This is a genomic window from Microbispora triticiradicis, assembly GCF_005864065.1.
Classification (GTDB): domain Bacteria; phylum Actinomycetota; class Actinomycetes; order Streptosporangiales; family Streptosporangiaceae; genus Microbispora; species Microbispora triticiradicis.
Window position 1 is genome coordinate 114,954 of the sequence record NZ_VANP01000009.1, and the last position, 55,439, is coordinate 170,392.

The window sequence follows — 55,439 nt, forward strand, 5'->3', positions numbered from 1 at the left end:
CCGAGGCCCGCCGGGCGCACGACGACCTCGAAGGCCGCCGTACGACCGGCAAGCTGCTGCTGGTCCCCTGACCCCGGGGGCGCTCCTCTACCGCGGCGGCGCTCCGCCGGCCGGTGCGTCGACCAGACGCCGTGCGGCGACCATGGCACCGTCGTCGCGCACCTCGCCCGCGACGGCTTCGGCCCGGTCCCGCACGCCGGGCCGGAGGACCTCGCCGAGAGCCGCCGTCAGCGACCCGGCGGTCGGCGCGGCGGGCGGGTGCGCCGTCCCGATGCCGAGATCGCCGACGCGCCGCGCCCAGTAGTGCTGGTCGTACTGCTGCGGCACGACGACCTGCGGCGCCCCGGCGAGCGCCGCGGTGGTCGTGGTGCCCGCGCCGCCGTGGTGGACGACGGCCGCGACCCGGGGGAAGAGCGCCCGCTGGTTGACCTCGCCGATCGACAGGCAATCGGGACCGTCGTCCTCCGGGGACAGGCCGGCCCAGCCGCGCATCACGATCACGCGGCGTCCGAGCGCGCGGGCCGCGTCGACGGCCGCCCGGGCGACCCCCTGGGGAGCCCGGATGCTGCCGAAGCCGACGCAGACGGGCGGTTCGCCGTCGTCGAGGAACTTCTCCAGTTCCGGAGGCAGCGGGCGCCGGTCCGGCAGGACCCAGGCGCCCGTCTGCACCACTTCGGGGCCGGCGGGATCGGGCCAGGGCCCGAGCGCCGGGTCGGCGGCCAGCCAGGGCCGGTCGGTGAACATGTGCCGTCGCGCGTCGGCGACCGGAGCCAGGCCCATCGAGGCGCGGTGGGAGTTCAGCGCGGCGCCGACGTTGTCGTTCCAGCGCCGCGCGTCCTCGTCCCAGAGCGCGGCGTTGCCCGCCGTTCCGTCCGGCGGCGCCTGCCCCCAGACGGGCACCGGCGCGTGATGCGGGGACGGCAGGGTGACCGGGCAGTAGCTCGCGTAGACGTAGCCGAGCCCCATCCGCTCCGCCACCGAGTGCGCGGCGATCGACAGGGCTCCGCCCGCCACGACGACGTCGCAGTCCTCGGCCGCCGCCGGGATCGTGGCGAACTGGACGGCGACCGTGCCGTCGAGCATCCGCCGGCGCTGCTCGGGCGTGGGCGGGGCCTGAACACGAGGGGCAGCCGAGGCGGTCTGCCGCAACTCGGGACCGATCGGCACGACGGGGAAGCCGAGCCCTTCGATCCACTCGCGGAAGTCGGGCGGCACGCACAGGCGCGCCTCCTGCCCGAGGTCCCGCAACGCCAGGGCCAGCGCCACCATGGGCTGGACGTCCCCGCGGGTTCCGATGGTGGACAGAAGCACGCGCATGGCACTCCCCTGTGACGGCTCTGTGAGGGCATGGGTGACGGCCGGGCGGCCGCACGGCGAACGTGAGCGCGTCCACGCTCATGGACGGCGTCGGGCTTGAACCGGCCCGGCTCACGGCCCCCGATTCTGCGCCGTCACCGGGGTCTTGCCGCAAGTCCCCCCATGCCCTATACGTTGAAAGTGGCGGCCCCCGGCCGTCCGCTCCATTCAGCTCAGCGGGTGGGCTGGCCACTCCAGGAGGCGGGCGCCGAGCACGGCCGTCTCCAGGGTGAAGCGCTGCGTGGGGTCGCTGGGCGAGAAGCCGGTCAGCCTCCGGATGCGCTCCAGCCGGTAGGTGATCGCCCGCGTGCTGACGCCGAGCCTGCGCGCCGCGGCGGTGTGGTTGCCCTGCGCCGCGAAGACCGCCTCCAGCGTCTCCAGCAGCGGCTCCGGCCCGCCCCGGGCGGAGGTCAGCGGGCCGAGCACGGTGGAGACCAGGTCCACGATCGCGTCCCTGTCCCGCAGCAGCACCGGGAAGACCAGCAGGTCGGCCGCCTTCAGCACCTGGGCCCGCAGGCCGAGCCGCTCGCCGAGGTCGATCGCGCCCGCCGCCTCCCGGTAGGAGGTGACGATCCCGCCCGGCCCCTGGTGCGGGCGGCCGATCCCCACCCGCCACGTCGTGAGCGCGGACCGCACGTGGTGGGTGAACTCCCCGCCCGCCGCGGTCAGCCCGGCCGGGAAGGCGCACACCAGCAGGCCGTCGCGGGCGGCGACCAGGATGTTGTGCGAGCCGAACCTGGCGACGAGCGCCTGCTCGATCTTCCCGGCCAGCGGGTCGCCCGCCTCCAGCGGCGTGCCCGGCTTGGCCACGCTCACGGCGTACGCGCCGGCCAGACGCAGGCCGAAGTGCTCGGCGCGTTCCGCGTCGGCCCGGCCCTGCAGCAGGTCGTCGATGAACAGGCGGCGCGCCTCCTCCTCCCGCCGTACGGCGGCACGCTGCGCCTCCTCGTAGCCGTCGATGTAGGCGGCGATGCCCCGTCGTACGGCGCCAAAGGCGCCACCGGAGGTCATCTCGGCGGCGTGCAGGCAGGCGTCGGCGAGCACGCGCAGGGGGATGCCGCGCTCGGCGGCGAGGGCGCCGCACTCGCGCAGGTCGTCCATGTCGGCGCGGCCGGGCAGCCTGCCGGTGGCGGCCGACGCCGCCAGAACCGACAGGAACCCGCCGAGCAGGTCGGCGGGCACCCCGGTCGCCTCGCTCACGCGAGCGAGAACGCTGTCCATCAGACCCCTACGTCGCGCCGTTCGAAGGCGAGCAGCGCCGTCATGAGCAGCACGGCCGTCGCACCCAGCAGGACAAGGTAGTCCCCGTACGGCCAGCCCTGGTAAAGGGGGCGTCCATCGAGGTAGTAGTGGACGGGCGTGAGCCAGCGCAGCCAGGAGAGGGCGTCGACGCTCCGGCCCATGGTCTCCACGATGTACCCGGCGACGCCCCAGACCCCGGCCACGGCGAGCGCGACCTGTTTGCGGCCGAACGCCGCGCCCACGCACAGGACCAGCGTCCCGAAGAACAGCACGAGCAGGAACAACCCCGTGTGGGCGGCGAGTATGCGGCCGAACGGCACGCCCATGCCGGCGGCGGACGAGGCCCCGGCGGCGACCACCAGCGTCACCAGCGCCACGCCCAGCAGGCCGAGCGCCAGGGCCGTCCAGCGCTCCAGGAGCAGCCGCCGCCGGTCGAGCGGCAGCGTCAGCGTGAGCTCCAGCGTCTTGGCCTCCTCGGGGCCGGCCAGGGCCCGGTTGCCGAGGATCACGGCGCACATGGTGAACAGCAGCGGGCCCAGCAACTGGTAGGCGATCGCCTGCAGGTAGCCGGTGCCGGTCGCGATGTCGGACAAGCCGCCCATCAGGTCCCGGAGCGCGCCGGGATACTTGGCGATCGCCTGCTTGGTGAACGTGTCGGGGTCCTTCATCATGCTCGCGTAGATCGAGATGTACATCCCGAGGAACGCGCACAGCCCGACCGTCCACCCGATGAGGGCGCGGCGGTACTCCCCCAGGGTCTTACGCACCAGCGTGGGCATGCCGGGCCTCCTCCTCGCTGTAGTAGGTCAGGAAGATCTCCTCCAGGTCCGGCTCCGCGCTGACCAGGTGGACGACCGTGTGGCGGGCCGCCGCCTTGACCAGCGCGTCGGGCCGGCCGTCGATCGTGCACCGCAGGCTCGCGCCCTGCACGGTCACGTCCCGTACGCCGGGGAGCCCCTCGAAGTCCTCCCTGGGGACCGGCGCGTCGAAGTGGAGCTCCACGTGCCGTACGGCCCGCTCGCGCAGCGCGGCGATGTCCTCGACCGCGACGAGGCGCCCGGCGCGGACGATGCCCACCCGGTCGGCGACGTGCTCCACCTCGGCGAGCACGTGCGACGACATCAGGATCGTGCGGCCCGCCGTCCGCGCCTCCCGGACCATCGCCAGGAACTCCTGCTGCACCAGCGGGTCGAGGCCGCTCGTCGGCTCGTCCAGGATGAGCAGCTCGGGCTCGTGCATGAACGCCTGGATGAGCCCGACCTTCTGCTTGTTGCCCTTGGAGAGCCGGCCCATCCTGACCGACAGGTCGGCGTCCAGCCGTTCGGCCAGGTCGTCGATCCTGCCCCGGCTCACCCCTCCGCGTACGCCCGCGAGGAACCGCAGGTAGTCGCGGGCCCGTTCCCCGCCCTCCAGCGCCAGCTCGCCGGGCAGGTAACCGATCCGGGCGCGGACCCGCGGGTCCCTGGTGCTCGCGCCGAAGACCGTGGCCCGGCCCGACGTCGGCCGGATCACGTCCAGGAGCAGCCGGATCGTCGTCGTCTTCCCGGCGCCGTTCGGGCCCAGGTAGCCGAACACCTCACCCGGACGGATGTCGAGGGTGAGGTCCTCCAGGCCCCGTCTCGTACCGTAGAACTTCGTCAGTCCTTCGGTCTCCACCACTGCTGTCATGCCGCAATGGTGGACCTCCGGCCCGGCGCCGGGGTATGCCCTCTTCCGGACACCTGGCGATCTCGTCCCTTCCCGGCTTCGGCAACGACGCCGATCAGAGGCCGGTCATACGGGCGGCACGCCACAGGTCGTGGAGCCGGGCAGGAGGTGGCGGTAGCGCGACACCAGCTGGTAGCCCGCCTCGGCGGCCCAGCTAACCGGCGGCGCGAGCATCACGCGGCCGAGCGCGCGCCAGGCGGCGTGCGGCTGCACCGCGAGCATCACCCCGATGGCCCGCGCGCCGTGCGCACGCAGCCCTCCCGGGCCCAGGAGCTGCACGGACGTCATGACCTCCTCGCGGGTCAGCCCCGCCGCGCCGAGGTCGAGCCCCTGCCACGCCCGTACGGCGGGCATGTAGGGCAGGAACCGGTGCCCGGCGTTCACGCACGTCTGGCAGAAGGCGCAGTCGCCGTCGAAGACCAGCAGGATGCGGTTGTCTCCGCTTTCTCCGCCCATGCGATCGAACCTACCAATACTGGGACGGATCATTCCGGTCGCATGGTGGCGGCGGCGCGGGCCGCCGCGACGCGCGCACCGCCAGCACGGCGACCACGATCACCGCGACCGCGACGCTGAAGACGACCGCGAAGACCAGCAGCAGGACGAGCAGCGTCATCGCCGGCCCCTTCGACCGGCCCGTGCGCGGGCCAGGCGCGCGGCGACGGCCAGGCCTGCCGAGGCGTACGACACCGCGCGCGCCAGCCGTACGGACCGGGGGATGTCGGCGACGGCCGGGCGGGGACCGTCGCCCAGCTCCGGGCGGTACTCCACCCTGCCACCGTAGTCGTTCGCCCCGCCGAGCCGTACGCCGAGGGCGCCGGCGAAGGCGGCCTCGCAGCGCCCGGAGTTGGGGCTGGGGTGGCGGTGCCCGTCCCGTCGGAGTACGGCGGCCGCGCGGCGCGGGGAGCCGCCCACCAGACCGGCGAGACCGGTGGTGAGCAGCGCGGTCAGCCGGGCGGGCAGGTAGTTGGCCACGTCGTCCAGCCGGGCCGAGGCCCAGCCGAACCGCGCGTAGCGCGGCGACCGGTGGCCCACCATCGCGTCGAGCGTGTTCACCGCGCGGTAGCCGAGCAGACCGGGCACGCCGAGGACGGCGCCCCACACGAGCGGCGCGACGACGGCGTCCGAGGTGTTCTCCGCGATCGACTCGACGGTGCCCCGCGCCAGTTCGGCGGCGTCGAGACCGGACGGGTCGCGCCCGCACAGGTGCGGAAGGCGGGCGCGGGCGGCGGCCAGGTCGCCGTCCTCCAGCGAGCGGGCCATCAGCGCGCCCTCCTTCGCGAGGGTCGTGCCGCCCAGGACCGCCCAGGTGGCGGCGGCGGTGACGGCGGCCCGCGCGACCGGGCTCGTCCGGGTCGCCCGGTCCGCGATCACTCCGACGGCCGTCGCGGCCCCGACGCAGATGGTCGTGTAAGCGACCCCCGCCACCCGCGAATCCCGATATATCAGCTTTTCGAGGGCGGCGGCCCGGCTGCCGAACACCGCTACCGGGTGACCCCGCCGGGGGTCGCCGAGGAGGGCGTCGATCGCCGCCCCGGCCAGCAGCCCCGCCGCCGTGGCACCGTCCATGATCCGGATCACGCACGCATTCTTCCGCAGCCCTCGCGCTCCGCCCCCGCCGGGGCGCGGGGGTGGCCGGCGTGCTTCGCGAGGTGATGGGTCGCGGGGCCGGGCGGCGGGCCTCGTCGTGCGCGGCGTTCAGGACGCGGGCATCCGGGGCGCGTTCAGGACCCGGACATGCGGGCGCGATTCAGGACCCGGGCGTGTGGGGCGCGTTCAGGACGCTGATTCGGCGACCGGACCCGGGATCCCCGCGTCGCCGAGGAGGTGGTCCTGGAGCGCCTCCTCGTTGGCGTCCAGCCAGGCGGCGGCGCGCCTGATCCGGCCGCCCGCGCCGTCGGCCCACATCCGCGCCCAGCCGCCGCCCTGCGTGCGGGCCCGGTCCCGCATCAGCTCGTACGACCGGCCGAACCGCGTCCGCGCCGTCTCCACCAGCCTCAGCCGGTCGTGCGCCGGCAGGCCGTACGCGTCGCAGAACAGCCGCACCCGGGCCGCCGCGTCCAGGGACCGCTGCGCGGGGTCCCGGTCGACCGGGTCGGCGAGCGGGGCCCAGTGCCGCAGCGTCGTCACCACGTCGAACAACCGCGTCGTCGGTCTGGCCATGTCGAAGTCGATCAGCGCGTACGGCACGGGCCCGGCACCGGGCCGGTCGCGGAAGACCACGTTGGCCGGGGTCACGTCGCAGTGGCCCACGAGTTCGGGCGAGCCCTCAGGCTCCGAGCCGTCCTCCCACGTCGCGCCGGGAGGCGCGCCGAACGACGCCGCCGCGTCGTGCAGGCGCCGCAGCAGCAGGGCCAGCGCGGTCAGCGCCGCCTCGCTCACCGCGTACGCCGGAAGCGGGCGCGCGGGCACCATGCCCTCGATGTAGGTGAGGATCGCCCTGCCCCGCTCGTCGATCCCGAGGAACCGGGGCGCCCGGTCGAACCCGGCGGCCTCCAGATGCCGCAACAGCGCGTGGACGGACGGCGACGAGGGCCGCATCGGCCGCCGTACGGTCGCCCCTACCCGTACGAGTCCCTCGGAGACGTCTCCGACGAGTGGGATCTCACGTACGGCCATGCCGACGCAGTTTAACCACCAGATTTCCGTTGCGAGGGGAAAGCCGCCGGATTTCTTCCGTCCGTGGCGGCCCGTGCTTCTCAGCGGAATGGTCGCGCGCGTCGGGTTGGAGCCTTATCAGTCCGAAACCGAGCTGGCTGTAGAGCTCCAGCTGGTCGAAATACTCACGGTGCGTCTGGATCTTGTCGCCCTGGACGAAGGACGAGCAGGTGGCACGGAGCGTGATGCGGCAGCCCGTTCCGCCTATCTCCTGCCCGTCGGGCAGCAGGAGAGGCCCCATGTGAGTGCCGGTATAGGTCCACTCGGTGACGGCCGGGTTCTCGCAGTCGCCGAGCTCGAACCAGGCCATCGCGTGAAAGTCCGGGAACCCCGTGAAGAACTGCTCATATATCCACGCGATCTGGTCATGTCCCTCGGCCATACCGGACGGTCCCACGTACACGGCGTCCAGGCTGTAGCAGGAGAGAATCCCCGGTACGTCATGAGCGTTGATCGCTTCGGCCAGCCGGTGCTTGAGGTCCCAGAAGGTAGACATCACACCTCCACTTCCGCAGGGCTGCGTCTTCACGGTACCCATGGGTCGAACAGCGGCCGATCGGGTGAACGTCATGTCACCACCACAAACGACGCGGCGACCTCCACGTTCTCCCAACCGGGCGCCAAGGGCCGCGTGTGCCCCGGCGGTTCGCCCGCCGCTCTGTCAGATCCGGTCGCCCGGCGAGAGCCGGGCGTGCGCCTCGCGTGCGCGGCGCTCCGCCGTGGCCGCGGTGTACCGCTGGACCATCGCCAGGGAGTTCCAGCCCCCCACACGCATCAGATCGAGTGGATCGCCGCCCGCGTCCAGGAAGGACGTCGCCATCGTCGTACGGAAGCGGTGCGTGTGGACACCAGGGATGCCGGCCTCGTCGGCCCGGCGCTTCAGCATCTGCAGAATGCCGGTCGTCGTGAGCCTCCGGTCCCCGCCGGCCGCCGTACGGCCGCGCTCGGGCAGCCACAGCCACGGGCTGCCGGCGTGACCGTGCCGCGCCCGGGCGCGGAGATAGCGGTCGATCGCCGCGGCGGTCTTCCGGCCGATGGGAGCCAGGTGCGTCCGCCCGCCCTTGAGGCGGATGCGCAGGACATGCTGGGGCAGGAACACGTCGGTCAGCTCGGGGTCGTCGGGGTGGTAGCGCAGCCCGGCCAGTCCCGATCCGCGCAAGCCGTTGTCGAGCAGCACCCGCATGATCGCCGTATCGCGCCGATCCTTGAAGGCGGTGCCCGAGCACGTCTTGAGCATGAGCCGCAGTTCGTCCTCGGTGAGGGGCTCGACCGGCCGGGTCACGACGGCCGGCGCGGCGACTCCGGCCATCGGCGAGGCGTCGAGCTCGTCCTCGTCGACCAGCCACCTGAACAGGACACGGAGGTTGCGGAAATGCTTGTGGGCGTCACCGGCGCTGCGTGACCGCGTCTCGCCACAGGGACACGGCCGGGTCTGCCCGTCGTCGAGCCAGCAGCCGTGCAGGCGGGCGGAGAAGAAGGCCCGCACGTGCTGAGCACGGATCTTTTCCAGCTGCCCGGGCATGTCATGCTTGTCCAGGTACTCGATCAGGAGACGCGCTGAGTGGAGGTAGCTCGTGATCGTGCCGGGTGCGAGCTTCTCACCTTCGAGTGCCAGCTTCCACGACGGGACCAGGTCTCGCAGGAGTGGGGATCTACCCATGGGGAAAGCTCCAAATCCGATGCTGTTTCATCGGTGTGCGGCTATGCTACCTTAGGCCAAGGTAACCAACCTTGCAGGTCATCCCCAAAAAAACTGGCGCCCTTAGCTCAGCTGGATAGAGCATCGGACTTCTAATCCGACGGTCGGGGGTTCGAATCCCTCAGGGCGCGCTCCTCTCCCGGCCCATTCGGCCTCCGAACCGGCATGCGCTCGATCACGCATGCAGCCGTACGCCCCAATAGCCGCGGGATATACGCGGGATGATGCCGGACGCGTCTCCGCAGGTCTGCTCATGGATTCCACGAGCTGCCGAAAGGATTTGGAGCTCCGCCAAACCGCGTCTGGTTCCCAGGCCGGGGACGTGACACCATGCGTCCGTGACCACCCGAAAGGCTGATGCCGCGTAGACGGCCAAGCGCACTACGTGCGCGGCTCTGGGTCAATCGGCGGCGCTACCGCCCAGCTCCCAAGATCCCGACATTGTCGAGCCGGACCTGTGCCGCCATCGCTCACATAGAGCAACAGCGTCTCCGGCCCGGCGCCATCGTCGGCGCGTTCGCCGAGTACGAACATTTCGTCCGGCAACCCGGCCGACATCTCTATCTTCCCAACGCGGGATGTCCATGCTGCGATCCGAAAAACGCCCGAGACACTCTGGAGTACACGCTCCGACGCCTGCCGGCTATTGAACGCGCAGAGCTTGCCCGGCTCGTGACGAGGCTGGACCAGGAATTCCGCCGCCGAACCATCCCAGAACCGCACCCGCACGTACGCCCACGACAACCCGGTGCATGGTGGTATTACCGGATCTCTGAACTCTGATCGAGCCAGGACATGGCGCAAGGATCCCGATGTGAGCCGAAACCCCTGCGTTCATTCACCCGCTCGGCGGCCAGCATGCGGCTGGAGGCACGGCCACCAGCGACTATGGCCGCCGGAACGCGTATGGCACACTCCGCGCATGGAGTGGAGCCGAGCCCATCACGCGGTCGAACATGAGGACCTACCGGCGCTTCGCGACCTGCTCGACGACGGCCACGACGTTCAGGACTCCGACATGCATGGGTGGAGCCTGCTGCATCACGCCATAGATGTCGAGATCGACGGGCACCAGCAGACCGGCGAGCCTCTACATGTAGATGTCACGGCGTACCTTCTCACTCGTGGCGCCGACCCCTTGGCCCCATCCCGCCGTCACGGAACTCCCCTCCAGATGGCAGAGAATCGCGGCCACTGGCTTGCCACTGAGTTGATTCAGACCTGGCTGGCACGAGGGAGCAAACCAAAATAACGGAAATGCCCTCGGCGGGACGCTCCGACTCCGAGGTGATCAGGAAGGCGAGGTGCGAGGCCTCGTCCCTCTATGCTGCGGTACGGCAGGATGATCAGAGAAAGGCCGGGACATGTCCGAGCGAATCACCTGGACCATGCACCACTTCTCTCAGGCCAACCCGAAAGGCCATCAGCAAGGAGATGTACCGGCGCTTCTCCGTAGAGTCGCCGACAGCATCAAGGACCTTGGGGACGTCGAGGTCCATGACCTGATCATGCACACAGAGATCACGGCCGAAGGTTCTTGGCCGAGCCTCACCGTGTACTTCGATTACAAAGCCGACGAGCCCTAACTGCGCCCCTGCTCCTGCCGGTCGTACAGTTAGCGTGCCATCAGGCTGGGAAACGAGGGGCAACCACGGTCTCCCAGGTCAACACCCCCAACAGCCGTGATCTATGCACAGCCCAGGCTGACAGCGCGGACTCCCTTACGGTCCGATCAGATGGAGCCAGTGCTCGCTGGAGTTGTCGCGAACTTCTCGAACTCAGCGACCATTTCGGCCAGGTTGCCGGGACCACACGCGCCCTGGAACAGCCTGCCGTCGCTTCGGATGTGGATCCAGTCGTCCTCAGTCCGGTCGAGGGATCGCCAGTCGAAGGCGCGGCCCTCAAGATCGGTTCCGACGAGATCCACCGCTATGCGCCACCCAGGGTTGTCGAGCGTATCGATCGTGACGCCATAGGCGTGCTCCCATTCGTCGTCGCACTGAGCGGCATACCACCGCTGCAGGAAGCCGAATGGATCACCAGTCATCGTGGCACCTCAGCACAAGGAATATTTACTGAACGGTCTTCGCCGTCAACCGTCCTTCGTCATCCGGTTCAGCAGCGCAGAGAGCGTGTGACCTCGCGACGCGAGGCAGCTACTTCTGATTCGACGGTCGAGGGCAGGCGTTCTGCGGGGGGACGGTGTACTTCGGGGGGACGTCCATGTTCCTGCCGTACCCCTGGCCGGTCCAGTAGATTCCTAATACAGCCTTCGGCGCACCCGCCGACAGGACGATCGGAAAGTCCGAGACGTACTTCTGACCATCGAGTGTTCTCCCCTCGACCACCAGCTGCCACGTCTCTTCGTACGTGCCGGTGGCGGGTAGATGCACCGAGCGCTTCACTGTGGGCCTGTCTCCGGGCAGGAGGCACTGCCCCAGGGCGTCCTTCAGAAGAGCCTCACATGTCCCGATGCTGCGCGCGAACTTGGAGCAGAAGCCGGCGACGCCGCTCTTGCCGACTCCGGCGACGACTTTCTGAAGGACTGATTCCGCCATCTCCGGCGTGAACACGACCGCAGGAGGTGGTTTCGGTTGCTCCGGCGCAAATGCGCAGCCGGCCATCAGCAGTGCGGCCACTACCGTTACCGCGATTCGACGCACGATCGGGAGCATGTGCCTCCTTCGGGAATTTCTGGCCGTACACCATCGGCCTCTCTCGGATCTTTCTCTAGCCGGCCTCGGCCAGGAGGGCGCGGAGCGCCGGGTAGGTGATGGGCCGGGTCGGGCGGGTGCCCAGTTGGTCGAGGAGGACGCGGGAGCGGGAGAGCTCGACCAGGTCGAAGATGGTGAGGGCCGGTGGGGCGGGGGCGGGAAGGGTGCGGAGCAGGAGGTCGGTCAGCGTACGGGCGAGGTGTTCGGTGGCGCTGCCGGTGGCGAGGCGGAGGCCGGTGTCGGCCAGGCCCGCGCGCAGGCGCTGCTGAAGGTGAAGGGCCTGGGTGAGGGTCGCGTAGGCGGCGGCCGGGTCGGTGACGCGCTGGGCGGTGCCGAGTTCGTAGAGCACGGTGAACGCCTCCGCGTTGAAGCCGCCACGTTGGAGCAGGTCCGCGGCCTCGCTCAGCATGGCGGCGGCCTCGGTGGTCCGGCCGAGCAGCCACAGCCGCATCCCCGCCTCGGCCTGGGCGCCGGCCCGGCCGCCGGGCAGGTTGGACAGGATGATCCTCGGCGGGCGGGTGCCCTCGTCCACTGTGACGGCGTGCCCTCGGGTACGGGCGTCCAGCACCTCCAGGGAGGCGAGGGTCATGCGGTACTGGCGGGCGGGGAAGGTGGGCATGCCCGCCGCTCGCTGCTCACCGTTGAGGACGCGGAAGTCCGTCCGGCCGATGACGTACTGGTGCCGGAGGGTCCGCATCGACGCGGCGCTTTCGAAGTCGCCGGTCAGGGTGGCGTACTCGGCGGCCAGCAGGAGCAGCGAGCAGCGCACGTACGGCACCAGGTCCGGCCGGCCGAGATGCCGGTGCAGCTCCGCCAGGGCGTGTTCCGGCACCACCGGCTGGGTTTCCTCGGCCCGGGCGCCGATGAGTTCCACGCACAGGTTGTTGGCGCTGAGGTTGTGCAGGTCGTGCTTGGTCCACAGCTCACGGACCCTGCGCTGGCTCGCCAGCGCCCGCTCCCGCTGACCGAGGCTCCCTTCGAGGTGGGCGCGGAACCTGACGAGGTGGGCCTCGGCGAGGTCCAGCTCACGCCGCTGGGCGGGCCCGGGGTCGGGTAGCGCGCGCGTCGCCTGCGCCAGCAGCTCCGACGCCGCGTCCAACCAGGCCTTGGCCGCCTGGCCCGGCCGTTTCTCGGCTTTCAGGAAGCGGGCCATCTCGGGATGCGGATCCTTGTCCTGGGCCGCGACCATGGCCTCGTCGCAGAGCGTGTGCACGAGGCCGAGACCGGGGCATGTCTTCCCGCGTACGTCCTCCTCGATCCACAGTTCCGCCACCATGCGCCGGTAGGCGGGCGTGCCGCCGAAGTAGTGGTGTGCCTCGATCCTGCGGAAGCGCCAGAGTGGCGGGTGCTTGCTGACGAACAGATGATGGAGTTGGGCGAGGAATTCGAAGAACACCAGCCAGGCGGCGAACTCGGCGATCCCGCGGTCCCCTGAGCCGATCCCGACGAGAAACGCCGTCCACCCTTTGCGTACGGCGAACCATTCGAAGACGGCGTAGATCGACCCCAGTATCGGAACCCGGGTGACGGCGGCGACGACGGGCAGGTGACCGTGCCCGGCCAGGAACAGCGCCAGGACGATCTCGTACCTGCCGAGCGACGAGTGCCGGTGCCAGAAGTCGACGATCGACGGCAGGAACCCGGCCGCGTAGGCGTACCAGACGAAGACCAGGGCGTAGACGATGCCCGTGCCGTCGCTCAGCAGCTTGCGGGCCCGTTCCCGCGGACTCAGCACGCGCGCCGACCAGACGTCGAGCCGGATCATCAACCCGATCAGCACCGCCGGGCCGATCAGGAGCACGGTGGGGACGGTTGAGCCGCTGTCCGCCGCCTTGAACCCCAGCAGTACGGCAAGCCAGGCGAACCAGGGGTAGATCACGAGCGGCAGGCGCAACAGACCCATGCGGGACATCATTGGGGAATGCCGGGCGAGATGCGGCGAATTTCGTCAACTGACTGTGGCCAGGCGCCTACCCGGTCAGACTGTGCGGGTGCTGTTGTCGCCGGGCCAGCTCGGCCTCGGAATCGCCGTGCTCGGATTCGCCTGCTTCCGGGTGGAGCGGCGCATCCGGCTGCGCAGACGCGGTGACTGGCGGGCGGTGTTCGAGGAGATCGCCGAGGTCCCCGGCGGCCTTGACGCGCGGCGGGCCCTCCTGTCCCTGCTGCACACCTTCGCCGGGGCCGTGCTCGTCTCACTCCACCTGCCCGGCCCCGCCCTGGCCGTGTTCGGCCTGGCCATGGGGCTGGCGGGCTGGCCGGAGGCGGCGTGCGGCGCGGCCGTCGCGGTCGTGCTCCTGAGGCTTGGGCACGAGCCGCTGGTCTGGGCCGCCCTGCCCATACTGGCGGGGTACGGGACACGCCTGGCGCACTTCCTGCCGGAGCGGTGGCGGCCTCCGGAGCGGCGGCTCGCCCAGATCTCCCGGTTCGGCCCGTTCATCCGGCCGCCGCTGCCGATCGACCGGTTCTGGTCCATCGCCATGATGCTCACGACCGTGGCGCCCATGGTGGCGTCCGCCGTTCAAACCTGGTGGGACTGGGCGCTGCCGGCGTGCGCGTCGGCGCTCGCCGTGCAGATGGGCCTGCTCGACAGGGCGGTACGGCACGAGCACCGCGTGAGCATCCGGGTCCACCGGTTCGTCATGGCGTCCGGCAACGCGGTGGCGATGCTGGTGGCGGCGGGACCGGTGGGCGGCTGGTTCGCCGCGCGGTGGTCGGAGACCGGGTTCCTCACCGGCTGGCTCGGCGGCGCGCTGATCTGCGCGGTCGTGTTCGCGATCAGGTTCGTCTGGCCGGGGCGGCTGCGGGTGATGACCGCGCACTGGTTGTTCCCGTTCTGGGCGGTGGCGGTGTTCCACCCCACGCCCGGCGCGGTGGCCGCGCTGGCGCCGCTGCTGCTCGCCGAGACGTGCGTCGCGGCCCTCGCCGACCGCCCGATGGCCGCGAGGCTGACCGACCGTTACGCGGCTTTCATGATCCAGCTGAAGCCGGAGAACCGGATGAACGTGCTCGGCCCGTGGCTGTACGACGGGTTCCTGCGCGAGCCCGGCACCGCCGACTTCGGGCTGGTGAGGCGGTATCTCGGCATGGCCGTACACGCCTCGCGCGGTGGGTTCGTCGCAGGTCAGAGCACGATCGCGAACAGGGATCCCGAGCTCAAGCAGCCGGTGGACGGCCTGCGCTGGATCGCTCTGGCCACGCAGGCGCTCTGGCTGGTGGACGAGGAGGTCACCCCGCGCGTCCCGGTGGACCTGCGGGAACCGCTGACCCGCGCCCGGTCGACGATCGAGGCCGAACTGGTTCTCACGAAGGCCCTCGTGCTGACCTTCGGCCTGGAGTGGAACGACGCGCTGCGCGAATGGCGCGAGGCCGCCGTCAGGTACCGGTCGCTCGGCCTGCGCGCCGAGGAGGCCGCGTGCCGTGCCGGTACGGCCGACGTGCTGGGCCGGCTGGGACGTGCCGAGGACGCCCTGCGCGAGCGGGCGCGCATCCCCTCCGACGCTCCCGAGCCCGGCTGGGCCCTGCTGGACGAAAGGGTCCGCGACGGCCTCCGTGTGCTGTCAGCCGACCGGCAGGACCAGGCGGACCGGCCCCGCGTCGAGGCCGCGTGACAACGCGTCGAGATCGGCGGCGGGCACGGCGACGACAAGGGTGTCCTTGTCCGGGACGTCCAGTGCGAGCAGGCCGCCGAACATCCCCTTCGCCGTACGGAGGCTCACCACCTGGCCACGCTGGACCCGTACGGCGGCGACCGGCACGGTCGTCGCGACCCTGCCCGTCAGGGCCGCACCCAGCGGAGGGCCGAGGTCGGACGGCGCCCCGCCCTTCGCCACCGGCGTCACCGTGTAGCGCCCGCTGAGCCGGCCCGCCCCCTCGCCCTCCAGGTCGGCCGGCACCAGAACGTGGAACGCCGGAAGGTCCCGCGTCGCGCGGATCTCCCCGTCGGGGCCCAGCGCCGGTGCCGTGGCGGCCGCGCCCACTCCGGCGAGCACGACCACGCCCGCGAGCGACGACCGGACCGGAAACGCCCGTCCCGTACGCACCGGGGCGGCCGCTACGGGGAGGGCCTTCACAGGCGCCGGGTCGCCCGAGGCCACCAGCCTGGCCGGTTCGGGGGAAGGCGCAGAAGACGCCGGATAGCGGAGGGCCGGGATCCGGTCGTAGTCGGGGGCGCCCCGATACCAGAGCTTGCCGAGTTGTTCCCATTGGGCGCGTTCCTGGGCGGGGCTTTCCGGCAGGCGCAGCCGCATCGCCTCAAGCAGCAGGAACCGGTGCACGTCGAACGCCGAGCGGATCAGCTGGGCGTACGGCCGGGCGGCCCGGACGGCCCCGCGGTAGCCGAGGATCGCGACGAGAGCCCCGCCCCAGACGCAGCACACGGCCCCGGCGCCCGGCAGGATCAGCACGGCGAGTGTCCCGCCCACGACGGCGAAGGCTCCCCCCAGGAAGCTGATCATCACCGCCGTCTCCATGGCCGCGGCGGCCTGGGCGAACGACGCGAGGAACGGGTCCGGCAGGACGGTGTAGAGCCGGGGCCAGACGGTCGTCGCGTCCATCCCGTACCGGTCGCCGTGTTCCTCGGCGGCACGCAGCACGTTGCCGAGCCGGGTCGGCAGGGTCCGCTGTGCCGTACGCGGATATCCGAGGAAGAGGTCGGCGTCGGCCGCGCGCCGCACGCTCTGCGCGGCGAGATGCCGGGCCAGCAGCGCCCTCCGCAGCGGACGGAGCAGGGGCGAATCCGGCCAGTGGCCTTCGTACCAGCGGACCAGGCCCGGGCGGGCGACCGCGAGAAGCTGCCCGGCGAGTACGGTGACGAGCACCGCTCCGAGCACGAGCAGGATCCGGGTCTCCCCGGCGAGGCCGTTCCACCAGGTCAGCGTCCTCCCCCAGCCCGTCCCCGACGCGGCCACCGTGACCAGCGCCGCGAGGAACGCCGTCAGCGGCATCCAGACCGAGGTGAGCTGCCGCCGGTCGAGGAAGGCGACGGCGCCGTCGAACAGCCCGCTCACCCGTCATTCCGTCCCGGAGTCGACGAGCCGATGCCCCTGGCCGCCGGGGCACGGAATCTCGGCTATCGGGTATTCGTCCACTTCCGCCACGGTTCCGCAGACCTGGCACCTGACCCTGACCAGCCCTATCCGCGCCTCGGGCGTGCCGTACAGCTCCCAGTCGCCGTCCAGGACGGTGCCGATGGCGTCCCCGTCCTCCTCCAGGGCCCTGCGCAGTTCCGTTCTGATCAGCGCGGCGTCCAGCAGCCCGATCAGGCGGCCGTCCTCGACGACGAGGACGGCCGGCAGACCGTTGTTGATGAGTTCGAGTACGCCGGGCAGCGCCGAGAGCCCGCTCACCGGCGCGTCCGGGCCGATCTCCACCGCGAGCCCGCGTCCGGCCGGTCCCACCACCCAGCGGGGCCGTCCCGTGTCGTCGAGCACGACGAGCGTGCCGTCGGCACGATCGGGCGCCTCCTCCACCGTGGTCGTGTAACCGGTGGCCATGAGCTCAGCCGCCGTCCGCATGCCGCCCCTTCCTAGTACCAGTCGCCGATGAGCACGAAAGCCGCCCAATAGTACGGATGCGCGTAGACGGCGCGGCCCAGATTCGGTGGTTCCGAGCCCGCGTGCAGCAACGCCCGCTGCCTGATCGTCTGAGCACTTCTCCGTACGGCGGGCTCACCGACCGTTTCGAGAGCCGCGTCGCAGGCCGCGACCGCCCTGCCGAAGTCGGCGGCCATCAGCCGGATCCGGGCCTCGGCGATCAGGAGCCGGGCCGCGGCCGGAGGCGGCAGCAGCGGCGCGACCGATTCGAGATAGGCCAGCACGTCCCCCGCGGTCGTCACACGTAGCCGTTCCTGGGCGGCACGGAGCGCGTCGATGGCGCGCTCGCCCGCGACCAGCCGCTCGTAGAAATGCCGGAAGAGCATCGTGGTCGCCAGCTCGTCGACCGTCCACAGGCTGACCAGCACGGCGGGCGCGCCCGCGTGCAGCACCGAGCGGACCAGGCCGAGCAGTTCGTCGCCAGGCCGGGCCGCGGCGACGCCGGTCCGGCACGCGGCCAGCACAACCAGCGTCCTGGACAGTTTGAGCCTGAGAAACCGCTCGGCGGTGAACAGGCCGTCGGCGAGTACGACGCCCGAACGCATCGGAGCCGCCGCGTCGAACACACCGTGCGCGCACACATGCAGGATGTCGGCCGAGCCGACCCTGCGAATCAGTTCACCGCTGACCGCGCTCTCACCGGCAAGGGTCTCGGCCTTGAACAGGCCGGTGAGCAGCTCCGCCTGGGCGGGCCCCAACATCAGCTCGGCCCCTCCCGGCGGGTCGGCGACGACGAGGGCCCGCTGCCGGCGGCCACCCCTGTTGCCCCGGCAGTACCGCAACACCGACGCGCTCGGCGCATAGGCGACGGAGTGCGCTGCCAGCTCAGGGCCGACGGCATGCAGCGGAACCCGGTGCAGCGCGTCATGCGGAATCAGCCACACCCGGTCACCCGGCCCCAGCCGGTTGGCGACCGGTTCGACCAGATCGGTGAGGAGCGGATCCGACAGCAGCTCCGTCACCCGGCCCAGCGCCTCCGGCCGCCGGGGCGCCGACTCCAGCATCCCGGTCAACTCGGCCACGTGCGCCCGTACGTCGCGCAGCGTGTGCGGCACCGCCACCAGCTCGGGCTCCGGATCGTCCGGATTTGCGATCATGATGACCGTCTGGCTCTCGGTCAGGAAGTACTCCGCCAGAAGCATCCGGCCCTCGGTCACGCGCGTTCTCCCGGCTTGACGGAACGTACACCCTCATCTGCGGAGCCTTTCCATCATTCCGGCCCATGGTCCGCGATGAAGGCGTTTCCACCACTCCGCCGGAACGCGCGGAGCACGCAGCCTCTACCGGTTCAGGTTCTCCCCGAAGAACCCGGCGATCTTTTCTACTGCGGGATCCACGTACTTCTCCTTGTCGTAGAGATCAACGTGGCTGGCGCCGTCGATCCAGAAGATCTCCTTGGGGCCGGTGGCGCGCTGGAAGGCTTCGATGCTCATCCAGGACGTGACGGCGCGGGTGCCGACGATCATGAGCAGCGGCCGGCGCCCGATCAGCGGGATCGGCGCGAAGGCGTCGAAGGCCGCCATCCTGTCGATGCTGCTCCAGGTGAGAAAGCCCGCTGAGCGGGGGTGCCGGCCACGTTCGGTGCGGTAGTACTCGAAGCCCTCGGCACCGTGCTCTCCGCCGAGCGCATAGGCCTTCTCGACGGTGTCGGGGAAGAGGGTCAGCACCGGCGGTTCCTCGCCCCGGGCCTCAACGGTGCGGGCGTCGGCCGCGGCGTCCAGCATGCCGACGAACACGGCCGGGTCCTGGGCGCCGTCGGCCCCCAGGCGGAACTGGCGGGCGACGTCGACGGCGCTGACGGTGGCGACGGCCTTGACGCGGCGGTCACCCGCGGTGGCTGAGAGGGCGTAGCCGCCGGAAGCGCAGATGCCGAGCACGCCGATGCGGTCCGGATCGACCTCACCGCGGCCGGTCAGGAAGGAGACGGCGGCCTTGAGGTCCTCGACGCGCTGCGCGGGGTCCTCCAGGCCGCGAGGTTCGCCGCCGCTCTCGCCCTGATAGGCCGCGTCGTAGGCGAGTGCGACGAATCCCCTTTCGGCCAATTGGCGGGCGTAGAGGCCGGCGGCCTGCTCCTTCACACCGGTGCCGGGGTGCCCGACGACGATCGCCGGACGCGGCCCTGTGGCCGGGGTGCCGGGAAGGTGGAGATGGCCGGCGAGCGGGATACCGGTGCTGCGGAAGGTGACGTCGATCTTCGCCATGGGGTTCTCCGTCCAGTGGTCGGCCCCGGCACGATGCCGGGCACGTGTCCACAGTCGTCGCAACCCTGGACCGGCAGAAGCGGCGAGTTCTTGCCTGGGAAAAGACCTGCCCCCTCACCTTCGCCACCCAGGTCCGCACAATGGAGGACATGACCAGCCCATCCGGCCCCGGCGAACTCGGCGCCTTCCTCAAGGCCCGCCGGGCGCAACTGGCCCCGCAGGATCTCGGCCTGCCCGAGCAGGACTCTCGGCGTAAGGTCGCGGGGCTCCGTCGTGAGGAGGTCGCCCAACTCGCCGCGATCAGCGTCGACTACTACATACGGCTGGAGCAGGGCCGTGTCCGGGCGTCCGCTTCGGTGCTCGCCACACTGGCCCGCGCCCTGCGCCTCGACGACGACCAGCAGCGGTACCTGTACCAACTGGCCGGCAAGACCGACGCCCGGCCTCGCAGGCGCCGGCCAACGCAACGCGTGCGCCCCGCCATGCGACGCCTGCTCGACCAGCTCACCGCAACCCCCGCCATCGTCCTGGGCAAACGGCTGGACATCCTTGAGTGGAACGCCGGCGCCGCCGCCTTATACACCGACTTCTCGCAGTTTCCTGAGGATCAGCGCAACTACCTGTATCTGTTGTTCACCGACCCGATCATCCGGAGCATGCACCTGGAGTGGGAGCATGACGCCCGCGACGCCGTCGCCGCCCTGCGCATGGAGTCGGCGGCCGATTCCTCCGAGCCAGGGCTTGCCCGGCTGGTCGGCGAGCTGTCCGTGCGGGACGCAGACTTCCGTACCTGGTGGGCGGAGCACCGCGTCAACAATGCCGCCTACGGCACCAAGCGCTACCGGCATCGGCTGGTCGGCGACCTCACCCTCGATTGCGACACGTGGAGCAGTCCCGACGGCTCGGGACAGCGCCTCATGGTTCTCACCGCCGAACCCGGTTCGCCATCGGACGACGCGCTGCGCATCCTCACCTCGTGGGCGCCCGGGCAACCGAGCGGGAGTCTCTCCCCCGCTCGGTAGGCAGACGCCGGCGGACGGCAGCCGATCCCTCCTTCAGCTTCCGCGCGATGACGCCATGACCAACGAGATCTTGCCGGATGAGCGAGACGCGGCCCCGGCGATCGTTGAAGCGACGGGCGATCAGTGGACACCGCGGATGGTGCCGCCGTCCACCCGCAGGGTGGTGCCCGTGACGTAGTCGGCGAGCGGGCCGCTGAGATAGAGGACCGCGGCGGCGATTTCCTCGGGACGGCCCATCCGGCCGACGTCGTTGGGCACCAGCTCCTCGATGGCGTTGCGTTCGATGTCCTCCCACGTCTCGCCCCAACCGCGGGCCGGAGCAAGGTCGGTGAGGAACCGCTGGACGCTGTCGACCAGGATGGCGCCGGGAGCGACGGTGTTGGCCGTGATTCCGGTCCCCCTCAGCTCGCGGGCCAGCGAGACCACGAGGTTGTGGCGGGCGGCCAGCGTGGCGGTGTAGTGGGGCAGGTCCGCGCTCGGCTGCAGACCGAGCCCGCCGCCGATCTGGATGACGCGACCCCAGCCGCGCTCGTGCATGCGGGGAACCAGGCGCAGGATCATCCGGACTCCGGAGATCACGTTGACCTCGTAGGTGTGGCTCCAGTCGCCGGCGGTGGCCTCCTTCCATGAGCGGTGGGGGTAGGCGCCGGCGTTGTTGACCAGGATGTCGATTGGGCCGCCGGCCAGCGCGGCCTCGGCCACGATGTCGGCGCCGTCGTCGGTGGCCAGGTCTCCGACCGCGGTGTGAGCCCGGCCGCCGACTGTCCGGATGGCGGCGGCGACGGTTTCGGTGCGCAGGCGGTCACGGCCGTGCACGACGACCTCGGCGCCTTCGGCGGCCAGGGCCCTGGCGATGGCTTCGCCGAGGCCGGAACTGGAGCCGGTGACCAGGGCACGCTTGCCCCTCAGTTGAAGATCCATGTCATCCTCGCATCGTGGTCCGGGCGGCGGGACGCACCGTGTCCGATGTCTACAGTCGTAGACTTGATTGAAGTATACAGTTGTAGATATGAGTGACACCGCCGGGCCCACCTCTCCCCTGAGCCGATCAGAGCCGCAGGGCCCCACCCCGGGCAGACGCAGGCGCGACGCCGCCGCCACCCGGCAGGCCATCCTCGACGCGGCGGTCCCCGCCTTCACCCGGTACGGCTACGACGGAGTGGGCGTCCGCGACATCGCGGAGAGCGCAGGCGTGACTGCGATGCTCATCAACCGCTACTTCGGATCGAAGGAACGGCTGTTCGCCGAGGCCGTCGACGTGGCCTTCGCGCCGCGCGCGGTGATCGCGGGCACCGGCGTGGAACTGGCCGAGAAGACGGCGCGGGCGCTGGTGGCGCGAACAGCGCCGGAGGCGGAGGAACTCGGGCCGTTCCTGCTCATGCTGAGGTCGGCGGCCAATCCCAGAGCCGCGCAGATCATGCGCGAGGCGATCGGGCGGCATGCCGGGCGGCACCTCGACGAGGAGCTGTCCGGTACCGCCACCGGCGTCCGGGCGGAACTGATGCTCTCCCTACAGGCGGGAGTGTGGCTCATGCGCAGCGTTCTGGGCACGCCGGCACTGACCCAGGGGCAGCCGGAGACGCTTGCCCGGTGGATCGAATCGCTCTTTCAGGTGCTGGTGACACCCGCTACCGCCGCATCACCGCGGCCGGAACCAGGAGCAGGATCGGGGCCATGAAGGATCGGCAGGCCGCTCCTGGACTGCCGGCTGCCGTCACGACCGCCTGTCACGGGCCTGCACGTCACCACCGCGCAGGGTCAGCGCGCCTGTGGGGTGCCGACGCCTCGCAGCAGCGTGTCGACCACGACGTCGGCGGCCTGCGCGGCGCTCAACTCGGACAGCTCCTCGGCGGCCTGCTCCAGCAGCGGCGGCAGGACCGCGGCCACCCAGCCGGGCGGCAGGTCGGAGCGCAGCAGGCCCTCGTCGGCGGCGCGCCGCAGGAAGGCGTCGACCTCGTCGATCAGGCGGCGGCGGCGCTCGCGAATCGTCACGTCGCGAAGCATGCGGCTCGTTTCCACGGGCCATTTGCGGTTGGCGGCGATGATGCCCTCGACGTAGCGATGCAGTGCGACCGCGACCGGGGCCTCGCGTAGCCTGGCGGCCTCGATGGCCTTCTCGACCGCGTCGTAGCGTGCCCCGTAGACGGCGGCCATGAGGTCCTCACGGGAGGCGAAGCGGCGGTAGACGGTACGGCGGTCCACTCCTGCCGCAGCGGCGATGGCGGCGATGGTCGCCGACGGGTCGTCGGCGAGCATGCGGGCGCCCGTGCTCAGGACCCGTTCCAGGTTACGTGTCGCGTCTACTCTCACCCGCCTAAGTGTTACACCTGTGAGGCACTTAGAGTGCCGGACCGCGCAGCCGTGCGCCAGGTCGTCTTCACCGGCCCGGGGTCAGCGGCCTCTCTGAAGCACATGAAGAGGTTCCTGCCCCATCGACGCGGACATTGCTCCAATAAGTGCTACATTGATGAGACACTTAGATCGACCGCGGAGGAAACACCCATGGCCAGGACATGGCTCATCACCGGCGCGTCACGCGGCCTCGGACGTCGCCTCACCGAGGCCGTCCTCGAAGCAGGCGACCAGGTCATCGCCACCGCGCGCAGCCCCAAGCAACTCGACGACCTGGTGGCCCGCCACGGCGACCGGATACGCGCGGTCGCACTCGACGTCACCGACGCCGCCGCGGCCTCCCGGGCGGTCAAGGAGGCCACCGACACCTTCGGCAGCCTCGACGTGGTGGTCAACAACGCCGGTTACGGCAACAGCGCGCCGATCGAAGAGATGGACGAAAACGACTTCCGCGCCCAGATCGAGACCAACCTCTTCGGCGTCGTGAACGTCACAAGGGCCGCCCTGCCCGTCCTGCGCACCCAGCGATCAGGAGTCTTCGTACAGTTCTCCTCCATCGGAGGACGCGTCGGCGGCACCCCCGGAATGGGCGCCTACCAGACCGCGAAGTTCGCCGTGGAAGGCTTCTCCGAAGTCCTCGCCAGCGAGGTCGCGCCCTTCGGCATCAAGGTCATCATCATCGAGCCGGGTGCGTTCCGCACCGACTGGCAAGGCTCCTCCATGGAGATCCACCCCGTCGGGCCCGAGTACGAGCAGACCGTGGGCGCCATCCACCGCTACCGGCGAGACACCGACGGCACCCAGCCCGGCGACCCGGCGCGCGCCGCCAGGATCATGATTGATGTCGTCCGCGACGACGACCCACCCCGACGGCTCCTCCTCGGCAGCGACGCCCTCGCCTCCGCCCGGAAAGCCGCCGAGATCCGCGCCGCGGAGACCGAGAAATGGGCCGACGTGAGCCGTTCGGCCGACTACCCCGCCGACGAACGCTAGCCATCACGAGCAGCCCCGATGGACATCAGGGAAGGCGAGAACCAGATGCGGCTCCCGCCTTCTTCACCTTCAGCGTGCGGTGGTGAACAGGAAGGCGCAGTCCTGCACGGCCTCCACGCGGTGGCGGCGTTCGGGCATGACCAGCAGGTCGCCGGGCAGCCCGTCCCACGAGTCGGGCCCGGCGACAAGCCGCACTCGCCCGTGCAGCACGTGCATCGTGACCTCACCGGGATGCTCGTGTTCGTGCATGTGCTCGCCCTGCCGCAAGGCCATGACGGTCTGCCGCAACGAACGATCGTGCCCACCGTGCACGGTGGTGGCGCTGCGACCGCTGTGCGCCTCACGGGCGAGTTCGAGCAGGTTGCGGACGAGCGCGGTCAGCGAAACCTTGGTCATGACTGCGGCGCGCGACGGTCCCGCCGCGCCTCCAGCTCTTCCGGGCTGACCACGGTCAGCATCGGCTGCCCGGGCGCGCAGAACATCGTCACCACGAACGCCGACTCCTCGTCTGCAAGATGGTTGCCGTCCTGGTAGTGGATGACGTCCCCACCGGGCTCCCAGAACGCCTCGCCGGCCCGGACGACCCGTACGGGCTCTCCTTCGAGCTCGAAGTTGATGGCCCCCTTGACCACGTACCCGAACGCGGGCCCGGAGTGCCGGTGAGGTGGCGCGCCGGGGCTCTTCGGCGGCAACGTGACCAGGATCGTCATCGCCTCGGCCCCCTCCGGCGCGGGCGGCGCCCCCGGCACGGTGGCGACCACGTCGAGTTTCGGCGGCGGCCCGCTCTTGTCGGGGTTCTCGAGGTGGTGAGCGTGAGCGTGATCGGTGCTCATCAGGCTTCCTTGCTGGACGGTGGCCGGCTCGATCCGGCCGTGTACCAGCTCAGACCGGACAGCACCCCGATGCGTGACAACGCCCTGAACAGTTCGCCGGCCAGAGACCAAATCACCAGGCATGTGGGCTGTTCGTGGACATCCGTCGGATCCTTCGCAGCCCACGCTCGGACGCGACGGCGTCAGAGAGCCAACGCGGCCATGAAGGTCATGCTGGCCGCCATACCGGCCGAGCAGGCGTCCTGGCTGAGCGCTTTTCGATCCGCCCTCCTCACGGGCAGAACGCGGGCGAGCCGAGCGCAGGTCCAGGCCAGACCGACAACCAGGGCCACCGCGGCCGGCGAACCGCCTCCATGCGAGTGTCCGTACGAGGCGCCGGCAAGAGCGGGCGCACTGAACGCCGTCAGCACCAGGAGGATGGACATGCCCGCGAAGTCCTGGATGTGATGACCGATCCGCGTGCGGCGGGATGGGGAACCGCAGAGCCAGCCGGCGGTGAGCAGTGCCAGCACCCCGGCGGAGAGGAACCAGCCGCCCAGATGCCCGGCCACCATGCCGAACGCCATGACGATGTGCGGCCACCTCCTGCTGGGACGTGCGGCGGGTAGCAGGGCCGGGGCGAGGGCCAGTACGCAGCCGGCCGACACCCCCACTGTGTGGAGGAGAGCCTGCATCAGGGGATCTCGACTTTCACCTGCCAGGCGCTCCTTGTTCTCCGGACCAATCCGTCGGCGGTCGGCTGAGCGACGACCACCACGCGGTCGAAGGCGCCACGACTACTGCGTCGCCGCTGTCCACCTCCTTAGACAGGACAACTCGGCAGGGCGTGACAGGAAGACCGTGCAGCGCTGGCCCGGCTCATCGACTACGACGGCGGCCCTTTCGAGCGTGGCTGTCTCAGGAACTCCCGCGCGCCGCGCAGCCTGGTCGTCAGATGCCGCTGAGTGAGACGGCAGTCCAACCGGACATCGAGCGGCCCGGGCACGCCGGTGTCGGCACGCCGGCCGGATGGGAGCCGAGCCGGATCGAGTCCGTCCCGCCGCGCGATCAGGCGCCCGAGTTCGTATCGACTCATCGCGTCGGCCCCTGCCGCATGATGCACCCCCGGGCGGCCAGAGTTCGCGAGTTCCAGAAGAGCCGCCGCCAGATCACTTACATGCACCGGGCAGCGCACGTCGTCGGTGAACAACACCTCTTTCATGTCGCCCGCCGCAAGCGCATGCACCCTGCCTTCGTGTGCGGAGCCGCCGTGACCGATTATCAGAGAGGTGCGCACGATCACTGCCGTGGGATCGATCGCCTGCACGGCCACCTCCGCGGCGGCCTTCGCCGCTCCGTACGGTGTGACCGGATCAGGCACACAATCTTCCGAGTAGGTGATCGCCCTGCCTGAGAAGACCGCGTCGCTGGACACGTGCACCATGCGCGCGCCGTTCCCGGAAGTCGCCACGGCCACGTGAGCGGCGCCCACGGCGGTCGTTCCCCAATCCGGCTGGCGGAAGGCCGCGTTGACGACGACGTCGGGGCCGAACGTGCCGATCAAACCGAGTACGGCCGTACGGTCACGGACGTCAAGCGGCAGCCACTCGACTCCCGCCACCGTTCCCGGCCGAGTCAGGTATGTGGCAGCCACGACATGCCCGGCCGTCGTGGCCTGCCGTACGAGTTCGCCGCCGAGAAAGCCGCTGCCGCCCACGATGAGGATTCGCACAGCTGGGACCGTAGTGGGTGATCAGGTGGAGGGCACTCCGCCGGCGCGGTGCGCAGCGCCGGGGCGTCCTTTTGGCATTTGTCATCGCGGTGATCCGCGAGGCCCATGTCGATCTGGTGGCATCGGCGACTACAGCGGGAAGCGGCGCAGAACCCACCCTTGAGCCATGACGACGGACGTGCGGGAAACGGCGGTCGCCCTGGACGTGGCGATCGCGGCGACCGAGCTCAGGCAGAGGTACGGCGAGTTCGAAGCGGTCAGGGGCGTTTCGCTGACCGTCCGCAGAGGTGAGCTGTTCGCCCTGCTCGGCACCAACGGCGCCGGGAAGACCACGACGATGGAGGTCCTGGAGGGCTACCGCCCCGCCACCTCCGGCACCGTTCAGGTGCTGGGGATCGATCCGTACCGCAGGCGCCGGGCGCTCAGCCCGCGGGTCGGGATCATGCTGCAGGAGAACGGCTTCCTCTCCGACCTGACGGTGGCCGAGACCATCGGGCTGTGGCGTGACCTGCACGCGAACCCCCGTTCTCTGGACGAGTCGCTGGAGCTGGCCGGGCTGGCGGACAAGGCGCGGGTCAGGGTACGGCAGTTGTCCGGCGGCCAGAAGCGCAGGCTCGACCTGGTGTTGTCGATCATCGGCCGTCCCGAGGTGGTGTTCCTGGACGAGCCCACGACCGGGATGGACCCCGAGGCGCGCCGGACCACCTGGGGCCTGATCCGCGACCTGGTGACGGACGGCACGACCATCCTGCTCACCACGCACTACCTGGAGGAGGCCGAGCACCTCGCGAGCCGGCTCGCCGTCATGCACGAGGGCGAGATCCGGGTCGAGGGGACGCTGGAGGAGGTCGTCGGCAGGCACGGCGACCGCGTCTCCTTCCGGCTGCCGCCGGAGATCCCCCTGGACGCCCTTCCGCTGATCGGCGGCCACACCCCCGGCGTCGCCCTGGCGGGCGGAACGCCCGTCGTCACGTACACGATCACCGGTGGCGACCAGGCCACGCGGGCCCACGAGGCGCTGGTGCCGCTGTTCGCCTGGGCCGCGGAGCGCGGCGTCGCGCTCGAACGGCTCGCCGTCCGGACCGCCTCACTTGAGGACGTCTTCCACTCCGTGGTGAAGGAGAGCGCATGAACGACGTGGCGCAGGCGGTGCGGCTGGCCCGCGTCGACCTCACCCTTGTCTTCCGCAACCGTACGGCCTTCGTGAACGCCGTCCTGCTGCCGCTGCTGATCGCCGGCGCGCTGGCGTCCAACGGCGTCGGCGAAGGAACCGCCGGCATCCCGGGGACGCAGTACGTGATGACCGGGATGATGGCCTTCATCCTGGTCTTCGCGACGTTCATGAACCTCGCCGGCTTCTACACCTCCCGCCGTGAGGAGATGGTGCTGAAGCGCCTGCTCGGCGGGCCGGCCACCAGGACGGCCGTCCTCGGCGGCAGCGCCCTCGGCGCGACCGCCGTGTATCTCGGCCAGGTGGTCATCCTCTGTGTGCTCATGTCCGCCGCAATGGGCACCAGTGCCCCGGCCGACATCCTGCTGCTGCTGCTCGCCGCGCTTCTCGGCGCGGCCTTCTTCTCCCTGCTCGCCATGGCCGTCTCCGGCCTGTCCTCCACCGGGGAGATGGCGCAGATCGCGACGCTGCCGGTCGTGCTGCTCCTGGTCGGCGGCTCGCCGGTGATGCTGCCACCGGAGATGCTGCCGCCGGCACTGCGCACCGTGATCGAGTTCCTGCCGATGACACCCATCGTGGAGACCATGCGGACCGCCTACCTGGGGCTGGACTACATCGGCGCCGGTCACGAGCCGCTCGGCCCCCTGGAGCGCTGGAGCGCCGCCCTGCCCTCCCTGGGCCTCCTCGCCGTGTGGATCGCGGTCGCCGCCCTGCTGGCCCGGGCCTTCTTCCGCTGGGATCCGCGCCGGGGCTGATGGGTAAGGTTGGGCCATGAACGCCGGGATCAAGCGGGCGCGTCACATCACCTTCTGGACCCTGGCCCTCGAGTTGCTGTTCGCGTGGCTCGGCCCGGTGATCCAGATCGTGGTGAGCAGAACCGAGGGCGGGGTCGGCTGGAGCCGTCTCGTCCTCGTGGCCATGGGTCTTCCGATCTTCAGCTGGCTGTTCCTCCGCATCGTCCGCGCCGCCGTCGACGGCCGGTACGCCGTACGCGAGGTCGTCGCCTCCGGCGCGCTCGCCCTGGTGATGATCGTCCTTGGGGCGGTCCTCATGGCTGATGTTCCCGGGGTCGCCTCCGCGATGCTGCCGTTCTCCTGGAGCACGCTGACCACGACGTGGACCGGGGTGGCGGTGCTCGGCGTGAGCGCGCGGGCCGCCGTGGCGCTGACGGCGGGCGCCGCGGGCGTCTACGTCGCGCTCGACTTCCTGTTGCTTCCCGGCTTCGGCGAGCAGCGCGCCGAGCTCTTCCTCTATCTGCCGATGCTGGCGCTGCTGCCCTACAGCAACCGGCTCTGGCTGTGGATCTACCGCATGGTCATCCAGGTTCACGAGGGCAGGAAGGCGCAGGCCGAGCTCGCCGTGACGGAGGAGCGCCTCCGATTCGCCCGGGACCTGCACGATCTGGTCGGCCACAGCCTCTCCGCCATCGCGGTAAAGAGCGAGCTCGCGGTCAAGCTCGCCCGCGTGGCCCCCGACCAGGCGACGGAGGAGATGACGGCGGTACGCGGACTGGCCAAGGACGCCCTGCGGGAGATCCGGGAGGCCGTGCGGGGCTACCGCGCCATCGACCTGTCCGCCGAGCTGGGCAGTGTGCGTGCCGTGCTGGAGGCGGCGAACATCCGGTGCACCCTCGAACTGCCGGAGCGGACACCGCCGGGCGAGGCGGCCACGCTGCTCGCGTGGGTGGTCAGGGAGGGCGCCACCAACACGCTGCGGCACAGCGCCGCGACCCGGTCCCGCGTCACGCTGAGGCTGACCGGCGCGACGGCGGTGCTGGAGATGGTCAACGACGGGGTCGGCGGCCAGAGCACCGACGACGGCGGCACCGGTCTCATCGGACTGAGCGAGCGGCTGACCGCCGCAGGCGGCAGCCTGACCGCCCGGCCGACCGGTTCGGGCGAGTTCGTCCTGCGAGCCGTCGTGCCGACCACCGACCGCGCGCACGTCCTCACCGAGGCGGTGGCCCGATGACCGACCCGATGATCCGCATCCTCCTCGCCGACGACGAGCACCTCATCCGCGGCGCGATCGCCACCCTGCTCGGGCTGGAACCCGACCTGGAGGTCGTCGCCCAGGTGAGCCGGGGCGACGAGGTGGCGCCCGCCGTACGGGAGCACCAGCCCGACGTCGTGGTGCTGGACATCGAGATGCCCGGGATGGACGGCCTCACCGCCGCCGAGGGACTGCCGGGCCAAGCGATGATCATCTTGAGCAGCTTCGGGCGGCCGGGACATCTGCGGCGGGCGCTTGCCGCCGGGGTACGCGGCTTCATCCCGAAGGACGCCTCGGCCGACGAACTGGCCACGGCCATCCGCAAGGTGCACGCCGGAGGGCGTTACCTCGACCCGGAGATGGCGGCGTCGGCGATGATGGCGGGCGACAGCCCGCTGACCGACCGCGAGCGCGGCGCGCTGTCGCTGGCGGCCGAGGGCGCGTCGGTGCGGCAGATCGCCACGGCGCTGCACCTGACCGAGGGGACCGTGCGCAACTACCTGTCCAGCGCCGTCGCCAAGCTCGGCGCGACCAACCGGATCACCGCGATCCGCGCCGCCCAGGAGAAAGGCTGGCTCTGACGCCCTCCCCCGTCTGGCCGGCGGCAGAGCCCGCCCGCCGGTCCTCCCTCACTCTGTACGCCGACGACCGGAAGTGGAACGAGGCCCACGAGCGGTAGGGCCGCCAGGCGTCGGCGACCTTCCGGTACGCGCTCGCCGTGGCGTCCTGCGGCAGCCCGTACGCCTCGCGGAGGATCGAGAACAGGCGCGGTTCGTCGCCCGGGAACGCGTCGGGCGCCCCCGCGCCCCTGATCAGGATCAAGCCCGCGGAGAACGGCCCCACGCCGGGCAGGGCGCGAAGCTCGGCCAGCGCCTCCGGCGGGTCGAGCGCGCGCAGGTGCTCGGTGGTCAGCACGCCGTCGAGCGCCGCGCGGGCCAGGCCACGCAGCCACTCCTCCTTCTGCTCGGGCAGGCCGAGTCCGCCGGCGTTCACCAGCGACAGGGGCGGCGGGAAGGCGGTGTACGCCCGGCCGTCCAGCTCGACCGTGGCGCCGTACCGCTCCGCGATGCGCTGTTTGAGCCGGGAGGCGATGAGCATCGACGAACGCTGGACGATCACCGCCCAGCAGGCGGCCTCCCACGGGCTCCAGAAGCACAGCGGCCGCAGGCCGGGGCTGCGGCGCTGCAACTCCCCGAGCACCGGGTCGGACTCGCCGATCTCGGCGAAGCCCGAGCCGTCGACGTCCAGGGACAGGATGCGGGCCACCTCACCCCGGATCGCCGGCCCCGCGGGCCTGGTCGTCCGTACCGCGACCCCGCCCGGCGCGGCGGTCACCGTCACGCCGATCGGCAGCCAGTCGGCCTCGGCGCAGTAGGCGAAGCGCAGCGTCCTGCCGTCGGAGGGCAGCCCGCTGGTGGCCGGCCAGTCCTCGACGAACCGGAGCGTCGCGTCGAAGTCGAACGGGCCCGTGGCGGTGAGCGTGAATTCATGCCCGGTCATGCGGGACATCGTACGGACGCGGACCGACAACCCGGCACGCCGTACGCCGTCGTTCCCGCCGTACCGGGCCTGGGGTGCCGGGCCTGGGGTGCCGGGCCTGGGGTGCCGGGCCGGGGGTGCCGGGCCGGGGGTGCCGGCCCGGCACACGTCTCGCCCCGTGACAGGGTCAGGGGCTGGTGCAGGTGGCGGTGGGGGTGGCCGCACTGCCGTTGGCGGTGAAGCCGAACGTCGTGGACGCGCCCGCCGCGATCGAGCCGTTGTAGGACTCGTTGCTCACGGTCACCGAGGAACCGGACGTGCTCTGCCGGCCGTTCCACAGGCTGCTGATGGTCTGGCCGCCCGGCCAGCTCCACTTCACGGTCCAGCCGTTCACCGGCGCGCTGCCCGCCCGCACCGTCACCTCGGACTGGAACCCGCCGCCCCAGCTGTTGATCGTCTTGATCGTCGCCGAGCACGCACCCCCGATGGGAGACGAAGACGGGCTCGGCGAGGCGCTGGGCGACCGGGACGGCGACACCGACGGCGACGACGTGGGTGACTGTGACGGCGACTGTGACGGCGAGGAGGTGCCGCTGTTGAGCGCGCTCAGGGCCGCCTGGTAGGCGGGCTTGGGCTGGTAGCTGGAGTCCCACATCATGGGAGCGCCGTAGCCGGGGAACGTCCCGGGAATCCAGGTGTGGCCGTCGTCCACGCCCCACTGCGACACACCCACGCAGCGCGGAACGGCCAGGCAGGCGTTCACGACCCTGCCGTAGTCGGTGCCCTGCTGCTGCAGCTCGGAACTGTCCGCCGGCATCTGGATGCGGTCGTCGAGCTCGGTGATCGCGACGTCCAGGCCCAGGGCGGCGAAGCGCTCCATGTTCGCCTGCAGGGACGACGGCACCTGGCCGACGATGAAGTGGCTCTCCAACCCGATGCCGTGCAACGGGACGCCCTGGGACAGCAGCGACTGCGCGAGCGAGTAGAGCCCGTTGCTCTTCGCGTTGATGCCCTCGATGTTGTAGTCGTTGATGTACAGCTTGGCGTTCGGGTCGGCGGCGTGCGCGGCCCGCAGCGCGGCGGCGATGTAGCCGGAGCCCATCGCCCTGTAGAACACGTCCTGGCGCAGGGTGCCGTCCTCGTTGTACGGCTCGTTGATGACGTCCCAGGCGTAGACCTTCCCCTTGTAGTGGGTGGCCTCGGTGGTGATGTGGTTCTCCATCACGCCCTGGACCTGGTTGAGCGGCACACCGCCGACCCAGGCGGGCAGCTGGGCGTGCCACACCAGGTTGTGCCCGCGCACCCGCATGCCGTGCGACTGGGCGAAGGAGACGATCTGGTCACCCGACCCGAAGTTGAACGAGCCCTTGGACGGCTCGGTGGCGTCCCACTTCATCTCGTTGCCGGGGGTCACCATGTCGAACTGGGCCGCGGCGAGGTTGACCTCGGCACTGATCCCGAGGTCTCCCCGTGTCAGCGCGGTGCCGAAGTACCTCCCCCTGGCCTCCGCCGCGGCCTTCAACGTCGAGGCCGCGTGAGCGGGGATCGCGAGCCCGAGCGCGACGGCGCCGGCGGCGATGACCGCCAGGGCCGTGGCCGGCCCCCGCGCGCGAGTCCGATGCCGTTCCGTCCCGGTAGTGGGCGGTTTCATGTCAGCCCTCCAGAGAGATCTGATCCCGAACTGCGAACGTGCGCACTCGCCAGCACAGAGCGTGTGATTGTTAGCGCTAACATTCGTGGGTCTCTCCGCTCCCGGGCTGATGGTGGCGCAGCAGCGGAGCCAATACGACGGAGAGCGGCGCGTCAAGGACGCGGCCGGGCCGCTCCCCGGAAGGACTAGCCACGAATGACCCGTTTCACCACCTCATCCGGCGTCCCCAGCCGTACCTCAGGCGGGCCGCCTCTTGCTGAAACGTTCACCCTCGCTGACGCCACCGGTCAGATCGGGTGCGCTCACGCTCCGGAGGCATGCGGGACGAGCCGCGCCATGTCCCCAGGCACAGGTCAGAGATAGCCCCAGGCCGCCGCGATCTCCCGCAGCGGCTCGGCCACCTCTTCGGGAGCGGGCAGCGGGCGGCCGCGCTGCACCCGCCCGCTGCGGATCTTGTCGCGCCAGTCCCCGATGCCTTTGACGAACTCGCCGTGGTCCTTGTCGCCGTAGCGGATCATCTCGGGCTCGTACTCGACACCGAGCCAGGCGCAGACCCGGCGCAACTCGCCTTCCGTGTCGTCGACGAGCCTCTCGTACCGGACGACGAGCCCCTCGTGCCTGCGCCTGGACTCCTCCAGGTGACGCATGTACTGCAGCGTGTGCCGTACGGCCTCCTCGACGGGCCGCGCCTGCGGATCGGCTTCGTGCCAGGACCGGACGATCGATGCGGGGTGGCGCAGCAGGTAGACGAACCGGGCGTCCGGCCAGCACGTCGTGATGCGGCGGTGGGCGAACACGTTGCTCGGCGTCTTGTCGACGACGATCTCCTTGCCGCTCCTGACCAGCTCCCGGTGCAGCAGACGGTCCCACAGGATGTGCTCGATGTCGCTCGTACGGTGCCCGGCCGCCTCCATGGCCTGCCGTACGGGCTCGGTGGTGAGGGTCACGGCGATCCGCCGGACGTGCAGTTCGTGTGGCGCGTGGATCCTGGAATGGCTGTTCAGCAGCACCCGGAAGAGCGTGGAGCCGGACCTGACCGGGGAGAGCACGAACACCGGCGCGCGGAGGAGGCGGTCGCTCTCCGGGTCGGCGGGTGGTCTGGGCTCGTCCCTCGGCGGCTGGACCGCTGCGGGACGTGGGCGGGCCCGGGTGATGACGTAACCGATCATCCCTTCGACGGCGGCGTTGACCTTGCCCTTCCACGGCATGGCCACGACCGTAAGGAGGCGGGGTGGCCTCGCGGTTAACGGAGGCTGGGTGTTTCCAAAGCCGCGCCCTCCTGGGCACGGGCGGGACGCCGCAGGCCCGGGCAGTCCCCGAGCACGGGCGGTCCCAGGGCGCGTGCCGTTCCGCGACAGCCGGGGTGGACGGCGCGCTATGAGGGGGAGATCGCCAGGACCGCCTCGTCGGGCCGCACGCTCGTCAGCCGGAGGTGGATGTCGCCGATGCGGGCGGGCCGGTCCATGGTCAGCGTCAACGCTCCCCTGGTCCGGCAGCGGCCGTTGACGCAGTCCTGGCTGACTCCGACGTTCATGCCCTCGACGCGGTAGCCGCCGGAGGAGCCCTCGAAACTCAGGTGCACCACGCCCTGGTCGAGGGCGGCCACCGTGAGCGCGTCGAGGCCGGTGGCGGCGTCGAGCCGCAGCCGGTCTCCCTGCCGGACCTCCACCTCGCAGTCGGCGTTCCGGCACGCCTCCGGATCGGCGGCGGCCCGTACCGCCGGCGAGGCGGGCGGCGGGGCGGGCGTGGTCAGGGGGACCGGGTCCGTGGTGGACACGGCGGCGGGTGTGGCCGCGGGCCGTGACCGCGTCGGCGGCTCCGGGGCTCCGCACGCCGTCAGCAGCACGGCCACCGGCACGGCGACGAGACCGATCCGCCCGGTGAGGACGAACGCCCCCGATGCAACCCGCATGACACCCGCTCCCCGTCGCGCCCCCGAATACGCCGGCGGGCGCACCTCACGACTGTCTTCGCAGGTCACGCCGCCATCGAAGACTCTCCCCCCGCATCGGCCAGCCCAACCGGCCGGATCCCGCGCGGTTCGCCGTCTAGGGCCGTACGGGCGCCCTGCCGGGGCTGCCGGTGGACGCCGGCACCCTGCTGCCGTTCCCGGCGTCCGCCGGTACCCTGCCGAACACGGGTCCGGTGCGCTCCGGTCCCGGCGCCAGGACGGTGCTCAGGGCTCCGGTGATCTGGTGGGCGGTTCTGCGGACGGCCGGGCCCAGGCGCGGCAGCGCCGCGGCGCCCGCCGGGGCCGCGACGGAGACGACCATGCACACCCGGCCGTCCGGCGCGAAGACGGGCGCGGCGGCGCAGCAGACCCCTTCGGCGTACTCCTCCCGCGCGTAGCTCACGCCCTCGCCGCGGACGCCCGCGAGCTCGCGTTCCAGCGCGGCCGGGCCGGTCACCGTACGGCCCGTCATCCGCCGGGGGGCGGGACCGGCGTAGAAGGCCTTCCGCAGTCCGGCGTCATGGGCGAGCAGCGCCTTGCCCGCGGCCGTGCAGTGGAGCGGCGCGCGGTCGACGCCGTCCGAGGGCGACCTGACCCGGTTGTGCCCATACAGCCGTTCGACGTACGCGACCTCGCCGCGGTCGGGCACGGCGAGGTTGACCGTCTGGCGGGTGGCCTCGTACAGCTGGAGCAGGTACGGCAGGACCGCCCGGCGGCAGTCCGGCACCCGGCGGCCCTGCACGGGCCAGCCGCGTGGCGACAGCAGTTCGGCGAAGCGCCCGTCGACCGTGTAGTCGCCGCCTCTGCGGGTGACCAGGCCGCGTCCCTGTAGGACCCCGAGCAGGCGGTGCGTGGTCGTCTTCGAGAACCCGGTCGAACGGTGCACCTGGGTGAGGTTCATCGGCCTCATGCCGACCGCCAGGCAGAAGAGGATCGCGATCCCGCGCTCCAGGCTGCCCAGGGCCGACGCCGTCTCCACCCTGCCGGACCGTTCCATCAGCACGATCGCAGACCTCCGTCATCGCATTACGAAGAGCATTCCGAAGAGCACCTTGTGATCGGCCAGCGGCCACCCTAACCGGAGCGCCGCGCACGTGCGACGGTTTCCGGCGAGGGCGGCCGGCGTACGGCCAGGGCGGCCGCGTTCAGCCGACCTCCACGCTTTCCAGGACGCCGAGGGCGTCGGGCACCAGCACGGCCGCGGAGTGATAGGTGGTCACTAGGTAGGAGATGACCGCCTTGTCGTCGATGCCGGTGAAACGCACCGACAGACCCGGCTCGTACTCGTCCGCCAGGCCGGTGCGGCGCAGCCCGACGACTCCCTGTTTCTCGGTTCCGGTGCGCATCACCAGGATCGAAGTGAGCCCGCGGTCGGTGACGGGGATCTTGTCGCAGGGCAGTATCGGGACCCCTCGCCACGCCATGACCTTCGCACCGCCGGACTCGGTGACGTCCGGATACAGGCTCCGGGCGGTGCACTGGCGGCCGAAGGCGGCGATGGCGAGGGGATGGGCCAGGAAGTAGTGCGAGCTGCGCCGGCGGGCCAGCAGTTCGTCGAGGTCGTCGGGGGTGGGCGGGCCCGACCGGGTGTGGATGCGCTGCTTGAGATCGGCGTTGTGCAACAACCCGAAGTCGCGGTTGTTGATGAGCTCGTGCTCCTGCCGCTCCCGCAACGCCTCGACCGTCAGCCGCAACTGCTGCTCGGTCTGGTTCATCGGCTCGTTGTACAGATCCGCCACCCGCGAATGCACCCGCAGAATCGTCTGCGCCACACTCAGCTCATACTCACGCGGCCCCAGCTCGTAATCCACGAACGTCCCCGGCAGCGTCGCCTCACCCACATGCCCCGCCGCCAGCGCGATCTCCGCCTCCCCGTACCGGTTGGCCGGACGGCCGGCCGCGGGGCGGTTCAGCTGCTCCCGCAGGCTGTCCGAGCGCTCGGTCAGCTCGTCGGCCACCGGCCGTTCGAGCACGAGCACGACGCAGCGGGTGAGCGCCCTGGCGGGGGGCGCCGCCGGGCCGGTGAGATCACCGAGGTGATCCCCGTCGGCCACGACCCGGAGCAGCGTCTCGCCGCCGTACTCGCCGACGCCGACGCAAGCGATCTTGCCGTGGGCGACCAGGACCACCTGCCCGGCGGGCACCGGTTCGTCCTGGTCCAGTTCGTGCTGCACGAACCGGTCCGCCAGCGCGGCCAGCGCCTCCGCGTCGGCGTACCCGTGCAGCGACGGCAGTTCGCACAGCTCGGCCGGGATCACCCTGACCTCGGCCCCGGTCGAGACGAACGTCACCCGCCCGTCTCCCGGGGTGTAGGTCAGCCGCCGGTTGACCCGGTAGACCCCGCCCTGGACGTCGATCCACGGGAGCACCCGCAGCAGGTGGCGAGGGGTGGTCTCCCGCATCTGCGGCGGGGTCTTGGTGGTGGTCGCGAGGGTGCGCGCGGCCCTGGTGCTCAGGGCCAGCCGCGACGCGCCGTCGGGCCCGATCGGCGCGCTCATGAGGCACCCGCCGTGAGGTGGAGCACGGGCGGGTGGGCGACGCCGTCCCCGGCGGGCGCGCCGTACGCGGGCGCGAGGGAGCCGATCCTGGCGGTGGCGGTGCCGAGGCCGGTCGGGCCCTGGGTCCACCGGGCCACCGGAGTCGCGCGCAGTTCCTCGTCGAGATAACGCCGGCATCGTTGATGCCAGCGCAGGATGGCGGCCATCCAGTTCCGCAGATCGGTCACGTACGCCGCGACCGACTCACGTACGGCCTCGCCCGCGTCGATCCGGTCGAGCAAGGCCGGCAGGTCGATGGTGGTGATGTGCTCGAACTGCCTCATCCGGCTCGTCATCAGCCCGTCCACCACCGTCACGCCCTCCTGCGGCGGGCAGTCGAGGAAGGTGGACATCACCAGGACCGCGTTGTGCAGTTCGCCCTCGTACTGGATCTCCTTGCGGTAGGAGAACAGGTCGTTGAGCAGGCACGCGTAGTCCTGCGCGGCGTCGGTCATGCCGAGGAACTCGCGGGTCAGGTGGATCTCCTCCGGGACGACCCGGCCCGGGGTGAGCCTGGCGAGGCTCATCGTCATCCGCGAGCCGAAGGTCGCGCGCCGCATCTCCAGGTAGTCGACGGGGTCGGGCACCCGGTTCTGGGCCTGGTTGGCCAGCTCCCACACCCAGCTGTCGATCATCTCCTCCACCGACGTGCGGAAGATCTCGCGAGAGTCGGCCGGCAGCGGCCCGGCGGTGCGCGGCCACAGGTCGGCGAGCCCTCGTTCCAGCCCTGTCGACGGGCTCAGCCGCGGGACGAGATCCAGCGGCATGAGCTCCTTGAGCCGCCGGTTCAGGAGCTTCGCGCCGACCAGGTCACGCGCCGCGCCGAAGACGCGTGGATAGTAGTCGTCGCCGTACGTCCCCCAGGCCAGCCAGTTGGTGGCCAGGACCAGCTCGTCGGCGGTGGCGTCCGGGGTGATGCCGGACGCGCAGAGAGCCAGGTCGAATCCGGCGAGCCGCCGTTCGTCCCACACGGCGGTCGCCGGGATGCCGGGAACCCCGTCGAAGAACCCCATCGCCGCGCACCACTCCAGGTCGGCCGCGCGCGCCGCGTCCAGGTGCGGGTTGTCGCGCACCTCGAACGGCATGTACGGCTCGGGCAGCCGTACGCCGGCCTCCGCGAAGGGCCTGTGGGTGTGGTTGCGCAGGCCGCCCGCGCCCGTGAGGTGGGCGCGCGAGACGTTCATCCCGAAGGCCCCCGCCTGCCCGCCGTTCTTCGTGTAGCGGCTGGAGGCCGAGTGCCAGGCGTGGCCTCCCGCCTGCCAGTCCTGCAGCCCTTTGGCGTACCGGAGGACGAGCCCCTGCTCGGGCGGCGAGACCGCCTCGTCGGCGAACAGCGCCGGCAGTTCGGTCAGCGCGGTGTGCTCGAACTGGTGCAGCCGCGACGTGAGCAGGTCGTTGGTGATCTCCACGGCCCGGGCGGTGTCACAGCCGAAGAAACGCTCGCAGACCAGCACGCAGTTGGACAGCTCGCCTTCCTCCCGCACCTCCCGCTCGTAGGAGAACAGGTCGTTGCGCAGGTGCACGGAGTCGGCGAACGACTCCGTCAGCACCCGGATCGGCCGGCTGCCGGCCAGCCGGGCCGGAAGCTCCGCGCCCGCCGCGTGCTCGACCAGCGCCGCCGACCATGGGGCGCCGCCGACCTTCCGGCGTTCCTCGATGTACTCGATGGGGTTGGAGACGGCGTCCCGTTCGATGTGGAACAACTCCCACATCGACTCCTGGAGCAGATCCCGGGTGACCCGGACGAACCGCCGCCGCCACGCCGCCGACATGGCGGGCACGGTGCGGAACCACAGGTCGGCCAGTCCCCGCTCCACGGGGTTGACCGGCTCGGGCGGGTCGTCCGCCATGAACGCGTCGAGCCGGTCCAGGTACTCCTGGGCGCCGTCGAGATCCCTGCTGCGTTTGAAGGTCTCCAGGAAGTGGTCGTCGAAGTAGAAGACCCAGACGTACCAGTCCGTGACCAGGTCCAGCTCCGGGGCGGAACAGTCGGGATGGGTGTAGGCGCACATCAGGCCGTAGTCCATCGCGTCGAGCGACTCCACGGTCCAGATGTCCGGATCGTCCAGCATCCCCATCCGCTCCGCCCAGCCGCGGGTGTGCGTACGGGCGGTCTCCACGTGCGGGTTGAGCCTCGGCGGATACGGGAGATAGAAGTCCGGCAGCCGGTAGGACGACATCACAGGACCTCGACGCTCTCCAGGATGCCGAGGGCGTCGGGGACCAGCACGGCCGCCGAGTAGTAGGTCGTCACGAGGTAGGAGATGATCGCCTTGTCGTCGATGCCCATGAAGCGCACCGACAGACCCGGCTCGTACTCGTCCACCAGGCCGGTGCGGCGCAGGCCGACGACGCCCTGGTCCTTCTCCCCCAGGCGCATGACCATGATCGAGCTGACGCCCTGGTCGCTGACGGGGATCTTGTTGCACGGCAGCAGCGGGACCCCGCGCCAGGCGGGCGCCTTCTGGCCGTTGAACTCGACGGTCTGCGGATAGATGCCCCGGCTGTTGCACTGCCGGGCGAAGGCCGCGATCGCCTTGGGGTGGGCGAACATGACGGTCGGGTTCTTCCAGACGGTGGTCAGCAGTTCGTCGAGGTCGTCGGGGGTGGGCGGGCCCGACCGGGTGTGGATGCGCTGCTTGAGATCGGCGTTGTGCAACAACCCGAAGTCGCGGTTGTTGACCAGCTCGTGCTCCTGCCGCTCCCGCAACGCCTCGACCGTCAGCCGCAACTGCTGCTCGGTCTGGTTCATCGGCTCGTTGTACAGATCCGCCACCCGCGAATGCACCCGCAGAATCGTCTGCGCCACACTCAGCTCATACTCCCGCGGCCCCAGCTCGTAATCCACGAACGTCCCCGGCAGCGTCGCCTCACCCACATGCCCCGCCGCCAGCGCGATCTCCGCCTCCCCGTACCGGTTCACCGGGCCGTCCGGGTCCTCCCGGTACGCCGACACGTGCTCGCGCAGGCTCTCCGACAACGCCAGCAGACGCTCGAAGGCGTCCCTGGTCAGGGCGAGCACGGTGCACGGCGTCACCGTCCGCACCGTCCACTCCCACCGCGCCTCGGGGTGCACCAGCATCTGCTCGCCGACGTACTCCCCGTCGGCCAGCACCCCGAGCAGCGTCTCGTTGCCGTACGCCCCCTCACCGATCTTGTCCACCTTGCCGTGGGCCAGCAGCACGACCTCCTCCATCGGAGCCCCCGCCGCCGCGATGACCTGCCCCGCCTCGTACTCCCGCTGCGTGAACAGATCGGCCAGCGACGCCAGCACGTCGGCGTCGCCGAAACCCCGCAGCGCCGGCAGCTCGCACAGCTCGGCGGAGATGACCCGCACCTCCGCTCCGGTCGAGACGAACGTCACGCGCCCGTCGGCCACCTGGTAGGTCAGCCGGCGGTTGACCCGGTAGACGCCGCCGACGGCCTCGATCCAGGGCAGCACGCGCAGCAGGTGCCGGGAGGTGATCTCCTGCATCTGCGGCGGGGTCTTGGTCGTCGTGGCCAGGTTGCGTGCGGCCCTGGTGCTCAGGCTGAGCCTGCTGTCGTTCGGCGCGCTGGTCTGCGGGGTCGTTTCGGTCACAGCACATCACCCATCTTCTGATCGGCCGGCGGCCGGTTGTCCGCTAACAGGTCGTGCTCGTCGCCGAGCGGTGGAGGGGAAGGCATCGGAGGGGCGCCGCCCGGAGGGTCCCGCGCCGCCGGACCGGCCCCAGCGCGAAAGGCGCGGATGGGGCCTAAGGCGCGGGTCGGGCGGATGGGGCGAAGGACGCGGGAAGCCGCCGATGACGCGGGCGTGCCGTTCGCGCGCCTCACCGGACGCGACGCGTGAGCCGCTCGGTGAGCACCGCCAGCGCCTCGGCCGCCTCCGGCGTGATCGGGCAGTCGCGCAGCGCCGCGAGCGCCTGGCCGGTCCGCTGGACGATCAGCTCCTCGACCCGGTCGAGCGCGCCGGTGTCCACGATGATCCGCCGCAGCTCCGCCGCCCGCGCCTCGTCCAGTGCGGGATCGCCGTGCCAGGTGCGCAGCAGGTCGCGTTCCGGTCCGCGGGCCCGCGCGGAGGCGTACGCCATGAGGACGGTCCGCTTTCCCTCGCGCAGGTCGTCGAGGACGGGTTTGCCGGTGACCGAGGGGTCGCCGAAGACGCCGAGGACGTCGTCGCGCAGCTGGAACGCCTCCCCCAGCGGCAGGCCGAACCGGGAGTAGGCCTCCAGCAGGCTCGGCGGGGCCCCGGCGAGCGCCGCGCCGATCTGCAGCGGGCGCTCCACCGTGTAGCGCGCCGTCTTGTACCGGATCACCGTGAGCGCCTGCTCGACCCCGTCGTCACCCCGGGCGTGCGCCAGCAGGTCGAGGTACTGACCGGTGACGACCTCGGTGCGCATGCGGTTGAAGAGGTCACGGGCCGCGCGGGCCCGCACGTCGGCGGGTGCGGCGTCCGCGAGCAGTTCCTCGGCCCAGGCCTGGGCGAGCACGCCCAGGAGGATCGCCGCGGACTGGCCGAACGCCTCGGCCGCCCCGAACCGCCCCGGCCGCGCGAGCCCCCGGTGGATCGTCGGACGTCCCCGGCGCAGCTCGCTGCCGTCCATAAGGTCGTCGTGGATGAGAAGACCGGCGTGGTAGAGCTCCAGCGCCGCGCCGGTGGCGACGACCGCCGCCTCGCGAAGCTCCTCACCGCCGGCGCCCCGCCAGCCCCAGTAACACAGCAGAGGCCGGACCCGCTTGCCACCCTCGATCACGAATTCACGCAGCAGGCGGTATCCCTCGGCCACGTCGTGGTCGCCGACCGGAGGGCGCCGCGCGTCGAGGAAGTCGGACAGCAGTTCGTCGACCCGCCGCCGGATCCGGCCGGTGATGCCGGTGATGGACGTGTCCACGATCTCCGCCGTCATGGTCGGCCTCCTCGTCGGCGCGCCGGTCTCCCTGCGGAAAGTTACTTAATGAGCACGCAAAGTAGAACCAGGCGTTCCGATAGTCGGAACTTCTCACCGGTTCGCCCCGTGATCCGTCACATCACGCGAAAACCGGCTCCGCGGAGCGGCGCCGAGCCCGCCCGGCCGATGCGCCGGCGTCACCGCGGAGTGGTAGGCGCTGGCGAGGTTGTTGCGGGAGGTGAGGGTGTCGGGGTGGTCGGGGCCCAGCACCGCGCGGGCCCGCCCTCCTCGGGGCGGCCCGCACGGCTTGATCACCTCGGGCAGTTCCGAAACCCACCGATTCATTGAAGAACGAGGAGAGGTAACACATTCGTCACTCCGGGCGACACTTCTCGGGCCGGGCAGCAGTCCGGACGCATGGCGCAGGCGAGGGATGGTTCAGCACCCGCAGCGCGCCGACGCCAGGCAGGCGGCCACCCAGCCGGCCGCAGCAGCGCCTGACCTACCGGGCGTCCCGCAGACACCCCTGACCGGATCAGCGCTCGATCACGTCAATCGCCGAGCTGCTGGGGGTGAGTCCGGGGACGCTGTACAACCACATCCCCGACCTGCGCGAGCTACGGGCCGGCCACCAGCCCATGAACACCCCCGCTCAGCGATAGCGACGCATTCACCGGTACCCTCTCGCCTGTTTCCTCCAGTGGGCGAGGTTGGCCCGGGCGGTCAACGTGTCCGGGTGCTCCGTCCCCGACACCCGCTCGCGCACCGGCACTAGCATCGCGAACAGGTCCCGCGCGGCCGCCGCATCCCCCGCCATCCCCGTCCAAAAGGCCAGGTTCGCTCGAGCTGCCAACGTGGCCGGGTGCTCCGTCCCCGGCACCCGCTCCCGCACCGGCACCAGCACCTCATACAGGTCCCGCGCGGCCGCCGCATCCCCCGCCGCCCCCGTCCAGTAGGCCAGGTTCGCCCGGGCTGCCAACGTGGCCGGGTGCTCCGTCCCCGACACCCGCTCCCGCACCGGCACCAGCACCTCATACAGGTCCCGCGCGGCCGCCGCATCCCCCGCCTCCCCCGTCCACGTGGCCAGGTTCGCCCGGGCTGCCAACGTGTCCGGGCGCTCCGTCCCCGACACCCGCTCGCGCACCAGCACCAGCCCGGCGTACAGGTCCCGCGCGGCCGCCGCATCCCCCGCCATCCCCGTCCAGTAGGCCAGGTTCGCCCGGGCGGTCAACGTGTCCGGGTGGTCAGGGCCGAGGGTGTCGTGCAGCGCGCCGGCGTGGCGTTGTTGCAGGGTTTTGGCGGTGCGGTAGTCGCCGCTGGCGCGCAGATAGTCGACGACAGCGCCCATGCCCGGGGATTCGGCCGGCAGGGCGACGCGGGAGTGTGGCAACAAACTCGCGTAGACGGGCCAGGAGGAGATGCGCTCCGAGCCCTCGGGGAGGGCGGCCTGCAGCAGGTCGGCCGCGGTGCTTCGGGCTTCGGCGCGCTCGTGGCCGGGCAGGCCGGCGAGGGTGACGACCTGAACCAGGCGGTGCACGCTGACCAACTGCCCGTCCGGGGAGCGGGTGATCATGCTGTAGGAGACCAACACCCCCAGCGCCTCGGCCACCTCGGCCGGGCCCGCGCCATCCAGTCCATGAAGGACGGCGCAGGGCAGCTCGTCGGGGGCGTAGCAGGCCAGCACCCGCAACACCCGCACCGCAAACGGGCTCTGCCGGCCGATGCGCTGCCCGGTGACCGCCCACACCCGCGCGACGACCTCCTGGGCGTCAGAGCCGGGCCCTGAGCGTCGGCGTACGTGCGCGGCCAGCGCCCGGGCCGGGGCGGTACGCAGCAACTCCAGGTAGGCCGCGACGGTGATGCCGGGGGTGTGGGTGATGTAGGCGCCGGCCTGCTTGAGTGCCAGCGGCAACCCGTCCAGCTCACCGGCCAGCTCCTCCAACGCCTCATGGTCGCCGCCCAGGCCGGCATCCCCGATGAGGTGGAGTTCGCCACCAAGCCGATACTCGCCCGGCAGATGCTGGCCCGGGCCTTGGACGGGGGCCTGCCGGTGTCATGGGCGACAGCGGATGAGGCCTACGGCATGGACTACAAGTTCCGCTCTTTCCTGGAGCGGCGCGGTGTCAGCTATGTGGTCGCCGTCCCCAAGAATCAGATGGTCGCGGGTGCCACCGTTCGCGCCGATACCCTTGGCCACATGGGTCCGTCCCGGAGGAAACCCCCACCCACCTGGCACGCCATGCCAAGCACAAGGTCCAGGCCCGGTACCGGTTGCTGTCCGTAGGGGCCCGCACGATCTTCGTTAACACCGGTGGAGTCAACGTGAGCAATTTCAACCTTGACCGCGCAGGTGGACGCACGCTGTTCGGCAACCGAAAGCAAGCAGCGGAGAACTTCATGGAGGCATGGTCCTGGGACGAATACCTGGACAAGTACCGGCGCCAATCCGCCGCCAGCCGGGTCTGAGAGCACAGCGGGAGGCGAGCCAGTAGGGCCCGGATCCCGCCGTGGGCTCACGGGCCCGCAGAGCGGGCGGTCAGTATGGTTCTGCCGGGACGCCGCTGATGCGGCGGTCAACGCCTCGTAGCTCAGAAACCTTTATCGAGCTCCGGTGGACTGGCGGAAGAGGCCTCGGGCCGCGAGATACACCGGGCCAGCACTCGGGCACGGCCGCAGCAGACCACGATCCCGCGCCAGCACCAGCCACTCCCTAATCACGCCGATCGTGTCCGGGCCAAGCCGGCGTAGCCCTTCGCGATCATTCGCGCGTGCGATCCGAGACTGGGATCGGGGCTCAGGTCTCGGGGTGATACTTGGCGGTACCGGTCTCATCCTGGTCAGAGCCTGTCAGCAGGGACGTATCAGCCCACTCCAGCTGTCCTTGCCCATCTGACGAAGTGACAACCGACCAGCCCGGAGGCCACCTGTGCGGACGGTCGGGATGGGTGACCCTTGCCAAGTCAAAGCGAAAAGTCACATCAGACGGCTGGATATCCGCGAATAACGCGAGTTCCTTGAAGGTTACGTCCTGGCAGTTGACATCCCCGCGGAAGGTCGCCCTATCGAACAGGGCGCTCCTGGTGAAGGTCGCCTCGCTGAACCGGGCGTCCCGGGTGAAGGTCGCCTCGCTGAAGACGGCGTCCCGGGCGAAGGTCGCCCTGTCGAAGACGGCGTCCCGGGTGAAGGTCGCCCTGTCAAAGAGGGCGTCGCGGGCGAAGGTCGCCTCGTTAAACCGGGCGTCCCCGGTAAAGGCCGCCCAGCTGAAGGAGGCGTCCCCGGTGAAGTTCGCCCCGTAGCACAGGGCGTGCCCGGTGAAGGTCGCCCCGGCAAACAGGGCGTCCCGGGTGAAGGCCGCCCAGCTGAAGGAGGCGTCCCGGGTGAAGGTCGCCCTGTCAAAGAGGGCGTCGCGGGCGAAGGTCGCCTCGCTGAACCGGGCGTCCCCGGTGAAGGCCGCCCTGTCGAAGACGGCGTCCCGGGCGAAGGCCGCCCTGTCAAAGAGGGCGTCGCGGGCGAAGGTCGCCTCGCTGAACCGGGCGTCCCCGGTGAAGGCCGCCCAGCTGAAGGAGGCGTCCCCGGTGAAGGCCGCTCCATAGAACAGGGCGTGCCCGGTGAAGGTCGCCCCGTGGAACAGGGCGGTCTGGGTGAAGGTCGCCCTCGGGAACAAGGCGTGCCCGGTGAAGGTCGCCCTCGGGAACCAGGCGGCCGCGGTGGAGCAGACGGAGAAATCAAAGTCGATCAGGGTCGCACCGGTCAAATCAAGCCGTATGTCCTTCCAGAATCGCGACTGGACGGATGCCTGTTTCCACCTATACCGCCGTAGTGGCTGTCGCCAGGATGGTTCCGGATCCAATTCATTTCGCAGGTGGGCGGTGAGGATGCGCTGTGCGGTGAGACGGACTTCCTTTTCTTGGTGCAGGTCTGGTGCGTCGCTATGATCCTTGACGGCCCAGGGCCCCGCCGGCCGGGAGGCTGCGTCGCTTTCTCGGCGCCAATCGTCGTCGGGTGGGGTATAGGGCATGCGCAGGTAAGCGCAGATCACGTCCACGATGGTCTGCCGGTGGTCGGGGTCGTTCTGCCCGAGGCGTTCCAGTGCGTATAGACCACCAAGCCGTACGGGGGCGTTCTCGTGGCCGAGTTGCTCCACGGCCTTCGTGTACAGTTCGGTCGCGCGGCGTTCGGCGCCGTCGTACTCGGTGTGAAGTGCGTTGAGCTCCTGGTGGCGCTGGCGGCGCAAGGCGAGCAGCAGGGTTACCGCGGCACCGAGGCCAGCCGCTGTGGCGAGAGCGGTTCGGATGGCATCGTTACGGGCCAGGGCGATGTCGGTGCCTTTGACCTGAGGTGTCGCGATTACGGTGACGGTCACCGCGGGCGCAGGCGAGGCGCTGGGCGACGGCGGGGCCGGTGCGGCCGGGCTCGCCGAGACTCCCGCGAAGGCACCAGGGATCGATGGTAGATCGCGGATCAGGAGCCATCCGGTGACGACGGCCGCGGCGGCCACGCCGAGTGCAAGCCAGGGGACCCACCACCACAGCGATTTGGGCACACGAAGGGCAGGGGGTCGTCTCTTGACGGGGACAGACGGCACATTCCCCTGTCGCCGGGGAGCAGCGGGTCGTTACAAGAATCTCATACCGGACAGATTGGAAATCTGAAGGCACTCGACTACTTTCTGTCGCCTTACTGGTCGGGAGGATCTTCTCCCTCTGCACGGGGCGACCGGCAGCCGTTAGCGGGCCGCGGGAGAGAAGGCCACTGCCAAGACAGGGCCGGTGTGTCCGGTGAGGGGGGCGCCGACGGGTTGGCGGGTGGTCACATCCCACAACCGCACCCTCTCGTCGCTGCTGGCGGTGGCGAGCACGTGGCCGTCGGGGTGGAAGTCCACCGCGACGACCGAATCGGTGTCGGTGAGGACAACGCCCATCGCCTGATACAGCTCCAGCAACTCCGCAGAGGACAGTGTGGCTGGTGCCTGTTGGCTGGCTTCCTCATCGGCTGTCAGCCACAGGGCACGGAACTCCTCGATACGGCTGCCATCTCCGGTGAGGGCCTCGACGATGACCTCCAAGTGTTCCCAACGCGGCGGCTTCTTGCAGCGGATCACCAAGTTGGCGGTGATGTGGCTTCTTCACTGCCCGTACAGGGCGAGCAGCACGGCGGGCAGAAAGGCCATCAGGGTCGCCGTCGCACTCAGTACCCGCGCCGGGGTGCCGGCGGGGTAGTGCGCACGATGTAGAGGGCCAAGCCGATGAACCACTTCCCAAGCCGAAGACGAACCTTGGAACAGCGTCACGCGTCCTGGCCTCTCACTCTTCCTTCTCGGCGGCACCTTCAGGGAGGCGGGTTCGGATGCTAATTTCGGTCGGTTCGCCCGAAAGATCGGTGCGTACGGCCGCTTCGCGGCCCCGTCACGCATCGCCGATGGGAGCACGGTCTGGGGTGATCGTGATGATCCGACGGCTGGCCGCTGTCGCGGTGCTGGGCGTGGCGATGACCGGGTGCGCGGGCGACGGCGCCGTGGACGCCCCGGCCTCCCCCGGCTCCCCGGCGGCAGCGGGCCCCCGGCCCGGCCCGGGCCCGTCCCTCGGCACGGGCGTCTGGACGGAGACGCCGATCGGCGCGGCGGTGGAAAGAGTCGCCGCGACCGCGGATGGCGAGGTCTGGGCCGTGGGCGGCACCGGCGAGGCCGGCAGGGGCAGCCTGGCGCGCTGGGACGGCCGCGCCTGGCGACGCATGCGCCTGCCGGCGGGCCTGCCGTATCTGAACGCGGTGTCCGGGACGTCTTCCCGCGACGTCTGGCTCTTCGACAAGGACGCGGACGTCCGGCGGTGGGACGGCCGCCGATGGTCGGCGGGCTCGCGCACTGGTCATCGTCGGGCTGGTCCACCGTGCCCTCGCCCCGGTCGGGCCGGGCCGTGATCCGGCGTTTCGAAGCCGGCCCGTCCGGCGACCTGTGGGCGGTGGCGGACGGGCCCGGCACCGAATCCGTGATCGAGCACTGGGACGGGCGCCGCTGGAGAGACGTGCCCGCGCCCCGGTGGCTCACCGGCGCGGAGGCCGGGTTCGACGACCTGGCGGTGGTGTAGGAACGGGAGGTCTGGGCGGCCGGCTCGATCCTGCTGCCCGGCGCCCGCCAGGCCGCGCTGCTGATGCGCTGGGACGGGGACCGGTGGACCCTGGTCCGGGACGTACCGCCGGGAGCGGTCGGACTCGGCCCCCTGGTGGCGGACGGCCACGGCGGGCTGTGGCTCGGCGCGCACAACTACGACTACGGCGACCACCGCATCCTGTCTCCACTACGACGGTCGGTCCTCGTGGACGTACGACACGGCCCCGAGGACGAACAACGCTCCGGCGGTGATCGACCTGGCCAGGGTTCCCGGAGAGGACCGGGTGTTCGCGGCCGGCGGCAACCCCTCGTACGACGAGGACAGCCAGGGATGGCTCTGGACGCGGAACTGAGACCCGCCGGCGGGCGGGGTCAGCCGAGGCGCCGGCCGTGCCGGTCGCGGGCCTTCAGCCGTACGGTGGGCATCTCGGGCGCGGGCAACCGCTCCTCCCCGCCGGGGACGACGCCGAAGCGGGCGCCGCGCGCCCAGTCGTCGCGGGCCGCGGCGATCTCCTCGTGCGAACGGCCGACGAAGTTCCACCACATCACCAGGGGTTCCTCGAACGGCGTCCCGCCCAGCACGAACAGCCGCGCGGGCCCGGTGGTCTCCAGCGGCACGTCCGCACGGCCCTGCCCGAGGTAGAGCAGCGATCCCGGCGACAGCGCCACCCCGGCCACCTCCGCCGTACCGGACATGGCCAGCACCGCCGTCTCGAAGGCCGGGTCGACCGGCAGCCGGTGGCGTCCGGCGCCGCCGAAGAGCACCTCGGCCCCGAGCAGCGGCGTGTGCGCCCGCGCGGGCGACCGGGCCGCTCCCACCTCCCCCACCACGACGGTCACGGTGACGTTCCCGTCGCGCAGCACGGGCAGCGCGGCGTGGTGCTCGAACCTCGCCTCGCCGTGCCGGGCGTCCTCCGGCAGCGCGACCCACAGTTGCAGCCCGTGCATCCCTGGAGGGTGGTCCGGCGGCGACTGCTCGGAGTGGGCGATCCCGTGGGCCGCGGTCATCAGGTTGAGCTGTCCCGGCACGATCGCCTGGACGTTGCCGAGACTGTCGCGGTGCAGGATCTCCCCCTCGGCGAGCCAGGTGACCGTCTGCAGTCCGGTGTGGGGATGCGGCGGCACTTGCATACCCGGCCGGTCGCGCACGTCGTCCGGGCCGAAGTGGTCGACGAAGCACCACGCGCCGACCATCCGGCGCGGGCGCTGCGGGAGCAGCCGGCGCACCGTCGTGTACCGGCCGAGCGGCACGTCGTGGCCGGGCAGGAGCACGCTCTCCGGCATCGCCTCGGCGCCCGTGCCGCCATACAGAGCCTCACAGCCGTAGAGCGCGGGCTCCCCGGGGCTCAGCGGCCCGGCGGTCACCCGGCCGCCTCGTCGAGCGAGAACCGGGCCCGCCGGTCGGCCGGCACCAGATCGAGGTACTCCGGATGCCGCGCGATGTACCGCCGTACGAACGGGCAGTACGGCAGGACCGACAGCCCGGCGTCGCGCGCGGCGTCGAGCGCGGCGCGGACCAGCACCGAGCCGAGGCCGCGGCCCTCGAACGAGGAGTCGATCTCGGTGTGGGTGAAGGAGATCGTCTGCCCGTCGAGCCCGTAGTCGGCGAAGCCGGCGAGGACGCCGTCGACGGTGATCTCGAAGCGGCGCGCCTCCGGATTGTCGGCGACCTTCGGGTCTGTCTGCTCCATCGGTTGTCCGTCCTTCCCAGATCGTCACGCGGCGATGGTCGCGTGCATCTCCCACACGAGGATCTCGGCGGGCTCGGTCGCGGTGACCTTCTGCCCGCCGGTGGCGGTGAACCGCACGGCGTCGCCGGTCTCCAGCATGCCCGCACCCTCCAGGGCGACGGCGCCCCGGGGCACGAAAAGGTGCAGGAACGGCGCCTCCGGCAGCTCCACGGACTGGCCGGGCTCCAGGCGGGCGGCGTACAGCGCGGCGTACCGGTTCTTGATCCGGATGGCCGCGGCGCCGTCGTGCTTGTCCATGCCGGAGGCGACCGGCACCAGGCCGCCGGCCAGCAGGTCGCCCTCGATCTCCAGCTGCTCGTACCCGGGGGTGATGCCGGGCTCGTCGGGGACCACCCACATCTGGACGAAGTGGACGGGCTCGTCGTGGGCGCCGCCGCCGGTCAGCCGCCAGGAGTCGTTCTTCTCCGAGTGGAGGATGCCGGTGCCCGCGCTCATGCGCTGGGCGAGGCCCGGGTAGATGACGCCGGAGTGCCCCTCTGAGTCCTGGTGGACCAGCGAGCCCCGGAGCACCCAGGTGACGATCTCCATGTCCCGGTGCGGGTGCGTATCGAAGCCGGTGCCCGGATGCACGGTGTCGTCGTTGTTCACCAGCAGCAGGCCGTGGTGGGTGTTGCCGGGGTCGTGGTGGCCGCCGAACGAGAACGAGTGCTTGGAATCCAGCCAGGAGATGCGGGTGGTGAAGCGCTCGGCCGCCCTGCGGACGTCCACACGGGGGGTCAGCCTGGTCGTGGTCATCGGAACCCTTTCCTCGTCGCCATGTAGATGATGCATCATCTACTGGTGCCCCACAACATAGATGACGAGTCATTGATTCCGGATACCCTGGGCCGCATGAACAGCCCACGCTGGCTCGACGCGGACGAACAGCGCGCCTGGCGGGCCTACCTGCGCATGCAGGGGCGTCTCACAGCCCGGCTCAACCGGGAGTTGCAGGCCGGTTCCGCCCTCTCCCTGGCGGACTACGAGGTCCTCGTGCACCTCACCGACAACGCCGACGGGCGGCTGCGGCCGTTCGAGCTGGAGCGCGGCCTCCAGTGGGAGCAGAGCCGCCTGTCCCACCACCTCACCCGGATGCAGCGGCGGGGCCTCGTCCGGCGGGAGGAGTGCGAGGAGGACGGCCGGGGCGCGTTCGTCGTGATCAGCGAGGAGGGCCGCCGCGCCATCGCCGCCGCGGCCCCCGGGCACGTGGCGACCGTGCGCCGCCTGTTCTTCGACGGGCTCACCCCCGAGCAGGTCGCCGCGCTCGAACGGCTGGCCACCGACGTGCTCGCCCGCCTCGACGACGACAGCCCCGGCGACGACCCCGGCCCCGGACCCGGACCCGGCGACGGACTCAGCTGATCAGGCCCTCGGGGAAGACGACGCCGGCGACGCCCGGGACGGTCCTGACGACCATCTCGGCGATGCGGGCCGACCGCTCGTCGCCCGGGCCGTACAACTCGACGACGCCGTTGCGCACCGCCGCGCCGAAGGACGCCGTGTCGGCGCAGTCGCGCAGCGCCGCGAGCACGTCGTCGCGGATCCGCTGGTCGCCCTGGACCAGCAGTCCCATCAGGTCGCGCCGGCTGACGATGCCGACGAGGTCGTCGTCGCGCACCACCGGGACACTCTTCACCCCGGTTGTGATCATCAGGTCCAGGAGGTCCATGACGTCGGCCGTGTCGCCAACGGTGGCGACGCGCGGCGTCATGACCTCCTCGACGAGCGCGGGCGGCCTGCCGGTGGGCAGGGCCTCGGGGCGCAGGAAGGCCCGGGGTTCGCTCTCGAACTCGCCGCGCAGCAGATCCATCTCGCTGACGATGCCGACCATCCGTCCCGGCCGTTCGACCACCGGCGCGGCCGTGATGTCCTGCTCGTACAGCAGGCGGACGGCCTGCCTGATCGTCGCCGTGCGCCGCACCGTCACCACCGGCGCCGTCATGATCTCGCAGACCAGCATCGTGATCACCTCCTACCCGGCCGGCGCGAGGACGAGCGTCCCGCCGGGCGCCGGTCCGGTCCGCGCGCCGAACCTCCGGCCGATCCGGTCGAGCGTCCCGCGCAGCCACTCGCGGTCCTCGTCACCGGCGCGACGCAGCCGCATGCGTACGGCCCGCATCGGCGCCATCCGCAGTTCGCGCAGCCGCCCCGACGCGGCCTCCACCGTCGCGAAGTACAGCAGCCGCAGGTCGTCGCGGTACTCCTCATAGCCGGTGATGCCCTCGTAGTCGTCGATGAAGTCGCCACAGCCGTAGAGGATCAGCCGGTCCCGGTACACCTCGGCGGGGCGGGGGTGGTGCGAGGAGTGGCCGTGGACGAGGTCGACGCCGCCGTCGATCAGCGCGTGCGCGAACCCGGTCTGGTCGTCGCCGACCTCGTAACCCCAGTTCGACCCCCAGTGGACGGAGACGACCACGACGTCCCCCGGCCGCCTGACCCGCCGTACGCGCTGGGTGATCTCGGCCGCGGCGGCGGGGGACGGCGCCGGGAGGAAGGCCACGCCGGGCCGGTCCCGCCGGGCCGCCCACCCGCCCGGGACGCCGCTGGACGGCATCGCGGCCGCGAACACCAGCACGCGTCCGCCGCCGGGAAGCGGCACGACCGCGGGCCGCCGCGCCTCGTCCTCGTCACGCCCCGCCCCGGCCTGGCGGAGCCCCGCCGCCGCCAGCGCGCCGAGCGTCTCGGTGAGCCCGCGTACGCCGAAGTCGAGCACGTGGTTGTTGGCCAGCACGCACACGTCCGGCCGGGCCACGGCCAGCGCGGGAAGGTTGGCGGGGTTCATCCGGTAGTGCACGGCCTTGTCCGGCGCGAAGTCGCCGGACCGGGTGACGCTCGTCTCCAGGTTGAGCACGCGGACGTCGGGACCGGCCTCCTCCAGCGCCTCCAGCGCGTCGCCCCAGGGCCAGGAGTATCCGGCCGGGCGCGGGATCGGGCCGTTCGCCGCCTCCGCCAGCTCGACGTACGCCCCGGCGTCCCGGAGGTGCGGCTCCCGCAGGGCGGGATCGCCGGGATGCGGGAGGATCTGGTCGACGCCGCGCCCGAGCATGACGTCCCCGCACAGGAAGAGCGTGACCGGGTCTCCCGCCGTCGGCCGCATGTCAGCCCCCCGGCGGCCGTGACGGCGACGGCGTCGCGGCGTGCCGCGTGCCGCCGTCGCGGCCCGCACGCTCCGCGGCAGGGCTCCGTCCTCCGCAGGTCACACCCCGATCCTCCCCCGTGACCGGCCGCGCCACCACGGCGGGGAGGGGTGGTCAGCCCACCCTGCAGAGGATCTCGCCGTGCACGACGCTGAACCAGCCGTCCGCGCTCGCGCCCCACTCCCGCCAGCCGTCGGAGATCCGTCGCAGGTCGTCCTGGGTGGCGTGGCCGCCCTCGATCACCCGGCTCGCGTAGGCGGACTGGAGGGTGCGGTCGGCCCACAGGCCGCTCCACCACGCCCGGTCCTCGGGGGTGGCGAAACACCAGGTGGACGACGACGAGGTGATCTCGGTGAAGCCGGCCTCCCCTGCCCAGGAGCGCAGGCGCCGCCCGGCGTCGGGCTCGCCGCCGTTGGCCCGGGCGACCCGGCGGTAGAGGTCCAGCCAGTCGTCCAGCGCGGGGACCAGCGGATACCAGATCATGCCGGCGTAGTCGGAGTCGCGCGCCGCGACGATGCCGCCCGGCTTCGTCACGCGCCGCATCTCGCGCAGCGCGCCCACCGGGTCGCCGAGGTGCTGGAGCACCTGGTGGGCGTGCACGACGCAGAATGAGGCGTCGGGAGCGCCGAGCGCGTGCACGTCGCCCGTCGTGAAGCTCACGTTGGCGACGCCGCGCCGCGCCGCCTCCTCCCGGGCCTGCTCCAGCACGCCGGGCGCGTTGTCGAGGCCGACCACCTCGCCCTGCGGCACGTGCCCGGCCAGGTCGGCGGTGATCGTGCCGGGCCCGCACCCGACGTCCAGGACGCGCATGTGGGGCTTCAGCGCGCCCAGCAGGTACGCCGCGGAGTTGGCGGCGGTGCGCCAGCGGTGGGAACGCAGGACGGACTCGTGATGACCGTGTGTGTAGACGGCCGTTTCGTGTGCCATGCCGTCACTATTCCAGGCGTCTCGTCATTTGAGCAATTATGTCTCATATTCAGAGACGGCATCGAGAGACGCCGGGGCCGCGTTGATTTCCGGCGCCGGGCGCGGGCATGGTGATCGCATGACCAGCGATGAGGTTCGCGACGGAGTCACGCTGACCAACCTCGACCGGCCGTTGTTCGACGACGCGGGCGCGGCCAAGCGCGACCTGGTCGACTACCTGGACGCCGTACGCGACCGGATCGTCCCGGTGCTGCGCGACCGGCCGCTGTCCGTCGTGCGGGTGAGAGAGGGCCAGGCGCCGTTCATGCAGAAGAACGTGCCCTCGTACGCCCCGGACTGGGTGCGGACGGTCACGGTGTGGGCCGAGTCCTCCCAGCGGCGGGTGTCGTACGCGCTGTGCGACGACCGGCGGACCCTGCTGTGGCTCGCCAACCAGCGGGCGGTGGAGTATCACCCCGCTCTCGTCCACGCGGGTCACTGGGACCGGCCGACCCACCTCGTGCTGGACATCGACCCGCCGTCGGCCGAGGCGTTCCCCCGGGCCGTCGGCGCCGCCCGCTTGGTCGCCCTGGCGCTCGCCGACGCCGGGCTGTCGGGCGCGGTGAAGACCAGCGGGGCCAAGGGCCTGCACGTGTTCGTGCCGCTGGAGGGCGAGACGACGGAGGACGTGGCCGCCGCCACCCGCGCGCTCGGCGTCCGGGCCGAACGCCTCGATCCCGCCCTCGCCACGACGGCGTTCATCCGGGAGGACCGGGGAGACCGGGTGTTCGTCGACTCGACCCGGTCCGGCGGGGCGACCGTCGTCGCGGCCTACAGCCCCCGTGTGCGGCCCGGCGTCCCCGTCTCCTTCCCGGTCGCCTGGGACGACCTGGACCGGATCACGCCCGGCGACTTCACCGTGCGCACGGCGGCGCGCCTGCTGCGCGACGCCGATCCCTGGGCCGACCTGATGCCGGAGCCCCAGCGACTCCCCCGCGACCTCGTCGAGGAGGGCCACACGATCCCGGTCGCCCGGGTGCAGGCCATGCACGAGGGCAAACGCCGCGCCCGCGCCCGCCGCGGATAGCCGGCCCGGACGGTTCACGGGCCGCCGGCACCCGGCTCGGCGGGTCAGTTGGCGACAGGTTGTTGCTATATTCGCGACATGCCGTCGCCAAACTCGCGTCAAAGCTGGCTTCCCCTCGTCGTGCTCGCGACCGGCGTGTCGATGGTGGTCATCGACGCCACGATCGTGAACGTGGCGGTGCCCGCGATCCTCGCCGACCTACGCCTCGGCGCGACCGACGTGGAATGGATCAACTCCGTCTACTCCCTGATGTTCGCGGCGCTGCTCATCCCGTTCGGGCGGATGGGCGATCTCCACGGCAGGCGCCGCCTGTTCGCCCTGGGCGTCGCGGTCTTCCTGCTGGCCAGCGTGCTGGCGGCGCTGTCGGTGAACGGGCCCATGCTGATCGCCGTACGCGCGGTCCAGGGCGTGGGGGCCGCGATGGCCGTCCCGATGACCCTCGCGATCATCAACCAGATCTACACGGGACGGCAACGGGTGATCGCCTTCGCCGTCTGGGGCTCCATCATCGGCGGTATGGCCGCCGCCGGCCCGCTGGCGGGCGGCTGGCTCGTCACCGAGTACGGCTGGCGCGCCGCGTTCTGGATCAATCTGCCGATCGCCGCGCTGCTCCTGCTCGGCTCGCTGCGCGTGCCCGAGTCGCGGGCCGGGCACGCGGCGGGCGCCGACCTCGCTGGCCTCGTCCTCGCCGTGACCGGCACGACCGGTGTCGTCTTCGCGCTGATCGAGGGCCAGAAGTACGGCT

The 55,439-nt window shown here is 71.2% G+C and carries 57 protein-coding genes, 1 tRNA gene and 1 pseudogene (2 of these 59 cut by a window edge); 18 read left to right on the plus strand and 41 right to left on the minus strand.

The window, feature by feature from the left end; genetic code table 11:
- Positions 1-71, plus strand: the end of a protein-coding gene (locus FED44_RS23130; protein WP_138462020.1) for a quinone oxidoreductase family protein. The gene continues 889 nt to the left of window position 1, outside the view; only the last 71 of its 960 coding nucleotides appear in the window; its start codon lies beyond the left edge, outside the window; it ends in the stop codon at positions 69-71.
- Positions 72-87: 16 nt separating this feature from the next.
- On the opposite strand, the gene FED44_RS23135 is transcribed toward FED44_RS23130, so the two are convergent.
- The 10 genes from FED44_RS23135 to FED44_RS23175 form a co-directional block, all read right to left on the minus strand.
- Entirely contained in the window at positions 88-1,317 is a 1,230-nt protein-coding gene (locus FED44_RS23135) for a glycosyltransferase (RefSeq protein ID WP_138462021.1), read from the minus strand.
- Between the two features lie 207 nt (positions 1,318-1,524).
- Positions 1,525-2,556, minus strand: a complete 1,032-nt coding sequence (locus FED44_RS23140; protein WP_208759136.1) for a PucR family transcriptional regulator — start codon at positions 2,554-2,556, stop codon at positions 1,525-1,527.
- 20 nt (positions 2,557-2,576) lie between these two features.
- A complete protein-coding gene (locus FED44_RS23145) occupies positions 2,577-3,377 on the minus strand; it encodes an ABC transporter permease subunit (protein ID WP_111700867.1) in 801 nt (266 codons plus the stop codon).
- Entirely contained in the window at positions 3,358-4,266 is a 909-nt protein-coding gene (locus FED44_RS23150) for an ABC transporter ATP-binding protein (protein WP_111700868.1), read from the minus strand. The genes FED44_RS23145 and FED44_RS23150 overlap by 20 nt, the downstream gene beginning before the upstream one ends.
- Before the next feature lie 105 nt (positions 4,267-4,371).
- Positions 4,372-4,761 carry a thiol-disulfide oxidoreductase DCC family protein gene (locus tag FED44_RS23155; protein ID WP_165900684.1) on the minus strand — a complete coding sequence of 130 codons (390 nt, stop codon included), beginning with the start codon at positions 4,759-4,761 and terminating at the stop codon, positions 4,372-4,374.
- Positions 4,762-4,771: 10 nt separating this feature from the next.
- Positions 4,772-4,921: a hypothetical protein gene (locus tag FED44_RS35960; protein WP_167521567.1), complete on the minus strand. Its 150-nt coding sequence runs from the start codon at positions 4,919-4,921 to the stop codon at positions 4,772-4,774.
- A complete protein-coding gene (locus FED44_RS23160) occupies positions 4,918-5,874 on the minus strand; it encodes a cobalamin biosynthesis protein (RefSeq protein ID WP_138462142.1) in 957 nt (318 codons plus the stop codon). Before FED44_RS23160 ends, FED44_RS35960 begins: the two co-directional genes overlap by 4 nt.
- Before the next feature lie 207 nt (positions 5,875-6,081).
- Positions 6,082-6,924, minus strand: a complete 843-nt coding sequence (locus tag FED44_RS23165; protein ID WP_138462023.1) for a phosphotransferase — start codon at positions 6,922-6,924, stop codon at positions 6,082-6,084.
- Entirely contained in the window at positions 6,911-7,459 is a 549-nt protein-coding gene (locus FED44_RS23170; RefSeq protein ID WP_138462024.1) for an ester cyclase, read from the minus strand. Before FED44_RS23170 ends, FED44_RS23165 begins: the two co-directional genes overlap by 14 nt.
- Positions 7,460-7,624: 165 nt before the next feature.
- Positions 7,625-8,623, minus strand: coding sequence for a tyrosine-type recombinase/integrase (locus FED44_RS23175; RefSeq protein WP_138462025.1), 999 nt, complete (start codon positions 8,621-8,623; stop codon positions 7,625-7,627).
- A gap of 96 nt (positions 8,624-8,719) precedes the next feature.
- Here FED44_RS23175 and FED44_RS23180 point away from each other — a divergent pair.
- Together FED44_RS23180 and FED44_RS23195 are read left to right on the plus strand one after the other, a co-directional pair.
- Positions 8,720-8,793: transfer RNA gene (locus FED44_RS23180), tRNA-Arg, on the plus strand.
- 1,233 nt (positions 8,794-10,026) lie between these two features.
- Entirely contained in the window at positions 10,027-10,248 is a 222-nt protein-coding gene (locus tag FED44_RS23195; RefSeq protein ID WP_111700874.1) for a hypothetical protein, read from the plus strand.
- 146 nt (positions 10,249-10,394) lie between these two features.
- Here FED44_RS23195 and FED44_RS23200 read toward each other — a convergent pair whose 3' ends face one another.
- The 3 genes from FED44_RS23200 to FED44_RS23210 form a co-directional block, all read right to left on the minus strand.
- Entirely contained in the window at positions 10,395-10,709 is a 315-nt protein-coding gene (locus FED44_RS23200) for an immunity 53 family protein (protein ID WP_111700875.1), read from the minus strand.
- Between the two features lie 109 nt (positions 10,710-10,818).
- A complete protein-coding gene (locus FED44_RS23205) occupies positions 10,819-11,337 on the minus strand; it encodes a hypothetical protein (RefSeq protein ID WP_138462027.1) in 519 nt (172 codons plus the stop codon).
- Between the two features lie 55 nt (positions 11,338-11,392).
- On the minus strand, positions 11,393-13,279 hold the full coding sequence (locus FED44_RS23210) for a hypothetical protein (protein ID WP_138462028.1): 1,887 nt from the start codon (positions 13,277-13,279) through the stop codon (positions 11,393-11,395).
- An 88-nt stretch (positions 13,280-13,367) separates the two neighbouring features.
- Here FED44_RS23210 and FED44_RS23215 point away from each other — a divergent pair, with 88 nt between their 5' ends.
- Entirely contained in the window at positions 13,368-14,984 is a 1,617-nt protein-coding gene (locus FED44_RS23215; protein ID WP_138462029.1) for a hypothetical protein, read from the plus strand.
- Here the strand turns inward: FED44_RS23215 and FED44_RS23220 are convergent.
- From FED44_RS23220 to FED44_RS23235, 4 genes are all read right to left on the minus strand, one after another.
- Entirely contained in the window at positions 14,934-16,382 is a 1,449-nt protein-coding gene (locus FED44_RS23220; RefSeq protein WP_138462030.1) for a hypothetical protein, read from the minus strand. The two genes, FED44_RS23215 and FED44_RS23220, sit on opposite strands and share 51 nt — an antisense overlap.
- A gap of 3 nt (positions 16,383-16,385) precedes the next feature.
- Positions 16,386-16,889 carry a hypothetical protein gene (locus FED44_RS23225; protein WP_138462031.1) on the minus strand — a complete coding sequence of 168 codons (504 nt, stop codon included), beginning with the start codon at positions 16,887-16,889 and terminating at the stop codon, positions 16,386-16,388.
- Between the two features lie 11 nt (positions 16,890-16,900).
- Entirely contained in the window at positions 16,901-18,124 is a 1,224-nt protein-coding gene (locus FED44_RS23230; protein ID WP_138462032.1) for a CHAT domain-containing protein, read from the minus strand.
- Positions 18,125-18,247: 123 nt separating this feature from the next.
- Positions 18,248-19,168 (minus strand): alpha/beta hydrolase, encoded by a 921-nt coding sequence (locus FED44_RS23235; RefSeq protein WP_138462033.1) that lies wholly within the window; start codon positions 19,166-19,168, stop codon positions 18,248-18,250.
- Between the two features lie 149 nt (positions 19,169-19,317).
- On the opposite strand from FED44_RS23235, the gene FED44_RS23240 reads away from it, so the two are divergent.
- Positions 19,318-20,190, plus strand: a complete 873-nt coding sequence (locus tag FED44_RS23240; RefSeq protein WP_138462034.1) for a helix-turn-helix domain-containing protein — start codon at positions 19,318-19,320, stop codon at positions 20,188-20,190.
- A gap of 120 nt (positions 20,191-20,310) precedes the next feature.
- Here the strand turns inward: FED44_RS23240 and FED44_RS23245 are convergent, their stop codons facing one another.
- The gene (locus tag FED44_RS23245) at positions 20,311-21,111 is read right to left on the minus strand and encodes an SDR family NAD(P)-dependent oxidoreductase (protein WP_138462035.1); all 801 of its coding nucleotides are present in this window, start codon (positions 21,109-21,111) and stop codon (positions 20,311-20,313) included.
- Positions 21,112-21,199: 88 nt separating this feature from the next.
- Here FED44_RS23245 and FED44_RS23250 point away from each other — a divergent pair, with 88 nt between their 5' ends.
- On the plus strand, positions 21,200-21,868 hold the full coding sequence (locus FED44_RS23250) for a TetR/AcrR family transcriptional regulator (RefSeq protein WP_138462036.1): 669 nt from the start codon (positions 21,200-21,202) through the stop codon (positions 21,866-21,868).
- An 80-nt stretch (positions 21,869-21,948) separates the two neighbouring features.
- Here the strand turns inward: FED44_RS23250 and FED44_RS23255 are convergent, their stop codons facing one another.
- Positions 21,949-22,500 (minus strand): TetR/AcrR family transcriptional regulator, encoded by a 552-nt coding sequence (locus tag FED44_RS23255; RefSeq protein WP_111700882.1) that lies wholly within the window; start codon positions 22,498-22,500, stop codon positions 21,949-21,951.
- Positions 22,501-22,692: 192 nt separating this feature from the next.
- Between FED44_RS23255 and FED44_RS23260 the strand changes: the two genes are divergently transcribed.
- On the plus strand, positions 22,693-23,535 hold the full coding sequence (locus FED44_RS23260; protein ID WP_138462037.1) for an oxidoreductase: 843 nt from the start codon (positions 22,693-22,695) through the stop codon (positions 23,533-23,535).
- A 69-nt stretch (positions 23,536-23,604) separates the two neighbouring features.
- Here the strand turns inward: FED44_RS23260 and FED44_RS23265 are convergent, their stop codons facing one another.
- The 4 genes from FED44_RS23265 to FED44_RS23280 all read right to left on the minus strand — a co-directional run bounded on the left by FED44_RS23265 (position 23,605) and on the right by FED44_RS23280 (position 26,064).
- Entirely contained in the window at positions 23,605-23,931 is a 327-nt protein-coding gene (locus FED44_RS23265) for a cupin domain-containing protein (RefSeq protein ID WP_111700884.1), read from the minus strand.
- Positions 23,928-24,368, minus strand: a complete 441-nt coding sequence (locus tag FED44_RS23270) for a cupin domain-containing protein (RefSeq protein ID WP_138462038.1) — start codon at positions 24,366-24,368, stop codon at positions 23,928-23,930. The genes FED44_RS23265 and FED44_RS23270 overlap by 4 nt, the downstream gene beginning before the upstream one ends.
- 182 nt (positions 24,369-24,550) lie before the next feature.
- Positions 24,551-24,934 carry a hypothetical protein gene (locus tag FED44_RS23275; protein ID WP_138462039.1) on the minus strand — a complete coding sequence of 128 codons (384 nt, stop codon included), beginning with the start codon at positions 24,932-24,934 and terminating at the stop codon, positions 24,551-24,553.
- Positions 24,935-25,233: 299 nt separating this feature from the next.
- On the minus strand, positions 25,234-26,064 hold the full coding sequence (locus tag FED44_RS23280) for a sugar nucleotide-binding protein (protein WP_316246848.1): 831 nt from the start codon (positions 26,062-26,064) through the stop codon (positions 25,234-25,236).
- Positions 26,065-26,245: 181 nt separating this feature from the next.
- Between FED44_RS23280 and FED44_RS23285 the strand changes: the two genes are divergently transcribed.
- From FED44_RS23285 to FED44_RS23300, 4 genes are read left to right on the plus strand one after another with little or no spacing between them, the layout of a single operon-like run.
- Positions 26,246-27,211 (plus strand): ABC transporter ATP-binding protein, encoded by a 966-nt coding sequence (locus tag FED44_RS23285; protein WP_138462040.1) that lies wholly within the window; start codon positions 26,246-26,248, stop codon positions 27,209-27,211.
- The gene (locus FED44_RS23290) at positions 27,208-28,005 is read left to right on the plus strand and encodes an ABC transporter permease (protein ID WP_138462041.1); all 798 of its coding nucleotides are present in this window, start codon (positions 27,208-27,210) and stop codon (positions 28,003-28,005) included. The genes FED44_RS23285 and FED44_RS23290 overlap by 4 nt, the downstream gene beginning before the upstream one ends.
- 16 nt (positions 28,006-28,021) lie before the next feature.
- Complete coding sequence (locus FED44_RS23295; RefSeq protein ID WP_138462042.1) at positions 28,022-29,221, plus strand: sensor histidine kinase; 1,200 nt, start codon at positions 28,022-28,024, stop codon at positions 29,219-29,221.
- An 8-nt stretch (positions 29,222-29,229) separates the two neighbouring features.
- Complete coding sequence (locus FED44_RS23300; RefSeq protein ID WP_138462143.1) at positions 29,230-29,823, plus strand: response regulator transcription factor; 594 nt, start codon at positions 29,230-29,232, stop codon at positions 29,821-29,823.
- Here FED44_RS23300 and FED44_RS23305 read toward each other — a convergent pair.
- The 10 genes from FED44_RS23305 to FED44_RS38180 all read right to left on the minus strand — a co-directional run bounded on the left by FED44_RS23305 (position 29,783) and on the right by FED44_RS38180 (position 43,670).
- Positions 29,783-30,742 carry a DNA-3-methyladenine glycosylase family protein gene (locus tag FED44_RS23305; RefSeq protein ID WP_138462043.1) on the minus strand — a complete coding sequence of 320 codons (960 nt, stop codon included), beginning with the start codon at positions 30,740-30,742 and terminating at the stop codon, positions 29,783-29,785. The genes FED44_RS23300 and FED44_RS23305 overlap by 41 nt on opposite strands.
- A 166-nt stretch (positions 30,743-30,908) precedes the next feature.
- A complete protein-coding gene (locus FED44_RS23310) occupies positions 30,909-32,372 on the minus strand; it encodes a glycoside hydrolase family 10 protein (RefSeq protein WP_138462044.1) in 1,464 nt (487 codons plus the stop codon).
- Between the two features lie 353 nt (positions 32,373-32,725).
- Positions 32,726-33,580: a sulfotransferase family protein gene (locus tag FED44_RS23315; protein ID WP_138462045.1), complete on the minus strand. Its 855-nt coding sequence runs from the start codon at positions 33,578-33,580 to the stop codon at positions 32,726-32,728.
- Between the two features lie 167 nt (positions 33,581-33,747).
- On the minus strand, positions 33,748-34,284 hold the full coding sequence (locus FED44_RS23320; protein WP_138462046.1) for a hypothetical protein: 537 nt from the start codon (positions 34,282-34,284) through the stop codon (positions 33,748-33,750).
- A 136-nt stretch (positions 34,285-34,420) separates the two neighbouring features.
- Positions 34,421-35,320 (minus strand): IclR family transcriptional regulator, encoded by a 900-nt coding sequence (locus tag FED44_RS23325; protein ID WP_244302205.1) that lies wholly within the window; start codon positions 35,318-35,320, stop codon positions 34,421-34,423.
- A 148-nt stretch (positions 35,321-35,468) separates the two neighbouring features.
- A complete protein-coding gene (locus FED44_RS23330) occupies positions 35,469-36,821 on the minus strand; it encodes a family 2B encapsulin nanocompartment shell protein (protein WP_138462048.1) in 1,353 nt (450 codons plus the stop codon).
- On the minus strand, positions 36,818-39,040 hold the full coding sequence (locus FED44_RS23335) for a terpene synthase family protein (RefSeq protein WP_165900686.1): 2,223 nt from the start codon (positions 39,038-39,040) through the stop codon (positions 36,818-36,820). The genes FED44_RS23330 and FED44_RS23335 overlap by 4 nt, the downstream gene beginning before the upstream one ends.
- Complete coding sequence (locus tag FED44_RS23340) at positions 39,040-40,440, minus strand: family 2B encapsulin nanocompartment shell protein (protein ID WP_244302172.1); 1,401 nt, start codon at positions 40,438-40,440, stop codon at positions 39,040-39,042. The genes FED44_RS23335 and FED44_RS23340 overlap by 1 nt, the downstream gene beginning before the upstream one ends.
- Before the next feature lie 229 nt (positions 40,441-40,669).
- Positions 40,670-41,746, minus strand: a complete 1,077-nt coding sequence (locus FED44_RS23345) for a polyprenyl synthetase family protein (RefSeq protein WP_138462049.1) — start codon at positions 41,744-41,746, stop codon at positions 40,670-40,672.
- 652 nt (positions 41,747-42,398) lie between these two features.
- Positions 42,399-43,670 (minus strand): tetratricopeptide repeat protein, encoded by a 1,272-nt coding sequence (locus tag FED44_RS38180; RefSeq protein WP_138462051.1) that lies wholly within the window; start codon positions 43,668-43,670, stop codon positions 42,399-42,401.
- Between the two features lie 21 nt (positions 43,671-43,691).
- Between FED44_RS38180 and FED44_RS23365 the strand changes: the two are divergent.
- A pseudogene (locus FED44_RS23365) lies at positions 43,692-43,961 on the plus strand (transposase); the annotation flags it as partial.
- A gap of 89 nt (positions 43,962-44,050) precedes the next feature.
- Complete coding sequence (locus FED44_RS35965) at positions 44,051-44,194, plus strand: hypothetical protein (RefSeq protein ID WP_167521568.1); 144 nt, start codon at positions 44,051-44,053, stop codon at positions 44,192-44,194.
- 328 nt (positions 44,195-44,522) lie between these two features.
- Here FED44_RS35965 and FED44_RS35970 read toward each other — a convergent pair whose 3' ends face one another.
- The gene (locus tag FED44_RS35970) at positions 44,523-46,091 is read right to left on the minus strand and encodes a pentapeptide repeat-containing protein (RefSeq protein WP_167521569.1); all 1,569 of its coding nucleotides are present in this window, start codon (positions 46,089-46,091) and stop codon (positions 44,523-44,525) included.
- A 363-nt stretch (positions 46,092-46,454) separates the two neighbouring features.
- On the minus strand, positions 46,455-46,829 hold the full coding sequence (locus FED44_RS36540; RefSeq protein ID WP_208759137.1) for a WD40 repeat domain-containing protein: 375 nt from the start codon (positions 46,827-46,829) through the stop codon (positions 46,455-46,457).
- Positions 46,830-47,173: 344 nt separating this feature from the next.
- On the opposite strand from FED44_RS36540, the gene FED44_RS23380 reads away from it, so the two are divergent.
- The gene (locus FED44_RS23380; RefSeq protein WP_138462053.1) at positions 47,174-47,644 is read left to right on the plus strand and encodes a hypothetical protein; all 471 of its coding nucleotides are present in this window, start codon (positions 47,174-47,176) and stop codon (positions 47,642-47,644) included.
- Positions 47,641-47,811 carry a hypothetical protein gene (locus FED44_RS35975; protein ID WP_167521570.1) on the plus strand — a complete coding sequence of 57 codons (171 nt, stop codon included), beginning with the start codon at positions 47,641-47,643 and terminating at the stop codon, positions 47,809-47,811. Before FED44_RS23380 ends, FED44_RS35975 begins: the two co-directional genes overlap by 4 nt.
- A gap of 395 nt (positions 47,812-48,206) precedes the next feature.
- Here the strand turns inward: FED44_RS35975 and FED44_RS23385 are convergent, their stop codons facing one another.
- The 3 genes from FED44_RS23385 to FED44_RS23395 are packed head-to-tail and all read right to left on the minus strand — an operon-like array spanning position 48,207 to position 50,320.
- Positions 48,207-49,199 (minus strand): pirin family protein, encoded by a 993-nt coding sequence (locus FED44_RS23385; RefSeq protein WP_244302173.1) that lies wholly within the window; start codon positions 49,197-49,199, stop codon positions 48,207-48,209.
- Positions 49,196-49,525, minus strand: a complete 330-nt coding sequence (locus FED44_RS23390; RefSeq protein WP_111700902.1) for a GNAT family N-acetyltransferase — start codon at positions 49,523-49,525, stop codon at positions 49,196-49,198. Before FED44_RS23390 ends, FED44_RS23385 begins: the two co-directional genes overlap by 4 nt.
- Before the next feature lie 24 nt (positions 49,526-49,549).
- The gene (locus FED44_RS23395; RefSeq protein WP_111700903.1) at positions 49,550-50,320 is read right to left on the minus strand and encodes a pirin family protein; all 771 of its coding nucleotides are present in this window, start codon (positions 50,318-50,320) and stop codon (positions 49,550-49,552) included.
- A 96-nt stretch (positions 50,321-50,416) separates the two neighbouring features.
- Here FED44_RS23395 and FED44_RS23400 point away from each other — a divergent pair, with 96 nt between their 5' ends.
- The gene (locus FED44_RS23400) at positions 50,417-50,926 is read left to right on the plus strand and encodes a MarR family winged helix-turn-helix transcriptional regulator (RefSeq protein ID WP_138462054.1); all 510 of its coding nucleotides are present in this window, start codon (positions 50,417-50,419) and stop codon (positions 50,924-50,926) included.
- On the opposite strand, the gene FED44_RS23405 is transcribed toward FED44_RS23400, so the two are convergent.
- From FED44_RS23405 to FED44_RS23415, 3 genes are all read right to left on the minus strand, one after another.
- Positions 50,919-51,524: a CBS domain-containing protein gene (locus tag FED44_RS23405; protein WP_111700905.1), complete on the minus strand. Its 606-nt coding sequence runs from the start codon at positions 51,522-51,524 to the stop codon at positions 50,919-50,921. The two genes, FED44_RS23400 and FED44_RS23405, sit on opposite strands and share 8 nt — an antisense overlap.
- A gap of 12 nt (positions 51,525-51,536) precedes the next feature.
- Positions 51,537-52,661 (minus strand): CapA family protein, encoded by a 1,125-nt coding sequence (locus tag FED44_RS23410; RefSeq protein WP_138462055.1) that lies wholly within the window; start codon positions 52,659-52,661, stop codon positions 51,537-51,539.
- A 154-nt stretch (positions 52,662-52,815) separates the two neighbouring features.
- A complete protein-coding gene (locus FED44_RS23415; protein ID WP_138462056.1) occupies positions 52,816-53,628 on the minus strand; it encodes a class I SAM-dependent methyltransferase in 813 nt (270 codons plus the stop codon).
- 118 nt (positions 53,629-53,746) lie between these two features.
- Here FED44_RS23415 and FED44_RS23420 point away from each other — a divergent pair, with 118 nt between their 5' ends.
- Together FED44_RS23420 and FED44_RS23425 are read left to right on the plus strand one after the other, a co-directional pair.
- The gene (locus tag FED44_RS23420) at positions 53,747-54,694 is read left to right on the plus strand and encodes a DNA polymerase domain-containing protein (RefSeq protein ID WP_138462057.1); all 948 of its coding nucleotides are present in this window, start codon (positions 53,747-53,749) and stop codon (positions 54,692-54,694) included.
- A 78-nt stretch (positions 54,695-54,772) separates the two neighbouring features.
- Positions 54,773-55,439, plus strand: the 5' end (the start) of a protein-coding gene (locus FED44_RS23425; protein WP_138462058.1) for an MFS transporter. 959 nt of this gene lie beyond the right edge of the window; only the first 667 of its 1,626 coding nucleotides appear in the window; its start codon is at positions 54,773-54,775; its stop codon lies beyond the right edge, outside the window.

Bases quoted from the DNA above. Each gene is read 5' to 3' on its own strand.
- FED44_RS23135 (WP_138462021.1), bottom strand. From the start codon at position 1,317: ATGCGCGTGCTTCTGTCCACCATCGGAACCCGCGGGGACGTCCAGCCC.
- FED44_RS23145 (WP_111700867.1), bottom strand. From the start codon at position 3,377: ATGCCCACGCTGGTGCGTAAGACCCTGGGGGAGTACCGCCGCGCCCTC.
- FED44_RS23150 (WP_111700868.1), bottom strand. From the start codon at position 4,266: ATGACAGCAGTGGTGGAGACCGAAGGACTGACGAAGTTCTACGGTACG.
- FED44_RS23155 (WP_165900684.1), bottom strand. From the start codon at position 4,761: ATGGGCGGAGAAAGCGGAGACAACCGCATCCTGCTGGTCTTCGACGGC.
- FED44_RS35960 (WP_167521567.1), bottom strand. From the start codon at position 4,921: ATGACGCTGCTCGTCCTGCTGCTGGTCTTCGCGGTCGTCTTCAGCGTC.
- FED44_RS23160 (WP_138462142.1), bottom strand. From the start codon at position 5,874: ATGGACGGTGCCACGGCGGCGGGGCTGCTGGCCGGGGCGGCGATCGAC.
- FED44_RS23165 (WP_138462023.1), bottom strand. From the start codon at position 6,924: ATGGCCGTACGTGAGATCCCACTCGTCGGAGACGTCTCCGAGGGACTC.
- FED44_RS23170 (WP_138462024.1), bottom strand. From the start codon at position 7,459: ATGTCTACCTTCTGGGACCTCAAGCACCGGCTGGCCGAAGCGATCAAC.
- FED44_RS23175 (WP_138462025.1), bottom strand. From the start codon at position 8,623: ATGGGTAGATCCCCACTCCTGCGAGACCTGGTCCCGTCGTGGAAGCTG.
- FED44_RS23195 (WP_111700874.1), top strand. From the start codon at position 10,027: ATGTCCGAGCGAATCACCTGGACCATGCACCACTTCTCTCAGGCCAAC.
- FED44_RS23200 (WP_111700875.1), bottom strand. From the start codon at position 10,709: ATGACTGGTGATCCATTCGGCTTCCTGCAGCGGTGGTATGCCGCTCAG.
- FED44_RS23205 (WP_138462027.1), bottom strand. From the start codon at position 11,337: ATGCTCCCGATCGTGCGTCGAATCGCGGTAACGGTAGTGGCCGCACTG.
- FED44_RS23210 (WP_138462028.1), bottom strand. From the start codon at position 13,279: ATGGGTCTGTTGCGCCTGCCGCTCGTGATCTACCCCTGGTTCGCCTGG.
- FED44_RS23225 (WP_138462031.1), bottom strand. From the start codon at position 16,889: ATGCGGACGGCGGCTGAGCTCATGGCCACCGGTTACACGACCACGGTG.
- FED44_RS23235 (WP_138462033.1), bottom strand. From the start codon at position 19,168: ATGGCGAAGATCGACGTCACCTTCCGCAGCACCGGTATCCCGCTCGCC.
- FED44_RS23240 (WP_138462034.1), top strand. From the start codon at position 19,318: ATGACCAGCCCATCCGGCCCCGGCGAACTCGGCGCCTTCCTCAAGGCC.
- FED44_RS23245 (WP_138462035.1), bottom strand. From the start codon at position 21,111: ATGGATCTTCAACTGAGGGGCAAGCGTGCCCTGGTCACCGGCTCCAGT.
- FED44_RS23250 (WP_138462036.1), top strand. From the start codon at position 21,200: ATGAGTGACACCGCCGGGCCCACCTCTCCCCTGAGCCGATCAGAGCCG.
- FED44_RS23260 (WP_138462037.1), top strand. From the start codon at position 22,693: ATGGCCAGGACATGGCTCATCACCGGCGCGTCACGCGGCCTCGGACGT.
- FED44_RS23265 (WP_111700884.1), bottom strand. From the start codon at position 23,931: ATGACCAAGGTTTCGCTGACCGCGCTCGTCCGCAACCTGCTCGAACTC.
- FED44_RS23270 (WP_138462038.1), bottom strand. From the start codon at position 24,368: ATGAGCACCGATCACGCTCACGCTCACCACCTCGAGAACCCCGACAAG.
- FED44_RS23275 (WP_138462039.1), bottom strand. From the start codon at position 24,934: ATGGCGTTCGGCATGGTGGCCGGGCATCTGGGCGGCTGGTTCCTCTCC.
- FED44_RS23285 (WP_138462040.1), top strand. From the start codon at position 26,246: ATGACGACGGACGTGCGGGAAACGGCGGTCGCCCTGGACGTGGCGATC.
- FED44_RS23290 (WP_138462041.1), top strand. From the start codon at position 27,208: ATGAACGACGTGGCGCAGGCGGTGCGGCTGGCCCGCGTCGACCTCACC.
- FED44_RS23295 (WP_138462042.1), top strand. From the start codon at position 28,022: ATGAACGCCGGGATCAAGCGGGCGCGTCACATCACCTTCTGGACCCTG.
- FED44_RS23300 (WP_138462143.1), top strand. From the start codon at position 29,230: ATGATCCGCATCCTCCTCGCCGACGACGAGCACCTCATCCGCGGCGCG.
- FED44_RS23305 (WP_138462043.1), bottom strand. From the start codon at position 30,742: ATGACCGGGCATGAATTCACGCTCACCGCCACGGGCCCGTTCGACTTC.
- FED44_RS23310 (WP_138462044.1), bottom strand. From the start codon at position 32,372: ATGAAACCGCCCACTACCGGGACGGAACGGCATCGGACTCGCGCGCGG.
- FED44_RS23315 (WP_138462045.1), bottom strand. From the start codon at position 33,580: ATGCCGTGGAAGGGCAAGGTCAACGCCGCCGTCGAAGGGATGATCGGT.
- FED44_RS23320 (WP_138462046.1), bottom strand. From the start codon at position 34,284: ATGCGGGTTGCATCGGGGGCGTTCGTCCTCACCGGGCGGATCGGTCTC.
- FED44_RS23325 (WP_244302205.1), bottom strand. From the start codon at position 35,320: ATGGAACGGTCCGGCAGGGTGGAGACGGCGTCGGCCCTGGGCAGCCTG.
- FED44_RS23330 (WP_138462048.1), bottom strand. From the start codon at position 36,821: ATGAGCGCGCCGATCGGGCCCGACGGCGCGTCGCGGCTGGCCCTGAGC.
- FED44_RS23335 (WP_165900686.1), bottom strand. From the start codon at position 39,040: ATGTCGTCCTACCGGCTGCCGGACTTCTATCTCCCGTATCCGCCGAGG.
- FED44_RS23345 (WP_138462049.1), bottom strand. From the start codon at position 41,746: ATGACGGCGGAGATCGTGGACACGTCCATCACCGGCATCACCGGCCGG.
- FED44_RS23380 (WP_138462053.1), top strand. From the start codon at position 47,174: ATGATCCGACGGCTGGCCGCTGTCGCGGTGCTGGGCGTGGCGATGACC.
- FED44_RS23390 (WP_111700902.1), bottom strand. From the start codon at position 49,525: ATGGAGCAGACAGACCCGAAGGTCGCCGACAATCCGGAGGCGCGCCGC.
- FED44_RS23395 (WP_111700903.1), bottom strand. From the start codon at position 50,320: ATGACCACGACCAGGCTGACCCCCCGTGTGGACGTCCGCAGGGCGGCC.
- FED44_RS23400 (WP_138462054.1), top strand. From the start codon at position 50,417: ATGAACAGCCCACGCTGGCTCGACGCGGACGAACAGCGCGCCTGGCGG.
- FED44_RS23405 (WP_111700905.1), bottom strand. From the start codon at position 51,524: ATGCTGGTCTGCGAGATCATGACGGCGCCGGTGGTGACGGTGCGGCGC.
- FED44_RS23410 (WP_138462055.1), bottom strand. From the start codon at position 52,661: ATGCGGCCGACGGCGGGAGACCCGGTCACGCTCTTCCTGTGCGGGGAC.
- FED44_RS23415 (WP_138462056.1), bottom strand. From the start codon at position 53,628: ATGGCACACGAAACGGCCGTCTACACACACGGTCATCACGAGTCCGTC.
- FED44_RS23420 (WP_138462057.1), top strand. From the start codon at position 53,747: ATGACCAGCGATGAGGTTCGCGACGGAGTCACGCTGACCAACCTCGAC.